The organism is Mesorhizobium sp. M8A.F.Ca.ET.161.01.1.1 (assembly GCF_004792105.1).
Classification (GTDB): domain Bacteria; phylum Pseudomonadota; class Alphaproteobacteria; order Rhizobiales; family Rhizobiaceae; genus Mesorhizobium.
In genome coordinates, this window is the sequence record NZ_SRTD01000008.1 from 171,384 (window position 1) to 228,756 (window position 57,373).

At 63.9% G+C, this 57,373-nt stretch carries 52 protein-coding genes and 1 tRNA gene (2 of these 53 only partly in view); 36 read left to right on the forward strand and 17 right to left on the reverse strand.

The genetic code is table 11. The features are described 5' to 3' along the window. The 5 genes from EN804_RS20660 to EN804_RS20685 form a co-directional block, all read left to right on the forward strand. Positions 1–381, forward strand: the end of a protein-coding gene (locus tag EN804_RS20660) for an extracellular solute-binding protein (RefSeq protein ID WP_135921093.1). The gene continues 1,488 nt to the left of window position 1, outside the view; only the last 381 of its 1,869 coding nucleotides appear in the window; the start codon falls outside the window, past its left edge; its stop codon occupies positions 379–381. 279 nt (positions 382–660) lie between these two features. After that, positions 661–1,755 carry a microcin C ABC transporter permease YejB gene (locus EN804_RS20670; RefSeq protein ID WP_135862143.1) on the forward strand — a complete coding sequence of 365 codons (1,095 nt, stop codon included), beginning with the start codon at positions 661–663 and terminating at the stop codon, positions 1,753–1,755. Then, a complete protein-coding gene (locus EN804_RS20675; protein WP_127870712.1) occupies positions 1,755–2,900 on the forward strand; it encodes an ABC transporter permease in 1,146 nt (381 codons plus the stop codon). The genes EN804_RS20670 and EN804_RS20675 overlap by 1 nt, the downstream gene beginning before the upstream one ends. Further along, a complete protein-coding gene (locus EN804_RS20680) occupies positions 2,897–4,528 on the forward strand; it encodes an ABC transporter ATP-binding protein (RefSeq protein ID WP_135921095.1) in 1,632 nt (543 codons plus the stop codon). Before EN804_RS20675 ends, EN804_RS20680 begins: the two co-directional genes overlap by 4 nt. 30 nt (positions 4,529–4,558) lie before the next feature. Beyond that, positions 4,559–5,500, forward strand: coding sequence for a glyoxylate/hydroxypyruvate reductase A (locus EN804_RS20685; protein WP_135921097.1), 942 nt, complete (start codon positions 4,559–4,561; stop codon positions 5,498–5,500). Positions 5,501–5,513: 13 nt separating this feature from the next. On the opposite strand, the gene EN804_RS20690 is transcribed toward EN804_RS20685, so the two are convergent. The 3 genes from EN804_RS20690 to EN804_RS20700 form a co-directional block, all read right to left on the reverse strand. Beyond that, complete coding sequence (locus EN804_RS20690; protein WP_135921099.1) at positions 5,514–6,041, reverse strand: AAA family ATPase; 528 nt, start codon at positions 6,039–6,041, stop codon at positions 5,514–5,516. A 33-nt stretch (positions 6,042–6,074) separates the two neighbouring features. Then, positions 6,075–6,434: a hypothetical protein gene (locus EN804_RS20695; RefSeq protein ID WP_127278432.1), complete on the reverse strand. Its 360-nt coding sequence runs from the start codon at positions 6,432–6,434 to the stop codon at positions 6,075–6,077. Positions 6,435–6,534: 100 nt separating this feature from the next. Further along, positions 6,535–7,452 carry a methyltransferase domain-containing protein gene (locus EN804_RS20700; protein WP_127870711.1) on the reverse strand — a complete coding sequence of 306 codons (918 nt, stop codon included), beginning with the start codon at positions 7,450–7,452 and terminating at the stop codon, positions 6,535–6,537. Positions 7,453–7,604: 152 nt separating this feature from the next. On the opposite strand from EN804_RS20700, the gene EN804_RS20705 reads away from it, so the two are divergent. After that, complete coding sequence (locus EN804_RS20705) at positions 7,605–8,615, forward strand: ligase-associated DNA damage response exonuclease (RefSeq protein WP_135921101.1); 1,011 nt, start codon at positions 7,605–7,607, stop codon at positions 8,613–8,615. A 241-nt stretch (positions 8,616–8,856) separates the two neighbouring features. After that, positions 8,857–10,455, forward strand: coding sequence for a cisplatin damage response ATP-dependent DNA ligase (locus EN804_RS20715; RefSeq protein ID WP_135921103.1), 1,599 nt, complete (start codon positions 8,857–8,859; stop codon positions 10,453–10,455). A gap of 36 nt (positions 10,456–10,491) precedes the next feature. Here EN804_RS20715 and EN804_RS20720 read toward each other — a convergent pair whose 3' ends face one another. Further along, positions 10,492–11,646 (reverse strand): hypothetical protein, encoded by a 1,155-nt coding sequence (locus EN804_RS20720; protein ID WP_127870709.1) that lies wholly within the window; start codon positions 11,644–11,646, stop codon positions 10,492–10,494. A 286-nt stretch (positions 11,647–11,932) separates the two neighbouring features. On the opposite strand from EN804_RS20720, the gene EN804_RS20725 reads away from it, so the two are divergent. From EN804_RS20725 to EN804_RS20760, 8 genes are all read left to right on the forward strand, one after another. Next, a tRNA-Thr gene (locus tag EN804_RS20725) sits at positions 11,933–12,008 on the forward strand. 700 nt (positions 12,009–12,708) lie between these two features. Further along, complete coding sequence (locus tag EN804_RS20730; RefSeq protein ID WP_135921106.1) at positions 12,709–12,918, forward strand: hypothetical protein; 210 nt, start codon at positions 12,709–12,711, stop codon at positions 12,916–12,918. 148 nt (positions 12,919–13,066) lie between these two features. Then, a complete protein-coding gene (locus tag EN804_RS20735; RefSeq protein WP_127275157.1) occupies positions 13,067–13,255 on the forward strand; it encodes a DUF2158 domain-containing protein in 189 nt (62 codons plus the stop codon). Between the two features lie 177 nt (positions 13,256–13,432). Continuing rightward, positions 13,433–13,885: an acid-shock protein gene (locus EN804_RS20740; RefSeq protein ID WP_127275156.1), complete on the forward strand. Its 453-nt coding sequence runs from the start codon at positions 13,433–13,435 to the stop codon at positions 13,883–13,885. Between the two features lie 45 nt (positions 13,886–13,930). After that, positions 13,931–14,467, forward strand: a complete 537-nt coding sequence (locus EN804_RS20745; RefSeq protein WP_135882911.1) for an RNA polymerase sigma factor — start codon at positions 13,931–13,933, stop codon at positions 14,465–14,467. A 113-nt stretch (positions 14,468–14,580) separates the two neighbouring features. Further along, on the forward strand, positions 14,581–15,033 hold the full coding sequence (locus tag EN804_RS20750; protein ID WP_127275154.1) for a hypothetical protein: 453 nt from the start codon (positions 14,581–14,583) through the stop codon (positions 15,031–15,033). Further along, entirely contained in the window at positions 15,030–15,485 is a 456-nt protein-coding gene (locus EN804_RS20755; protein WP_127275153.1) for a periplasmic heavy metal sensor, read from the forward strand. The genes EN804_RS20750 and EN804_RS20755 overlap by 4 nt, the downstream gene beginning before the upstream one ends. A gap of 109 nt (positions 15,486–15,594) precedes the next feature. Further along, positions 15,595–15,876, forward strand: a complete 282-nt coding sequence (locus EN804_RS20760) for a hypothetical protein (RefSeq protein ID WP_127275152.1) — start codon at positions 15,595–15,597, stop codon at positions 15,874–15,876. A gap of 252 nt (positions 15,877–16,128) precedes the next feature. On the opposite strand, the gene EN804_RS20765 is transcribed toward EN804_RS20760, so the two are convergent. The 6 genes from EN804_RS20765 to EN804_RS20795 form a co-directional block, all read right to left on the reverse strand. Then, positions 16,129–19,539 (reverse strand): acyl-[ACP]--phospholipid O-acyltransferase, encoded by a 3,411-nt coding sequence (locus tag EN804_RS20765; RefSeq protein WP_135921108.1) that lies wholly within the window; start codon positions 19,537–19,539, stop codon positions 16,129–16,131. A gap of 386 nt (positions 19,540–19,925) precedes the next feature. Next, the gene (locus EN804_RS20770; protein WP_135921110.1) at positions 19,926–21,506 is read right to left on the reverse strand and encodes an indolepyruvate oxidoreductase subunit beta family protein; all 1,581 of its coding nucleotides are present in this window, start codon (positions 21,504–21,506) and stop codon (positions 19,926–19,928) included. After that, positions 21,499–23,652, reverse strand: a complete 2,154-nt coding sequence (locus EN804_RS20775; RefSeq protein WP_135921112.1) for an indolepyruvate ferredoxin oxidoreductase subunit alpha — start codon at positions 23,650–23,652, stop codon at positions 21,499–21,501. The genes EN804_RS20770 and EN804_RS20775 overlap by 8 nt, the downstream gene beginning before the upstream one ends. Positions 23,653–23,696: 44 nt before the next feature. Next, positions 23,697–24,179, reverse strand: a complete 483-nt coding sequence (locus tag EN804_RS20780; protein WP_135921114.1) for a MarR family transcriptional regulator — start codon at positions 24,177–24,179, stop codon at positions 23,697–23,699. After that, complete coding sequence (locus EN804_RS20785) at positions 24,179–25,750, reverse strand: NAD(P)/FAD-dependent oxidoreductase (protein ID WP_135921116.1); 1,572 nt, start codon at positions 25,748–25,750, stop codon at positions 24,179–24,181. Before EN804_RS20785 ends, EN804_RS20780 begins: the two co-directional genes overlap by 1 nt. A 290-nt stretch (positions 25,751–26,040) precedes the next feature. Continuing rightward, on the reverse strand, positions 26,041–26,832 hold the full coding sequence (locus tag EN804_RS20795; protein ID WP_127275955.1) for a cyclase family protein: 792 nt from the start codon (positions 26,830–26,832) through the stop codon (positions 26,041–26,043). A 118-nt stretch (positions 26,833–26,950) separates the two neighbouring features. Here EN804_RS20795 and EN804_RS20800 point away from each other — a divergent pair, with 118 nt between their 5' ends. From EN804_RS20800 to EN804_RS20865, 13 genes are all read left to right on the forward strand, one after another. After that, entirely contained in the window at positions 26,951–28,525 is a 1,575-nt protein-coding gene (locus EN804_RS20800) for an NAD(P)/FAD-dependent oxidoreductase (protein WP_135921118.1), read from the forward strand. A 112-nt stretch (positions 28,526–28,637) separates the two neighbouring features. Beyond that, on the forward strand, positions 28,638–30,164 hold the full coding sequence (locus EN804_RS20805) for an ABC transporter substrate-binding protein (protein WP_127275957.1): 1,527 nt from the start codon (positions 28,638–28,640) through the stop codon (positions 30,162–30,164). 90 nt (positions 30,165–30,254) lie between these two features. Next, positions 30,255–31,262 (forward strand): ABC transporter permease, encoded by a 1,008-nt coding sequence (locus EN804_RS20810; protein WP_135862159.1) that lies wholly within the window; start codon positions 30,255–30,257, stop codon positions 31,260–31,262. Then, a complete protein-coding gene (locus tag EN804_RS20815; RefSeq protein WP_135921120.1) occupies positions 31,255–32,103 on the forward strand; it encodes an ABC transporter permease in 849 nt (282 codons plus the stop codon). Before EN804_RS20810 ends, EN804_RS20815 begins: the two co-directional genes overlap by 8 nt. Continuing rightward, positions 32,100–32,978: an ABC transporter ATP-binding protein gene (locus EN804_RS20820; protein WP_135921122.1), complete on the forward strand. Its 879-nt coding sequence runs from the start codon at positions 32,100–32,102 to the stop codon at positions 32,976–32,978. Before EN804_RS20815 ends, EN804_RS20820 begins: the two co-directional genes overlap by 4 nt. Next, positions 32,971–33,801, forward strand: coding sequence for an ATP-binding cassette domain-containing protein (locus EN804_RS20825; RefSeq protein WP_135882920.1), 831 nt, complete (start codon positions 32,971–32,973; stop codon positions 33,799–33,801). The genes EN804_RS20820 and EN804_RS20825 overlap by 8 nt, the downstream gene beginning before the upstream one ends. Before the next feature lie 77 nt (positions 33,802–33,878). Further along, positions 33,879–34,478 (forward strand): VOC family protein, encoded by a 600-nt coding sequence (locus tag EN804_RS20830; RefSeq protein WP_135882921.1) that lies wholly within the window; start codon positions 33,879–33,881, stop codon positions 34,476–34,478. Between the two features lie 143 nt (positions 34,479–34,621). Then, on the forward strand, positions 34,622–36,916 hold the full coding sequence (locus EN804_RS20835; protein ID WP_135921124.1) for a bifunctional salicylyl-CoA 5-hydroxylase/oxidoreductase: 2,295 nt from the start codon (positions 34,622–34,624) through the stop codon (positions 36,914–36,916). Further along, the gene (locus EN804_RS20840) at positions 36,913–37,686 is read left to right on the forward strand and encodes an SDR family NAD(P)-dependent oxidoreductase (protein WP_135921126.1); all 774 of its coding nucleotides are present in this window, start codon (positions 36,913–36,915) and stop codon (positions 37,684–37,686) included. Before EN804_RS20835 ends, EN804_RS20840 begins: the two co-directional genes overlap by 4 nt. Then, on the forward strand, positions 37,680–38,150 hold the full coding sequence (locus EN804_RS20845) for a MarR family transcriptional regulator (RefSeq protein WP_127275964.1): 471 nt from the start codon (positions 37,680–37,682) through the stop codon (positions 38,148–38,150). Before EN804_RS20840 ends, EN804_RS20845 begins: the two co-directional genes overlap by 7 nt. Continuing rightward, positions 38,147–38,959, forward strand: coding sequence for an enoyl-CoA hydratase family protein (locus EN804_RS20850; protein WP_135921128.1), 813 nt, complete (start codon positions 38,147–38,149; stop codon positions 38,957–38,959). Before EN804_RS20845 ends, EN804_RS20850 begins: the two co-directional genes overlap by 4 nt. A gap of 231 nt (positions 38,960–39,190) precedes the next feature. Next, positions 39,191–40,339, forward strand: coding sequence for an acyl-CoA dehydrogenase family protein (locus EN804_RS20860; RefSeq protein ID WP_135921197.1), 1,149 nt, complete (start codon positions 39,191–39,193; stop codon positions 40,337–40,339). Positions 40,340–40,415: 76 nt separating this feature from the next. Next, positions 40,416–40,811 (forward strand): RidA family protein, encoded by a 396-nt coding sequence (locus EN804_RS20865; RefSeq protein ID WP_135921130.1) that lies wholly within the window; start codon positions 40,416–40,418, stop codon positions 40,809–40,811. 23 nt (positions 40,812–40,834) lie between these two features. On the opposite strand, the gene EN804_RS20870 is transcribed toward EN804_RS20865, so the two are convergent. After that, positions 40,835–41,926: an LLM class flavin-dependent oxidoreductase gene (locus tag EN804_RS20870; protein WP_135862174.1), complete on the reverse strand. Its 1,092-nt coding sequence runs from the start codon at positions 41,924–41,926 to the stop codon at positions 40,835–40,837. A 123-nt stretch (positions 41,927–42,049) separates the two neighbouring features. Between EN804_RS20870 and EN804_RS20875 the strand changes: the two genes are divergently transcribed. The 5 genes from EN804_RS20875 (at position 42,050) to EN804_RS20890 (ending at position 46,185) form a co-directional block, all read left to right on the forward strand. Beyond that, on the forward strand, positions 42,050–42,862 hold the full coding sequence (locus EN804_RS20875; RefSeq protein WP_135921132.1) for an HpcH/HpaI aldolase/citrate lyase family protein: 813 nt from the start codon (positions 42,050–42,052) through the stop codon (positions 42,860–42,862). 127 nt (positions 42,863–42,989) lie between these two features. Next, positions 42,990–43,154, forward strand: a complete 165-nt coding sequence (locus tag EN804_RS37285; protein WP_189521943.1) for a hypothetical protein — start codon at positions 42,990–42,992, stop codon at positions 43,152–43,154. 93 nt (positions 43,155–43,247) lie between these two features. Further along, a complete protein-coding gene (locus tag EN804_RS20880; protein WP_135921134.1) occupies positions 43,248–44,045 on the forward strand; it encodes an ABC transporter substrate-binding protein in 798 nt (265 codons plus the stop codon). 165 nt (positions 44,046–44,210) lie between these two features. Next, on the forward strand, positions 44,211–44,885 hold the full coding sequence (locus tag EN804_RS20885; RefSeq protein WP_127870695.1) for an amino acid ABC transporter permease: 675 nt from the start codon (positions 44,211–44,213) through the stop codon (positions 44,883–44,885). A gap of 37 nt (positions 44,886–44,922) precedes the next feature. After that, on the forward strand, positions 44,923–46,185 hold the full coding sequence (locus EN804_RS20890) for a cysteine desulfurase-like protein (RefSeq protein WP_189521942.1): 1,263 nt from the start codon (positions 44,923–44,925) through the stop codon (positions 46,183–46,185). A 26-nt stretch (positions 46,186–46,211) separates the two neighbouring features. Here the strand turns inward: EN804_RS20890 and EN804_RS20895 are convergent, their stop codons facing one another. From EN804_RS20895 to EN804_RS20915, 5 genes are all read right to left on the reverse strand, one after another. After that, positions 46,212–47,042: a dipeptide ABC transporter ATP-binding protein gene (locus tag EN804_RS20895; protein ID WP_127278113.1), complete on the reverse strand. Its 831-nt coding sequence runs from the start codon at positions 47,040–47,042 to the stop codon at positions 46,212–46,214. Next, positions 47,039–47,896: an ABC transporter ATP-binding protein gene (locus EN804_RS20900; protein ID WP_127278114.1), complete on the reverse strand. Its 858-nt coding sequence runs from the start codon at positions 47,894–47,896 to the stop codon at positions 47,039–47,041. Before EN804_RS20900 ends, EN804_RS20895 begins: the two co-directional genes overlap by 4 nt. Positions 47,897–47,898: 2 nt before the next feature. Further along, on the reverse strand, positions 47,899–48,753 hold the full coding sequence (locus EN804_RS20905) for an ABC transporter permease subunit (protein ID WP_174361976.1): 855 nt from the start codon (positions 48,751–48,753) through the stop codon (positions 47,899–47,901). Positions 48,754–48,823: 70 nt separating this feature from the next. After that, positions 48,824–49,831, reverse strand: coding sequence for an ABC transporter permease subunit (locus tag EN804_RS20910; RefSeq protein ID WP_127278115.1), 1,008 nt, complete (start codon positions 49,829–49,831; stop codon positions 48,824–48,826). A 50-nt stretch (positions 49,832–49,881) separates the two neighbouring features. Next, positions 49,882–51,474 carry an ABC transporter substrate-binding protein gene (locus EN804_RS20915; protein WP_127870692.1) on the reverse strand — a complete coding sequence of 531 codons (1,593 nt, stop codon included), beginning with the start codon at positions 51,472–51,474 and terminating at the stop codon, positions 49,882–49,884. 467 nt (positions 51,475–51,941) lie between these two features. Between EN804_RS20915 and EN804_RS20920 the strand changes: the two genes are divergently transcribed. From EN804_RS20920 to EN804_RS20930, 3 genes are all read left to right on the forward strand, one after another. Beyond that, positions 51,942–53,972 (forward strand): long-chain fatty acid--CoA ligase, encoded by a 2,031-nt coding sequence (locus EN804_RS20920; RefSeq protein ID WP_135882929.1) that lies wholly within the window; start codon positions 51,942–51,944, stop codon positions 53,970–53,972. Further along, a complete protein-coding gene (locus EN804_RS20925) occupies positions 53,969–54,673 on the forward strand; it encodes a 50S ribosomal protein L11 methyltransferase (protein WP_135882930.1) in 705 nt (234 codons plus the stop codon). Before EN804_RS20920 ends, EN804_RS20925 begins: the two co-directional genes overlap by 4 nt. Positions 54,674–54,950: 277 nt before the next feature. Next, positions 54,951–56,717, forward strand: coding sequence for an adenylate/guanylate cyclase domain-containing protein (locus tag EN804_RS20930; protein WP_135882931.1), 1,767 nt, complete (start codon positions 54,951–54,953; stop codon positions 56,715–56,717). Between the two features lie 239 nt (positions 56,718–56,956). On the opposite strand, the gene EN804_RS20935 is transcribed toward EN804_RS20930, so the two are convergent. Beyond that, on the reverse strand, positions 56,957–57,373 hold the 3' end of the coding sequence (locus EN804_RS20935) for an adenylate/guanylate cyclase domain-containing protein (protein WP_135921136.1). Its footprint extends 1,335 nt past the window's final position; the window shows 417 of its 1,752 coding nt (coding positions 1,336–1,752); its start codon lies beyond the right edge, outside the window — the gene reads right to left on this strand; its stop codon occupies positions 56,957–56,959.

The window sequence follows — 57,373 nt, forward strand, 5'->3', positions numbered from 1 at the left end:
TTCGACTTCGATCTCAACATGCTCCATTGGTCGATCGGAGCGACACCGACTGATGACGGGCTGGAAATGCTCTATGATTCCCGGATGGCTGACACACCGGGGCAGCGCAATTATCCGGGCACGAAAAGCAAGGCCATCGACGCGCTGATCGTGGCGGCCGGCAAGGCGCAAAGCCGCGCAGAACTCGTCGCGGCGCTGAGAGCGCTCGACCGGGTCTTGCGCGCGCGGCTAGACTGGATTCCAACATACTATCTGGCGAATCACCGCGTCGCCTATTGGGACATGTTCGGCTTTGTCGAGCAGAAGCCCGATTTCGGCTTTCCGGTCGAGGCGCTGTGGTGGTTCGATAAGGGCAAGGCGGCAAAAATTGGCAAAGGCTGAATTTCTTGCGGGCGTTGGCGCTGCCCCTCACCTGCCTGCCGGCATCCTCTCCCCGTATAGTGACGGGGAGAGGGGTGCTCTGATCAGTGATTTCGCCAACTACAAGCGTCGCGATAAGAGCGCCGAGATCATGGCCAGCCCCTTTCTCCCCGTCCCTATACGGGGAGAAATGTCCGGCAGGACAATGAGGGGCGGCGCCGGCGTCGACAATTGGCCTGAAGCGACTGCCTTGGGGGTGCCGCCGGACACGGTGGCTCTCCCTGAGGAGGATACCATCTGATGGGCGCCTATATACTGCGCCGCATCCTTTTGATGATCCCGACGCTGTTCGGCATCATGGCGATATCCTTCGCCGTCATCCAGTTCGCGCCTGGCGGGCCGGTCGAGCAGGTCATCGCCAAGCTGACCAACCAGGGCGGCAGCGACCGCCTCGGCGGTGGCGGCGGCGATGCGGGCGGTTCCAATTTCGACGCGGCCGGCGACGTCAGCTCGAAATATCGCGGCGCCCAGGGTCTCGATCCGGAATTCATCAAGAAGCTGGAGAAGCAGTTCGGCTTCGACAAGCCGCCGCTCGAGCGCTTCGGCATGATGCTGTGGAATTATTCCAGGTTCGATTTCGGCAACAGCTATTTCCGCGATATTTCGGTGCTCGACCTGATCCTGGAGAAGATGCCCGTTTCGATTTCGATCGGGCTCTGGATCACGTTATTGTCCTATCTGATCTCGATCCCGCTCGGCATCCGCAAGGCGGTCAGGGACGGCACCCCCTTCGACGTCTGGACCAGCGGCGTCGTCATTGTCGGCTATGCCATTCCGGGCTTCCTGTTCGGCATTCTTCTGATGGTGCTGTTTGCCGGCGGCTCGTTCTGGGACTGGTTCCCGTTGCGCGGCATTGTCTCCGACAATTGGGATCAGTTGTCGTGGCCGGCCAAGATCGCCGACTATGCCTGGCACATGACCTTGCCGCTGACGGCGCTGGTGCTGTCGGCCTTCGCCACGACGACGCTTTTGACCAAGAACTCGTTCCTGGAGGAAATCCGCAAGCAGTATGTGGTGACGGCGCGCGCCAAGGGCCTGTCGGAACGGCAGGTGCTTTACGGCCACGTCTTCCGCAATGCCATGCTGATCGTCATCGCCGGCTTCCCCGGTGCCTTCATCTCGGCCTTCTTCACCGGCTCGCTGCTGATCGAGAATATCTTCTCCCTCGACGGGCTCGGCCTGCTCGGCTTCCGGTCGGTGGTCGAGCGCGACTATCCCGTGGTTTTCGCCAATCTCTACATCTTCTCGCTTCTTGGCCTGTTCATCGGGCTCCTGTCCGACCTGATGTACACCTGGGTCGATCCGCGCATCGATTTCGAGCGGAGAGACGTCTGATGTCGGAGGCAAGCGTTACCGCCGGTGTCTTGCCGGAGCGGCTCCCACGGCCGTTCCTGTCGCCGCTCAACAAGCGCCGCCTGCAGAATTTCAAGGCCAACCGGCGCGGCTACTGGTCGCTATGGATCTTCCTCATCCTGTTCGTGCTGTCGCTGTTTGCCGAATTCATCGCCAACGACAAGCCGATCATCGCTTCCTACAAGGGCGAAATCCTGTTTCCGGTGATGGTCGCTTACCCCGAAGAAAAATTCGGCGGCTTCTATGCGGTCACGGATTACCGCGACCCGGTGATCCAGGACGAAATCAATGCCCATGGCTGGATGATCTGGCCGCCGATCCGCTATTCCTACCAGACCGTCAACAACGCCATCCCGGAAGCGGCACCCGCCAAGCCGTCCTGGCAATACGACGCCAAGACGCGCTGCAACCAGTATCCGCAAGGAGCCGATGACCCAGCCTGCAATGTCGGCAACTGGAACTGGCTCGGCACCGACGACCAGGCACGCGACGTGCTGGCGCGCGTCATCTACGGCTTCCGCATTTCGGTGCTGTTCGGCCTGATCCTGACCGCCGGCTCGGCTCTCATCGGCGTTGGGGCTGGTGCCTTGCAAGGCTATTTCGGCGGCTGGACGGATCTGCTGTTCCAGCGCTTCATCGAGATCTGGTCGGCCATTCCGGTGCTCTATCTGCTGCTCATCGTCGCCGCCATCCTGCCGCCGGGCTTCTTCATCCTGCTCGGCCTGATGCTGTTGTTCTCCTGGGTGGCGCTGGTCGGGGTGGTGCGGGCGGAGTTCCTGCGCGCCCGCAACTTCGAATATGTCAACGCCGCCCGCGCGCTCGGCGTACCCAACCGCACCATCATGTTCCGGCACCTGCTGCCCAACGCCATGGTGGCGACATTGACCTTCCTGCCCTTTTTGCTGAGCGGATCGATCTCGACGCTGACCTCGCTCGATTATCTCGGCTTCGGCCTGCCGCCGGGTTCGGCCTCGCTCGGCGAATTGCTCAAGCAGGCGCAGCGCAACCTCAACGCGCCTTGGCTCGGCATATCGGGCTTCGTCGTCATCTCGCTGATGCTGTCGCTGCTGGTTTTTGTCGGCGAGGCGACGCGCGATGCCTTCGATCCGCGCAAGACGTTCAAATGAGCGGAGCGCCCTTGCTCAGCGTGCAGGACCTCAGCGTCGCCTTCAGCCAGGGCGGCGGCCAGTCCGTTGCCGTCGACCACATCTCGTTCGACATCGCCAGGGGCGAGACGGTGGCGCTGGTCGGCGAATCCGGCTCCGGCAAATCGGTCTCGGCGCTGTCGGTGCTGAAGCTGCTGCCCTACCCCAGCGCCAGCCATCCGTCGGGCAAGATCCTGTTCCAGGGCGCCGACCTCTTGGCCATGAGCGAGAAGCAATTGCGCCAGGTGCGCGGCAACAAGATCACCATGATCTTTCAGGAGCCGATGACCTCGCTCAATCCGTTGCACACGATCGAGCATCAGATCGTCGAAATCCTGAAGCTGCATCAGGGCATGGGCGACCGTCCGGCCAAGGCGCGCACGCTGGCCCTGCTCAACGAAGTCGGCATTCGCGATCCGCAAAAGCGGCTCGACGCCTATCCGCATCAGCTTTCGGGCGGCCAGCGCCAGCGCGTCATGATCGCCATGGCTCTCGCCAACGAGCCGGAACTGCTGATCGCCGACGAGCCGACGACGGCGCTCGACGTCACGGTGCAGGCACAGATCCTCGAACTGCTCGCGGGCCTCAAAAGCCGCAAGGGCATGTCGATGCTGTTCATCACCCATGACCTCGGCATCGTGCGCAAGATCGCCGACCGGGTCTGCGTGATGACCAAGGGCAAGATCGTCGAGACCGGGCCAACCAAGGACATCTTCGCCAACCCGCAGCACCCCTATACGCGCCACCTTCTGGCCGCCGAGCCGAAAGGCAAGCCGCCGGCCGCCAATGCCGACGCCAAGCCTGTCATGACCGGGAAGGACATCAAGGTGTGGTTCCCGATCAAGCAGGGCTTCTTCCGGCGCACGGTCGATCATGTGAAAGCGGTCGACGGCATCGATGTCACGGTGCGCGCCGGCCAGACACTCGGTGTGGTCGGAGAGTCGGGTTCCGGCAAGACGACGCTCGGCCTGGCGCTGGCGCGCATGATCTCGTCGACCGGAACCATTCAGTTCAACGGCCGCGACATCAACCAGCTCACCTTCAACGCCATGCGGCCGCTCAGACGCGAACTGCAGATCGTCTTTCAGGATCCGTTCGGTTCGCTCAGCCCGCGTATGTCGATCGCCGAGATCATCGAGGAAGGCCTGAAGATCCACGAGCCGAAACTGTCGCCCGACGAGCGCGACGACAAGGTCGCCGCCGTGCTGAACGAAGTCGGCCTCGACCCGGCGACCCGCAACCGCTATCCGCACGAATTTTCCGGCGGCCAGCGCCAGCGTGTTGCCATCGCCCGCGCCATGGTGCTCAACCCGCGCTTCGTCATGCTGGACGAGCCGACATCGGCGCTCGACATGAGCGTGCAGGCGCAGGTCGTCGATCTCCTGCGCAATTTGCAGGCCAAGCACGACCTCGCCTATCTCTTCATCAGCCATGACCTCAAGGTCATCCGGGCGCTGGCCAATGACGTCATCGTCATGCGCAACGGCCAGATCGTCGAAGCCGGCCCTTCCGAACAGATTTTTGGAAATCCGCAAACCGACTATACTCGGGCGCTGATCTCGGCAGCCTTCAAGATCGAGACGGCTCCGACAGGCGCGGTCAGCGAGTGATCCGCACAAGGAAGGATTGAACGAACCGCGATGGAAAAAGGCCGTATCCTGCTAGCCGTCACCGGCTTTCATCCGCAACGCTGGCGCGACCTCTTGTCGGCCGAGCGCGAGGTGGTGCTGGAGCCGGACGGCGCCAAGGATCCTTCGATCACCTATGCGGTGGTATGGAAGCACAAGCCCAATTTGATGTCGTCGCTGCCCAATCTGCGCGCCATCTTCTCGATCGGCGCCGGCGTCGACCATATCTTCGCCGATCCCGGCCTGCCCGACGTTCCGATCGTCAAGGTCGTTGCCGACAACCTCACGCAGTACATGACCGAGTACGTCGTCTGGCGGGTACTCGACCATCACCGGCAGGGCCTGCTCTACCGGTCGCAGCAGCTGAAGAAGACCTGGCACGAGCCGCTGCAGCGGCCGGCCGGCGACATTTCCGTTGGTATCATGGGTCTCGGCAGCCTCGGCCGGGCCGCGGCCTCGGTACTTCTGTCGCTCGGCTTCGCGGTCAATGGGTGGTCGCGCAGCGACCGGCCGATGAAGGGCGTGGCGACCTGTTCCGGCGAAGCAGGGCTGATCCCGTTCCTCAATGCCACTGACATTCTGGTGGTGCTTCTGCCGCTCACTCCAGACACGCAAGGCATCATCAATTACGGCGTGCTGAAGGAGTTGCGCAAGCGCAACGGCCTTGGCGGCTCGGTGCTGATCAATGCCGGGCGTGGGCGCCTGCAGAAGGACGCCGACATCATACGGGCGTTGGACGACGGCACGCTGAAGGAAGCGAGCCTCGACGTGTTCGAGGTCGAACCGCTGCCCAAGACCAACCCGCTGTGGACCCATCCGAAAGTGTTCGTCACGCCGCATGCCGCGGCGACCTCCGATCCCGCGCACCTGGCACCGACCATGCTGCGCCAGATGGATGCTTTCGAGCGCGGCGAAAAGCTCGACAATCTGGTGGACCGCAAGGCGGGATATTAGCAGGGCGTTACCCTCATCTGGGCAAGTCCCACTCCCGGAAGCATTCCTTGATTGCCCGGACCGACGACAGTTGCAGCTTCGGCAGATCGATCTTCTCGAACATTGTCCGGTATCTCCAGCGATTTTTCGGCGTGGTCAGGGCGATGTGGTGGATCATGTCCCATTTGATGCTGTCGCGCCCGCCTTCCAAGCCCCCGCGCCTCTCCCTCTCGAACAGGGTTCGCCTGAAATAGCGCAACAGGCTTGCGGAGGTGGAGATGTCCAGCAGGATCAATCCCGTCGCCCGCTGGAAGCGTTGCGGCATGCAAACCGAGTAGTTTCCGTCCATCACCCACCGCTCGCCAGCGATCGCGGCCTCATGCAAGGCAATGAACTCGTCCCTCGGACGCTGCACCCAATCCGTGTGGGGCAGGTGAAAGAGCAGATCGAGATGAATGGGTGTCAGGCCACGCTTGCGCGAGATCGCGTCGGCGAGAGTCGACTTGCCGCTGTTGGACGGCCCAAGGATACAGATGCGATCGCCGAGGTCCGAGAGGTTCACCGGACGGAGCCTTGCTAATGGACGGTTGGATCATCAGCCAGGCAGAGCGAACTTCTTCTGCTTGTCCGGCTTGCCGCAGTCGCGGCGGTCGATGGACCGGTTCATGGCATCGATCTCGCCTGACGCCTTGTCGCTGTCGCGCTGGGCCTTGGAGCGCATGTCGGGCGTGAACGGACCGAAGCCCATGGCGGGATTGGAGAAGGTCGGCTTGGCGGTCGTCGGGAGATTGTATTGCTGCGCCAATCCGTTGCGCTGCGCCAGCAACTGATCGCATGGCACGCTGTCATATTGCAGCGAGGATTCGATGTTGGCATCCTGCCGCTCGGACGCTGAATTGCCAACGCAGCCGGTGGTTGCCAGGCAAGACGCCAAGATCATCATGTTCCAGCGCATCGAAATGCTCCTCCTGGTATCCCGCCCTGATGCGACCAGATCGCAAATATCAGTCGCGCACGCAAATCGGACTTTTTCGCAGCAGTGCAACGAGCTGGCCTCACACGGCCTGAGCTTTCCGTGCCACGACGGCCAGGCCTTTGACAGGCTCTCGGCGATCCCAGCGGATGGTTGTCGGTTCCAGCGCGACGATCGAGAGGCCGTTGGCCTCGAGGGTCCGTCCGACATAGCCATCCGAATGGGCGTAGCGCCGCGACGGCTGCAGCGCGAAGTCGCCGCCATCCACGAGGCTCTCGACGGAAAAGGCAAACAGGCCGCCCTCGGCGAGCAGGCCGGCGACCGCTGCCACCAAACCTTCGAGCCCGCCGATGTAAATCAGCACGTCGGCTGACGTCACCAGATCGGCCTTGCCGCCCGAATAGGAAAAATCCTGCAAATCCGCTTTTGTCAGCGCGTCATAGATATTTTTTGCCCGCGCCTTCCTCAGCATCCTTGCCGAGATATCGACCCCCTCCAGCCGGTCGACGATCGGCCTCAGCCTCTCGCCCATCAGTCCGGTGCCGCAACCCAGGTCGAGCGCCAGGCGGAAGCGGCCCGGCCTTGCCTTGCGGATGGCAGCGTCGAGCACCTCGGGCAGCCGGTAGTCGAGCTTGCCGACCAGCGTCTCCTCGAATGTCTCGGCATAGTGGTCGAACAACGTCTCGACAAAGGCGCTGGGCGGCGCGGTGGAGGCCGGACCTTTGCCGATCAGCTGCAGTTTGAGCACCGCGCCCTGGCGATCGGCCGGATCGAGTTTCAGCGACGTCGTCCAGGCCTGCGCCGCAAGGTCGAGCCTGCCTGATGCCTCCTGCATCTCGCCGAGGCGAAACCAGCCCATTGCCCATTGCGGCGCCAGTTCCAGCGCGCCGAGCAGCAACTCGGCCGCCGCAGTGTGATCGCCGGAGACAAAGAGCATTTCGGCATAGTCTGCACGGCGATCGGCGTTCGGGTCGCCCGACGAGGTCTGAAGCGGTTTCATGATGATGGTTCCACCGGCAGGGTAGCCGGCCGCCCATCTGTGTAGAGCAAAGCACGCCGAAGCTGAACCGAATTGAGCAGGCTTTGCCCGGCGAGTCAGCAGTCTCGGGCAACAGGCTTCCCGCGGCGGAATTATATCCTATCTTGAGGGTCATGCGCGCCAGCGACCTGCTTCATCCCCGGCCCGAGGGCCTCTACTGCCCGCCGGGCGATTTCTTCATCGACCCGGTACGGCCGGTGAACCGGGCGCTGATCACGCACGGCCATTCCGACCATGCGCGTTCCGGCCACGGCTCGGTGCTCGCGACACAGCAGACGCTCGACATCATGGCACTGCGCTACGGCGAGGATTTTGCCGGGACGACGCAGGCAGCCATGCTCGGCGAAACGATTGCCCTCGACGGCGTCAGCGTCAGCTTCCATCCGGCCGGCCATGTGCTGGGGTCGGCGCAGATAGCGGTCGAGCACCAGGGCAGGCGCATCGTCGCCTCCGGCGACTACAAGCGGCAGAAGGATGCGACCTGCGCACCGTTCGAGCCGATTCGTTGCGACGTCTTCATCACCGAGGCGACCTTCGGCCTACCGGTGTTTCGCCATCCGCCCGATACGGAAGAGATCGCCCGACTGCTGAAATCGGCGTCGCAATTCCCGGAGCGCTCGCATCTGGTCGGGGCCTACGCGCTCGGCAAGGCACAACGGGTGATGCGGCTGTTGCGCGACGCCGGTTACGACAAACCGCTCTACATCCATGGCGCGCTGGCCAGGCTCAGCGAATATTACCAGAGCCAGGGCATCGACCTCGGCGAACTCGAGCCGGCGACGGTGGAGAGCGGCGGCAAGCAGGACTTCGCCGGCGCCATCGTGGTCGGCCCGCCATCGGCCTTCGCCGACCGCTGGGCGCGGCGCTTTCCCGACCCGATTTCGTGTTTCGCGTCGGGCTGGATGCGCATCCGCCAGCGCGCCAAGCAAGGCGGCGTCGAACTGCCGCTGATCATCTCGGACCATGCCGACTGGGACGAACTCACCGCCACCATCAAGGAGACCGGCGCCGAGGAAATCTGGGTCACGCACGGCCGCGAGGAAGCCCTGGTGCGCTGGTGCGAATTGGAAGGGATAGCGGCCAGGCCACTGCATCTGGTGGGCTATGAGGACGAGGGCGATTGATGCAATACAGTTCGCCAATTGTGCCTGACGAGCCCTACGGCGCCCCCCTCTGGCCTGCCGGCCATCTCCCCCACTTGTGGGGAGATCAGATGTTACGCCGACTTTCGCCAATCGCCGATGTTGGGGGAGATGAGCCGGCATCGAAGCTGCCAATCTCCCCCCTCGTGGTGGAGATGTCCGGCAGGACAGAGGGGGTCGCGACGGGACGCGACGCCTGCCGATTGGCGAGGTTTCCCTCCCCATGAACCGCTTTGCCGAACTTCTCGACCGCCTGGTGCTGACGCCGTCGCGCAACGGCAAGCTGACGCTTTTGACCGACTATTTCCGCAGCGTCGAGGATCCCGACCGTGGTCTGGCGCTGGCCGCGATCACCGGCGATCTCAAAATTGCCGCCGTCAAGCCGGCCATGCTGCGCACGCTGGTCACCGAACGCATGGACCCGGTGTTGTTCGGCTATTCCTACGACTATGTCGGCGACCTCGCCGAGACGGTGTCGCTGGTCTGGCCGCAACCGCCTGGCAGGATCGCCAACCGCGAGCCGACGCTTGGCGAGGTGGTGGCGAAGCTGCAGGCGGCAAGCCGCTCCGACGGGCCGAAGGTGCTGACGGGGCTGCTCGACAGCGCCGGCATCTCGGCGCGCTTCGCCATCATCAAGCTGGTCACCGGCGGCCTGCGCATCGGCGTCTCGGCGCGGTTGGCCAAACAGGCGCTGGCCGATTTCGGCAAGGTCGACGTCGCCGAGATCGAGGAGCTCTGGCATGGGCTGTCGCAGCCCTACACGGCACTGTTCGCCTGGCTGGAAGGCAAGGCCGAAAAACCACGCAACACGGCGCTGGCTTTGTTTCGCCCGGTCATGCTGTCGAACCCGGTCGGCGACGGCGATCTCGAAAAGCTCGATCCCGCCGACTATGCGGCGGAATGGAAATGGGACGGGATCCGTGTACAGGCGGTGGCCGAAGGCGGCATCCGCCGGCTCTATTCGCGCACCGGCGACGATGTCTCGGGCGCCTTTCAAGACCTCGCCGACGCCATGCACTTTTCCGCCGTACTCGACGGCGAATTGCTTGTCGGCGATCCGCGCGAGGCGACGGGAACCTTCTCGGACTTGCAGCAGCGGCTGAACCGCAAGACGGTGACACCGAAGATGCAGCAGCAATATCCGGCCTTCATGCGCTGCTACGACCTGCTGCAGATTGGTGAAGAGGATCTGCGCCCACTGTCCTTCCGCGAGCGGCGCGGCCGCCTGGAAGCCTTCATCGGGACGCTCGACCCCAGCCGCTTCGATCTCTCCCCCTTCGTCGACTTCGCGGACTGGCAGGCGCTCGAGGACCTGCGCCGCGCGCCGCCGCATCCGATCATCGAAGGGGTGATGCTGAAGCGCTGGGATTCGCCCTATGTCGCCGGTCGGCCGAAGGGGCCGTGGTTCAAATGGAAGCGCGACCCGCACACGGTGGACGCCGTGCTGATGTATGCCCAGCGTGGCCACGGCAAGCGTTCGAGTTTCTATTCGGACTACACGTTCGGCGTCTGGTCCGGGACCGAGGGCGCGGAGGAGCTGGTGCCGGTCGGCAAGGCCTATTTCGGCTTCACCGACGTAGAGCTGAAGCAGATCGACAAATATGTCCGCGACAACACGGTCGAGCGCTTCGGACCGGTGCGCTCGGTGCGCGCCGACCGTGACAATGGCCTGGTGCTGGAAGTCGCCTTCGAGGGGCTCAACCGCTCGACTCGGCACAAATCGGGTGTGGCCATGCGTTTCCCCAGGATTTCACGGCTGCGCTGGGACAAGCCGGCCAACGAGGCCGACCGCATAGAAACCCTGCAGGCGCTGCTCGACTGATAGGCACCGCCGGTATGTCGGTCGCAACGATTCAATTCAAGGCTCGATCGAGACGCGAATCTCGTAGACGTTGACCGCCTTGCCCTGCTTGTCGAAATCGGAATTGACGGCAATGGTTCCGGCCGAACCTGGATGCTTGTCGGGGAACTTCACGTCGAACAGATATTCGTTTTTCTGCTGGCCGACGGCGTAACGCTTGCGGCCGCAGTCGCCGAGTTCGCCGAAATTGCAGTCGACGGAGATCTGCGTGTCCTTGCCGTCCTCGGCCCGGGCGATGATGTCGAACACGGCGTGCTTGCCGGCGAGCTTTTCCAGCACGCCCTGCCCGACGTCGAAGGCGATCGCCGAGCCGGAGGCGCCGGACTGGATGCGCAGGAACGGCCCGCTGTCGTCCTTCATCACCTCGGCCTTGGCGTCCGACGGCGCGGCGACATGGCTCGGGTCGGTCGGCGAAAACACATTGATCCAGTCGTGCGACTGATCCGCGGCACCGGGCTTTGCCGGGGCGTTGGCGCCGTCGGCCGGGGTGAAATCGTCGTCCTCGACGGTCGGCGGTGCTTCCGGCGGCGCGGTATTGAGCTCGGCCGCCGACTTGAACACACCGGTCTGCATGGCGAAAAACAGGCCGATGCCAACCGCCGCGAGCAGCGTCACCGTGAAGAAAATGGCGGTCAGCGGCAGGCGACGTCCGCGAATGCGCCGCTCATCGCGGTCTGGCGCCACTTCCGTCGCGGCTCCTGGCGCGGCGGGAGCCGACATGTCGATGGTCGGCGCACCGGGCAGGGTCGCATCCGGCATGATGTCGGGAACGACCGGCAGCACGCGCGAGCGCGGTGCATCGGAAGCGGGCTGCACGGGGGCGTCGACGGAGGCAGCGGGCGATGGCACCCTCGGGCTGGCCTCGACCGCCGGCGCCGCATCGGCCTCGACCTCGCCCGCCGGCGCGTCGATCGCGTCGATCCGCGGGGCAACGCCAGGCACCGCCGGCAGGTACTCGGATTCGATTTCGGTGATTTTCGCCTGGATAGCCTTGCGGCGCTTGATGGCGACTTCCACGGTCACGCCGGGATTGGCCTGGAGCGCACGGTCGAGCGCGGCGAAGGCCGAGCGATAGACCCTCTCGCGGAACGCGCGGTCCTCGGCGTTGCCCTTTTCCAAGGCGTTCCGGATCGCTTTTTCGATCGCGTCCAAGCGAGATCCCTCTGCAAATTGCCACAAGCTTTCATGATGGTTAGCGGCAGGCGACCAATCAATCAACGGGCGGGCAGCCGCATTCTGCCTTGACGGGCCGTCCAAAGTCCATCTTCGCGATGTTCCGGCAAACAAAATCGGAATATGTCGGCGATTCCGGCATGCAAGGGCGCTGGAGCCCCGGTTTCGATCGCGGCGGGACGCTTGCATGATTTGCCAAGTCGCATCTTGAATTCGCGGCCGGTTGAGTCTATCCCTGCCCATCTTGGAGGCCTTGGCCTCCCGGGCCGCTTTAGCTCAGTTGGTAGAGCACATCATTCGTAATGATGGGGTCAGGTGTTCGAGTCACCTAAGCGGCACCAGTTTTTCAAACCAATGGTCGAAGCGGCTTGGGTGCGCGGAAGTTGGCCCGAATTCCGGCCTTTTGCCAGGCCGGGTAGTCGTGCGACTTGCGGATACCCGCCCGCAACCAAGCCCACCACCATTCGTTGGTTCAACGCTGGGTGGATCCCCAGCGACTTCCTGACTTGCCCGCCAGTCTCTGGCGGGCTTTTTGCGATCGCTTGACAACAACCGCCGGCCGCAGGCAATTTGCGGTCTTGAGGGATCAACGGGGGAATATCCATGAAGAAGACCTACGAGAAGCCTGAATTGAAGAAGCGCGATCGTCTGGCCAGCGTAGCTGCGCAAATCGCCCCAATATCCGGCCCGGTAGCCGGGTGACGAGGACGGGGCGTCTTCCCGGCGCCCGTGCCTGATCGCCATCACAAATGGTCGTATAATCGCCCGTCGGCCTCGGCCGGCGGGTTTTTGCGTTTAGGAAGGCGATGGGGACGCTGTCTTCATCCTGCCGATCAGTCTTCATCCTGCCGATCAGTCGCGAGGTCCTTCCGGGCCTGGAACAGAAACGCGCTGACAAGCGAGCGGTCCGGCATTTTCAAATCTCAACAACAAATGATGGATATCGCATTTCTATTTTTTTGGAACAGACGCCTGTTTTTTGGAACAGACGCTTGGGTCGCACATTTCCTGCCGATGGTTCCACGGACAGGAGGTTTTAAATTGCCAAGGCGTGTCGACAAGGAAAAGCTGGCAAGAGCGGACCGCGAGGCGAGGCTGGTGCTGGATGCCGAGCGCCACGCCAGGGATGCCAAGACAGCCCGCCTGAGGGAGCAGAGACTGCAGCAGGAGGCCTTGGAGGACAAGCCTCCGCCTGCGCGCCAACGGGAGCCGGTCAGGAAGCCGGCCCGGCGTGTGATCGAGGCGGACTGATCCGCGGAGGCCGCCCGCTTCCCCCCGAGGGCGCCGTCCGCGATGCCCCCCGCGTTGCCGCATGAGACAGTGGCCCAAAAGACCCGTATGCCATTGTCGGGACACCGGTTTTGGTATGAAATGTCAGCTGTCAGCATGGGAGGTCCAAATGCCCAACACTTTCAAGACCGGAGACGTCGTCAAGCTGAAGTCGGGAGGCCCGAAGATGACGGTCAGCGATGGCGCCGCTTCCGGCATGTATCTGTGCCACTGGTTCAATAAAGAGGGCGATGTGTGGACCCCTCAGCATGCCGGCTTCAAATCGGATCAGCTGGTAGCCGACGACCACTCGGCGTAATCCAGACGCGCCGGACGAAGTGCTTTGCCACTTCTCCTGCCGCCGCCAAGGCCCGGCATTGCGGCAAGCGGCGTGATCGGCATCGTCGACCGACGGATTTCTCCGATCGCTGCGTTTAACGGTTGAAGCGTGACCCTGGCATTGGGCCATGGCATGCGCCAACCGGAGACGTGAAGCATGATACGCCGTTCGATCCTTGCCGCTGCCTTGAGCCTGCTGACCACCGCGGCTCTGGCCCAGACAGCGACAGAACCACCGGCCGCCACGCCACCCGCGGCCACATCCCCCGCGGCCACATCCCCTACTGCCCCATCCCGCACCGCCAAGTCCGACATCACGCTGGCCAAGTTCCAGAAGCGGCGGGAGAAGGCGATCATGGCCGCCGACACGGACGGCGACGGCAAGATCAGCCTCTTGGAGTGGGAGGCCTTCCGGGCCAAACGCAACGTCAAGGGCGATCCCGCCAAATCCTTCGCGCGCATCGATTCCAATCATGACGGCTTCATCGACCGGGCCGAGCTCGATGCGTTGTTCGCCAAGCGCTTCGCCAGGCTGGACAAGAATGGCGACGGCATTCTAACGGCCGACGAGAGGCCGGGCCACAAATCCGCTCCCAAGCCGGAGCAATGACCAAGAGGCTATGACGCGTGATGGACATCGGGAGTGCGCCAGCCGATGAGCGCCGACCCGGACGAGGAGTTGGTTCGCCGCGTCGGTGCCGGCGAGCCGGAGGCGGTGCGGTTGCTGGTCGCGCGCAAGCTGCCGCGCATCCTTTCGCTGGCCGTGCGCATGCTGGGCGACGCGGCGGAGGCCGAGGATGTCGCGCAGGAAACCTTCATGCGCATCTGGCGTCATGCATCGGGCTGGCGGCGCGGCAATGCACGCTTCGACAGCTGGATCCACCGCGTCACGCTCAACCTCTGCTACGACCGGCTGCGCCGGCGCCGCGAATGGGTGACCGACGAGGTGCCGGACATTGTCGATCCCGCCCCGCTTCCCGATGCCCGCGAAGAGCCGCATCGGGTCGAGCAGGCCTTGCAGGCAATCGCACCACGCCAGCGCGAGGCGATCATCCTGGTCTACTACCAGGAGATGTCCAACATAGAGGCGGCCGCGACCCTGGAGATCAGTGTCGATGCCTTGGAGAGCCTGCTGTCGCGCGGCCGGCGGGCGCTGCATACGATCCTGGCCAGGGATGGTGCCCATGACTGAGAAAGGCGCGATCATGATGCGAAGCATTCACCGTACCTCGCGAGCGTCCGGTGGCCAGGTCCCGGGAATCCAACCGCCCGGACACGCGGCGCCAATCGGCAAAGGATAGACTGATGTCTGATGGGTCGAGGAACGAACCCGCAATGGATGCCGAGCGCTTTGCGGCTCTGGCGGCGGCCTATGGCGGCGATCTGCGGCGGTGGCCGCAGGCCGATCGCAGGGCCGGAGCGATGTTCGCCGCGAGCGAGATGGGCGCGGTCATATTGGGCCACGCCGGGAAACTCGACGCCTTGCTCGACAGCTATGCCGTCAAGGCGCCCGGCGCGGCGCTGCACGGCAGCATCCTGCGCACCGCCGAGCGGCACCTTGTCAAGCGCCGGCGCCAGTTGGTCTGGTGGCTGGGTTTGGGCCTTGCCGGCATTGGCCTGGCGGGCGCGGTGGCCGGGTTGGCCCTGGTGACCATCGTTACTCCAGAGGTTCCGTCCGACCATTATGTGCTCGATGCCAATGCGACGGCGTTCGGCGATGCCGGGCCCGACGGCGAAACAGTCGGGGAGGACCTATGAGCACGGGCCGTAAGCTCATCATCGCGTCGGTGGCGCTGAATGTCTTCCTGGCCGGGGCGCTTGCCGGCGGGGCCGTCTGGGTAAGAAGCGGCAAGCAGGGCCAGGGCTATTCGCTGGAGGCGGCCGGCGGCCGTCTTCCCGACCAGCAGCGCATGCTGTTCCGCAAGGCATTGCGCGAGGTTCGCCGCGAGTCGCGCGACATCATCCTCGACGGCCAGCAGGCCAGGCGCGAGGCGGCAGATCTGTTGCGGCAGCCCGTCCTCGACACGGCGGCGCTGTCGGCGGCCCTTGAACGGGCCCGCAATGCCGACATCACCCTGCGCACGCGGCTGGAGCAGCGCATCACCGAGTTCGCGGCTGCAGGCTCCGCCGAGGCGCGCGCCGTGCTGGCGGACGGGCTGGCCAGGCGCGCCGGGCCGCAGCCGAAGGCGGAGCCAAAAAAATCACCGTGACGGCCGACGGAAAGCGCCCGCAGGGCCGTTTAACCGGGAGAAGGGCAGACCTGCCGGCCCCATCGGTACGAACAGGTTTTCATTCTCGGACAACATTCGGAGTAACGTCATGAACCGTCTGACACAGTATGCGGCAGCAGCCGTCCTCGCCTTGACCGGAACCGCGGCAACCGTCGCGACCTCCGCCGCAATGCCGATGGTGGCGCAACCGGCCGCGCCAGCGCTGATCGAGCATGTGGCCTGGGGTTGCGGACCCGGCTGGCATCCCAATCCCTGGGGGCGCTGCGTTCCCAACCGTGTCGTGGTGTATCCGCGCTACCGCTATTGGCACGGCCCGGCCTATTACGGCTGGCATCCGCACCGCCACTGGCACCGCTGGCATCGCTGGTAAGCGTGCGGGAGGGCCGGGCGGCACCCGACCGCCCGGTCGCCTGTCCCCGGATTGAGCCGGGGAACAGCCCAATCGGGCGTCGCGCGCCTCGCGTGAGATCCAATCATGGAGCGCTGACATGGCCGTCGCGACCAAAAGGCCCATGGCGCCAGGTCCCGCCCTGCCGAATCCCGCCCTGATCGCCTTCATCCGCTTCGGGCTCGGGGCCCGGCCCGATGACCGCGACAGGCTGGCGGACGACCCACGCAGCTATCAGGCGGCCTCGACCTTGGCGGCCTCAGAGGCCTCGCCGCGCACCAGCCTGGTCACGCCGACGAAGTCGATCTTGCCCGAGCCAAGCACCGGCACGTGCGCCACGACGCGCACTTCGGCCGGCACCATCAGGTCCATGGCGCCGTTCGCCTTGGCGAAGGCCAGAAATTCGGCGCGCGTCGCGTTTTCGGCTTCGGTGATGAGCACCAGCTTTTCGCCCTTGCGCGGATCAGGCACCGTCGCGACCGCCGAGAGCGAACCTTTCCACAGCTCGCCCGCCAACGCTTCCACGGCAGCCAGTGAAATCATCTCGCCGCCAATCTTGGCGAAGCGCTTGGCGCGGCCGCGAATGCTGACGAAGCCGGCATCGTCGATGCTGACGATATCGCCGGTGTCATGCCAACCGTCCTGCAGCGGTTCGAGCACACCAGGCTTTTCCGCCCTGAGATAGCCCGCCATGACGTTGGGGCCGCGCACGAACAGCCGCCCGCCGCCCTGGACGCCGATCACCGGATCCAGGCGGTATTCCATGCCGGGCATGATTTTTCCCACCGTGCCCGATCTGTTGTACATCGGCGTGTTGATGGAAATCACCGGCGCCGTCTCGGTGACGCCGTAGCCTTCGAGAATGCGCAGGCCGAACTTCTCCATATAGGTTTCGCGGGTCGAGGCCTTGACCGGCTCGGCGCCGGAAAAGCAGTAGCGCACCGAGCGGAAATCATAGGGGTGTGCGGTGCGCGCATAGCCGCTGAGGAAGGTGTCGGTGCCGAAGATGATCGTCGCGTTCGAGGCATAGACCAGTTCGGGAACGATGCGGTAGTGCAGCGGCGAAGGGTAGAAATAGACCGGAACGCCCGACACCAGCGGCAGCACCGTGCCCGCCGTCAACCCGAAGGAATGGAAGATCGGCAGCACGTTGAACACCTTGTCGCCCGAGTGGAAATCGATGCGCGAGGCGGCCTGCGCGGCATTGGCCAGGATGTTGCGATGGGTAAGCACCACGCCCTTGGGCGTGCCTTCGGAGCCAGAGGTGAACAGGATCACGGCCGGATCGGTGGCATTGCGGGCAACCCGTGGCGTGGCCTTGCGCAGCATGCCAAGCAGCTTGTCCTTGAGGCTGATGGTTGCGCGCAGATCGTCGAGCCAGACGATGTTCACCGACCGGCCGACTTCCTCGACCGTCGCGCCGAGCTTGGCCTGCTCGACAAAGGCCCGAGAGGTCAAAATTGTGGTGACCCGCGCCGCCTTGCAGGCGGACAGGATGTTGGCGGCACCGGCGGTGAAGTTGATCATCGCCGGGACCTTGCCGGCGGACATGACGCCAAGCAGCGCGGCACAAGCGCCATTGGCATTGGGCAGCATGATGCCGAGCGTGTCCTGTCCGGCATAGAGCGCTTCGAACTTCTCGCCGAGCACGGCGACACCCGTGAGCAGCTTGCCATAGCCCAGCGAACCGGCGACCGGATCCTGCACGGCGAGTTGCTTCATGCCGCGCTCGGTCGCCGTTTCGATGACCCTTTCGAGCACGGTCTTGTCGATATGCTGGGTGCGGAAGACGAGGTCGGACATCACCTGGTAGAGTGCGGCACCGGCGGCGGCTCTGCGCTTGCGGCCCTTCAGTTCGTCGGCGACCTTGAGCCTGACCGGCGGCAGTATGGTCACCTTGACCTTCGGGAACAGGCGACGGCGCACGTGCTGCGCCGTCAGCCGCGAGAAGGGGCTTTTCTCCAGCCCCTCGATACGGATCGGCACGACCATCGAGCCGGTCTTGTCGGCCACCATGGCGGCGCCGTCATAGACCTTCATCAGCCCGCCGGCGACGGTGATGCGGCCCTCGGGAAAGATGACCAGCGGATCGCCATTCTGCACGATCTTGATCAGCGTGCGCGTCGACATCGGCTTGGCCGGATTGAGCGGCAAGGCGCGGGTCAGTTTGAGGAACGGCTTCATCCACCAGGCCTGCGCGATGGTGTAGTCGATGGCGAAGACCGGCTCTTCATCGGTCAGCGTCAGCGCCAGCGGACCGTCGAGAAAGCTGACATGGTTGAGCGCCAGAATAGGCGCCGGACCCGCGGCCTTGAGGTTTTCCAGGCCCTCCACTTCCAGCCGATGGAAGGCGCGAAAGAGGATGGAGACGAAGTCGCGGAAGGCGTTGGTCGGCAGATATTTCAGCATCAGCCAGGCGGCCACCGCATTGAAGGCGGCAAGCCCGAACAACACGCTGGCAATAGAGACGCCAGCGGCCTGGACGGCGGCGACGAGGATGCCGCCCAGCGTCATGAAGCCGGCGTTGACGATGCTGACAGCGGCGACGACGCGGGCGCGGCGCGCCTCGGGCGACCAGGCCTGCACGGCAGCGAAGGTCGGCACGACCAGGAAGGCACTGGAAATGGCCATGCCGGCAAGGTCGATGGCACCGCGGATGGTGTTCGGCCCGGCGAAGAAGAGGCCAAGGGTTTCAGCCTTGGGCGAAGGCTGCATGCTCCAGATCGTCCAGGCAAGGTGCAAGCCGAACAGCGCCAGAAGCGCGGTGCCGACCGGCGCGGGAAGCAGCACCATGCGGCCCTGCGACATCCAGGCGGCGATCGCCGAGCCGATGGCAATGGAGACGGCGAACACCGCGAGATAGGCGGTGACCGCGATCTCGTTGCCGCCGAGCTGGTCCTTGATCAGCGTGGGCAGGATCGAAAGCACGATGGCGCCGATCAGCCAGAACCACGAGGTCATCAATCCGGCGCGCCAGATGCGCGTGTCGGTGCGCAATTCGCTGACCTGGCGCCATGTCGAGCGGAAGATGTTCCAGTCGATGACAAGGTTCGGCGCGGCTGAGCCGGTCGAGGGGATGGAGCGGCTGACGAACCAGCAGCCGACCGCAAGGATCATCATCATCGGGCCGAAAACGGCGACACCGATGCCGTCAGCGGAGACGACACCGCCCACGATCGTGCCGCCAAGGATGGCGGCGAAGGTCGCCGACTCGATCCAGGCGTTGGCGCGGGGCAATTCCTTGCGCTCGAGATGATCGGGCAGGATGCCGTATTTGATCGGCCCAAACAGTGCCGAGATGACGCCGAACATCAACAGCGCGGTCATCAGCACAGGAATGGAGGACAGCGCGATGCCGACGACCGCGACGGCAGCGGCGCCGATCTCGGCGAATTTCAGCCGGCGGGCAATGAGCGCCTTGTCGAAGCGGTCGGCGATCTCGCCGCCCAGCGCCGACAGGAACAGGAACGGCGCCATGAACACGGCGCCGGCCAGCGTGACCAGCGAGGCGGCCTGATCGGCAGCCAGTGTGAAGAGGATCAGGAACACCAGCGTGTTCTTGAGGAAATTGTCGTTGAAAGCGGACAGGAACTGCGTCCAGAAGAGCGGCGCGAAGCGCCGCGAAAGCATAAGATGCGTGTTCATGGCGTTGTCCCATTTGGCGGAACCACGCGGCGATGCTCCGGTGATCCCCGCGGGTTCATGCGCTGTTCCGATCGTTGTGATAGCCGTGAGCTGGTTAAGGTTCTTTACTGGGTCGGGAATCGCCGGTGGTCGCTGGTTCGTTCCGGCGCTGGTGAAGCTGGCCTGTGCGCGCCCGTGTCAAGCGGTTCCGACATCTACGCCTCCTTATGAACAATGTTCATGGCGCCAATGTAGCATAACTTGAACGATGTTCAAGGGCAAAAATGAACGATGTTCACAAAAGTGAGGAGAGGTTGACGAGTCAATCGCCAGGGCCTGGCTATCGTTCGCGGCCAGCCCCTGTCCAATGGGAATCTACAAGCTGCACCGACGCGCTTGATCCCCGGCTAGCGAGGAGCGCCTTCGTTCAGTGTCGCCACGGTCTTCAGCGCGCCGTCCAGCATGTCGCCCTTCTCGTCCTTGAGCGCCGCCTCGCGCAGGCGGCGGATCCAGTCCGCGGCGTCGTCCCTCCCCTTGAGCAGATCGAGCGCCGACAGCACGCGGTCGAATTTCGACTGGGCGCGCATATGCGTGTCGCTGTAGCCCTTGATCAGCCGGCGACAGTTGAGGATTTCGACCGCAAGCGCGTAATCTGCCGGCACGTAGCCAAGCGCCAGAGCGTACCAGCGTTCGAGATGCGCGGCCTCGACCTTGTGGCGCAGCAGGCTGCGGCGCCAGCGGCGCAGGCCGCCGATGAACCACAGAGCGGCGAAGCCGGCGAAGCTGTCGGTGCGGATGCGGCGGCCATGGTTGATGCGGCGATCGAGAAAGGCGGCCAGTTTCGGCCGGCTTTCGATGTAGCTGCCCAGCCCCGCCGGCAGCGTGCCGCAGAACTCCTCGATGCGCGGGTGGAAATATTCGGTCACCTGCAGGACCGAACCGTCCTTGACGCCAACCTCCTTGCGCACCCGCCTGTCGCGGGTCGAGCGCGTTTTCAGATCGGCGACGCGGATCATGTCGTCGTAGCACATGGCATTGGCCAGATGCTTGGCGGCGGCGATGGACAGCGCATAAGCGTGGCCGGCGCTGTCCAGCGCAACGGCGTTGTCCAGCCGGTCGAGATAGTCGCGCCCATAGGCGATGTCCTGATAGTCGACGACCTTTCTCAGGCCGCGAAGCGCCATGTCGCGCACGGCTACGGGCATCAGGTCGATGCGGGCGGCCTGGGCATGCCATCCCCGCAGCAGATTTTGCGGGCCGCTCACACGCCCGGCACCCAAAGCGGATTCGACAATGGCTGGCTCCGCCGGTTTTGACGAAGGTGCTGCCGCCGTGCCGCGTGCGCGGTCGAAGGCAGCGCCGAAGGCGGCAAGGCTGGCCTTCACGCCCCGCCCGCCGGCACCAATCGCCTGTTCGTAGCTCTCGCGCGTGAACGGCAGTGCGTCGGAGCCGGCCAGCGCGCCAAGCAGGCTGGCCGAGATCATCGAGCCGTTGTCGGCGGCGATCTTTTCCATGTCGAAAGCGATGAAGCGCTTCGACGCGGCCTCAGCCGTCGCGTGGACCTTGGACGACGAGGCGCGGCCGTCGCCCGGTTCGATCTTTTCCGAGACGGCGGCGATGCGATGCGAGGAGGCGATCAGCGTCGTGCGGTTGGGGGTGACGAAGCCCCTGATGATGGCGCGGCCGGCCTCCATCAATTCGGCGGCGATCAGGATGTCGACATCGCCCTGCGAGGGTGACAGGGCGAAGACCGGGAGGCGGCCGGTGTCGCGGGCCATCTCGATATAATAGATGGTCGCGCCGGTGCGTTGGGCGACGCCGGCGACCGAAGTCGACTGTGCAACGTAACCATTGCGTTCGGCGACATCGGTGATCCAGTCGGCCAGCACGCCGCCGCCCTGGCCGCCGACGGCCAGCACGGCGAGCTTGATCACCGGCTCATCGGCGGCACCGGATCTGGGGTGCAAGGAGGGGACGGGCTCAAGCATCGGCGAATATCAGGCGCCGGTTTTCGCGACGCCTCTGCAGGAAGCCGATCGTCGCGCGACGAGCGGATTCCAGGAACCGGTCCCAGCGGCTCGGATTGTGCACGACATCGGCGCGGTAGAAGGACGGACAGAGGACGGCGGCGTCCGCCACCTCGCCGCAATTGCCGCAGCCGACGCAGTTCTGGTCGATCGACGCCACCGGATCGTCGCGCAGCGGGTCGTCAAGCGATTTCACCGACAGCGACGGACAGCCGGAAAGCCGCATGCAGGCATGGTCCCCGGTGCAGATGTCCTCGTCGACGCCGAACTTCGGTTTGACGACACGCTCGCCGCCCTTGATGGCCTTGTCGACCAGCGGCTTTTCGCGGCGCTGGCGATTGAGCATGCACTCCGACGAAGCGACGATGACTTTCGGGCCCTTCTCGTCCGTCGTCAGCGCCTCGCGCAACGTGTCCTGCATCTTGCCGACATCGTAGGTGCGGTCGACATGGCGCAGCCATTTCACGCCCATGCCTTTCACCGCCTCGGTGATCGGATGCTTGGTCGACTTGGTCTTGTTGCCCGCACGCGACGACAGGATGTCCTGCCCGCCAGTCGCGGCAGAGTAGAAATTATCGACGATGACGATGACGCCGTCATTCTTGTTGAACACCGCGTTGCCGATCGAGGAGGTCAGGCCGTTGTGCCAGAAGCCGCCGTCGCCGACGAAGGAGATCGAGCGGCGCTTGGCGTCGGGCGAATTGAACGCCGAGGCCGAGGCTGGCCCCAGCCCATAGCCCATCGTGGTGGCGCCGAGCTCGAAAGGCGGCATGATCGAAAACAGATGGCAGCCGATGTCGGAGGCGATGTGGTGCTTGCCGAGTTCCTGTTCGACCAGCTTGGTCGCGGCAAAGATCGGCCGTTCCGGGCAGCCGATGCAGAAGCCGGGCGGGCGGCCCGGCACGACGTTGATCAGGTCAGCCGTGTCGACGCCGTCGCCGACCTTGTTGGGCGCGCGCACCTCGCCCGGCAAAAGATGCGGCGCCTCGGCGCGCAGGAAGGCACCGATGCCGTCGAGCATGACCTGGCCGGTATATTCGCCGGCCATCGGCAGATGTTCCTTGCCGACCAGGCGCGTGCCGCGCCCGGCCTTGTGCAGCATGGCGGCAAAGGCCTGTTCGATATAGTTGGGCTGGCCTTCCTCGACCACCAGCACCGCCTGCTTGCCCTCGCAGAAGGCGAGGAACTCGTCGTCGATCAGCGGATAGACGGCGTTGAGCACGTAGAGCGGGACATCCGTGTCGCCATAGGTGTCGGCAAGGCCAAGCCGCTGCAGCGCACGGATGACCGAATTGTACATGCCGCCCTGCATGACGATGCCGACCGAGCCGTGGTCCGAACCGAAGAACTCGTTGATCCTGTTCTTGACGATGAAATCCACCGCGGCCGGCCAGCGCTTCGCCACCTTCTCCTTCTCGTGCAGGAAGGAAGCGGGCGGCAACACGATGCGGCCAGTGTCGCGGCGCGGCGCTTCGAGCGCATCGGCGACCGTCATCGGCGGACGCTTGTTGTCCTTGGCGATGAAATGGCCATGCACGTGGCAGCAGCGGATGCGCACCTGCAGCATGACAGGCGTGTTGGAAATCTCGGACAGCTCGAAACCATCCTCCACCGCCTTGACGATCGACGGCAGGTTCGGACGCGGGTCGAGCAGCCAGACCTGGCTCTTCATGGCGAAGGCATGGCTGCGCTCCTGCATGATCGAGGAGCCCTCGCCATAATCCTCGCCGACGATGATCAACGCGCCGCCGGTGACGCCGCCGGACGCGAGATTGGCCAACGCATCTGAAGCGACGTTGGTGCCGACGGTCGACTTGAAGGTCGCCGCGCCGCGGATCGGATAATGCACCGAAGCGGCGAGCATGGCGGTGGCGGTGGCTTCCGAGGCGCTGGCCTCGAAATGCACGCCGAGTTCGCCCAGAATGTCCTGCGCGTCGGCCAGCACATCCATCAGGTGGCTGATCGGCGCGCCCTGGTAGCCGCCGACATAGCCGACACCGCATTGCAGCAGTGCCTTGGTGATGGCGAGGATGCCCTCGCCGGCGAATTCCTCGCCGGCGCCGAGCCTGAGCTTCTCGACTTCCTTGGCAAAAGACCGTTCGGCCATTTTTGGCCTCCTTCCGTTGCCGCCGGCATCGGCGGCGCGTACATCTAGATGTCGTGCTTGCGAATGTTCTTCAGCATCTTCTGCAGCGTCGCGATGAGGGCGGCATATTCGGCATCGCCGACATCGTCGAACATCGCCTCGAACGCGTCATGCATGGCGGGCCAGGCGCGGGTGAACTCGGCGCGACCTTCGTCGGTCAGGAACACGTGGCGGATCCGGCTGTCGCTCACGCCCTGCTCACGCCGCACGAACCCTTGCCCCTCCAGCGTGTCCAACGTGCGGCTCAAGGTCGACTGCTCGATCACCGTATAGACCGAGAGGTCGTTGACAGTGACGCCGTCGGTGACCGACAGCACGGCCAACGTGCGCACCTGCGAAATGGTCAGGCCCTGCTTGCGAAAATCGTCACGCAAGGTGGCGTTGTAGCGGCCCATGATGCGGTTCATCAGATAGGGCGCGAATTGCTGCAGGCCGATCTGGCCGAGGGTCGAAATGCGCTGACGTTTTTCGGCGACTTTCTGTTCCATCACAGCTTCCCCGCCAGCAGGAAACCGGAGCCGCCGCCGAGGCCAGCACCGGGATGGGTCGAGGCGCCGATATGATAGAGGCCCTTGATGCCGGTCTGGTGGTTGCGGCTGGTCTTGAACGGCCGCCACAGGAAGGCCTGGTCTATGGTCGAGGAACCGCCATAGGGGTCGCCGCCGACCAGGTTGATGTTCATCTCTTCGAGATCGGCCGGCGAATAGGCGCGGCGCGCGATCACGCTGTCCTTGAAGCCGTCGATATGGCTGGCGAGGACCGCTTCGGCGCGATCGGCATAGGCCTCGCGCAGGGCATCGGTCCATTGCCCGTCAGCGGGTGCCTGCAGCTTGCCGGCGGCGTCGCCCTTGATGTGGCGGGGCGCCTCGGGCAGTTGCAGCCACAGGATCGCCTTGCCTTCCGGGCAGCGTGACGGGTCGAGCGCATGCGGCTGGCCGACACAGATGGTCGGCACCTCGGGGAGCATGCCGCGCGCCGCCTCGTTGCAGGCTTTCGAGACACCATCCAGTCCGGGCGTCAGATGCAGCAGCGCCACCTTGTCCAGGCCTTCGCCGCGCCAGGACGGCGGCTTGTCGAGGGCGTAGTGGATCTGGAAATTGCCTTTGCCGTAGCGGTATTTCTTCGTCGCCTCGGCATCGGCTTTGGGAGCATCCGTGCCGAGCAGGCGGCCATAGAGCTGTGTCGGCGTAACCGAGCAGATAACGCTCTTCTTCGCGTGGACGGTCTCGCCCGAAGCCAGGCGCACGCCGGTGGCGCGGCCGCCGGCCAGGAGGATGGAGGCAACGTCCGCTTCGGTGGAGATGACGCCGCCGCGCTCCTTGATGAGCGCCTCGAAAGCAGACAGCAGGTTCTGCGCCCCGCCCTTGACGATCGGCGCGCCGGCCGCCTCCAGCGCGAAGGCGATCACCTTGGCGATCTGCCCGGAGAAGGCGTCTTCCGGGCCAAGCCCGGCATGCAGCACCCACGGCGCCCAGAGCGCGCGGACGGTCTCGGACTGGTAGCCGCTTTCCAGCCAGCCGCGCGCCGGCACCAGCGCATCGCCAAGGAAGGCGGCAAGACCACGCGGGCTCCGCCGCCAGGCGTCGCCCGCCAGCAGCTTCGCGGTCGGATAAGACCACAGACTGCCGCCGAGCAGGCCGAACAGCAGGCCGGCATTGCCTTCGATGCCGCCGACATCTTCCGCGTGGCGGTCACCGTCGCCGGCCGCGATCGCGTTGAGCGCGGCGATGTTGGCGGCGCGGTCGGTGCTGAGCACCGCATGGCTGCCGTCCGGGCGAAGCACGCCGGTCGGCGTGCCGGTATGGCAGAATTCCAGCCCGTGCCGGGCGAGGTCGGCGCCAAGTGCGGCGAAGGCCGGCGAGGTGATGAACAGCACGAAGGTCGTTGCCATCACATCATGGATGAAGCCAGGCGCGGTGATCTCCTCGGTGCGCATGCAGCCGCCAATGCGGTCGTTGCGCTCCAGCACGAGCACCTTGGCGCCCTTGCCGCCAAGCATCGCCGCGCAAACCAGCGCGTTGATGCCGCTGCCGACAATGATGTGGTCGGGCGCTTTCATTGGGGGTTGCTCGTGGGCAGCGGGTAGGCTTGCCGGGTCAGCGCCCTACGGCGCCCCCCTCTGTCCTGCCGGACATCTCCCCCACAAGGGGGGAGATCGGATGTCATCCCGGCTTTCGCCAATTTTCTACGTCGCAAGAAGGGAGCCGTCGCGGAAGCTGCCGATCTCCCCCCAAGTGGGGGAGATGCCCGGCAGGGCAGAGGGGGGCGCCGTAGAGCGCTAACGCCGCCATCCTGCCTCCCTATCGCCTCACCAAGCTGCATGATCTTCTCCCGAAGACCCACCTCGCTCTATTTTCCAACCACCAGCGCCAGGGCGCGGATCGGACTGCCGGTGCCGTGCTCGATCTTGAGCGGTGCCGCGATCAGGATCGCGCCTTTCGGCGGCAACTGGTCGAGGTTGCAGAGGCTGGCCAGGCCGTAGCGGTTGGCCTTGTGCATCAGCGTGTGCGCCGGGAATGGCGGCTCCATGCCGCCCGCCTTGCCGGCATCGGTGCCTATCGTCTCCGAGCCCCAGCCCTTGATGTCCTTGCTGATCAGGAACTGGATGGCTTCGGCCGTCGGGCCGGGCGTGTGCGGGCCGGTCTCGTTGGCGTTAAGGAACTCGGCTTCCGAGCCGTTGCGCTTGTACCAGTCGGTGCGCATCACCACCCACTCGCCGGCGTTGATCGCGCCATGCTTGGCTTCCCATGCCTTGATGTGGTCGACGGTGAGCAGGAAATCATGGTCGGCGGCGGCCTCCTTCGAACAGTCGATGACATTGACCGGGCCGATGAAGTTCTGCGCCGGAATGGTGTCGGTGGCGCCGTCCGGATAATCCTTGCCGCTGATCCAATGCTGCGGGGCGTCGAAATGGGTGCCGGAATGCTCACCGAGCTTCAGCCAGTTCCACGCCCACCATGGGCCGTTCTTGTCGTAGCGGGAGATCGAATGGATCTCGACCTTCGGCGTATCGACGGCAAGTTCCGGCGGCAGCTTGATCAGTGGTGTATCCGGCCCGAGCGGCGCCGTCAGGTCGACCACCTTGATGGCGCCGGAAAGGAGTTGGCCGGCGACTTCGCCGAGAAGTTTTTGGGTGTCCATGGTCTCTGTTCCCTCTTGTCTGACATGATCAAGGCTCGTCTCGGCCCTTAATATCCTACTAGACGAAAACATATGCATCTGCAATTATCTTTAAGCATAAAGGAAATGGGAACGGGGCGTGAGCGAGTTCGACGCCATCTTTGTCGGGGCGGGCCACAACAGTCTGGCATGCGCCGCGCATCTGGCGCTCAAGGGCTGGAAAACCGGGGTTTTCGAGCGCAGCGCAACGATCGGCGGCGCGGTGCAAACCCGCGAATTCACGCTTCCGGGCTTCCGTCATGATTTCGGCGCGATGAATCTGAGCCTGTTCGCCGGCTCCGCCTTCCACCGGAAATATGCAAATGAATTGAAAGCGCAGGGGCTGGAATTCGCGCCGGCCGCCGATTGTTTCGCCAGCGCCTTTCCGGATGGGCGCTGGTTCGGGGTCAGCAACGATCTGGAAAAGACCGCCAGCCGCGTTGCCGCCTTTTCAGCCGCCGATGCCGCGACATGGCGCAGGCTGGTTGCCGCCTTCCCGGCCGAAGCCGGGCATTTGTTCAAGCTGCTGGGCTCGCCGATGAGCGCCCGTGCGCTTGCGGGCACCGCATGGAACCTGTGGCGCAAGAAAGGTGTTTCCGGCGCGCTCGATACCGGCCGGCTGCTGTTGTCCTCGCCGCGCGCCTGGCTGGAGGAGACTTTCGAGTCTCCTCATATCAGGGCGACGCTCGCCACCTGGGGCATGCATCTCGACTTCGCGCCCGACATCGCCGGCGGCGCCGTGTTTCCCTATCTGGAATCGATGGCCAACCAGAGCTTCGGCATGGTGCTGGGCAAGGGCGGAGCCGATACGATCATCCGGGCCTTGGCCGGCATGGTCACATCCGCCGGCGGCAGGATCATTACCAGCGCCGACGTTGCCGAGATCACTGTCTCCGGCGGCAAGGCGACGGGCGTGCGGCTCTCTTCCGGCGAAACGCATACGGCGACCAAGGCGGTCATTGCAGGCGTCGCGCCCAAGGCGCTGACCGGCAAGCTGCTGCCTGGCGGTTCCGGCAACGCCGGCTTCGACACGGCGATGCAGAAATTCCGGCGCGCGCCGGGCACGATGATGATCCACCTGGCGCTGGACGATCTGCCGGACTGGCGCGCCGGGGCAGAGTTGCGCCAGTTCGCCTATGTGCATCTGTCCCCCTCGCTCGACCAGATGTCGCGCACCTATCAGCAGGCGATGGCAGGCATGCTGCCGGACGAACCGGTGCTGGTCGTCGGCCAGCCGACCGCCATCGACCCATCGCGGGCGCCGCAGGGCAAGCATGTTCTGTGGATACAGGTGCGCATGCTGCCCGCCGAAATCGCGGGCGACGCCGCGGCCAAGATCGCGCCAGCACATTGGGACCAGGTCAAGGAAGCCTATGCCGAGCGCGTGCTCGACATTATCGAGACCTACGCGCCCGGCCTGCACGCAAAGATCCTTGGCCGCGCGGTGTTCTCGCCGATCGATCTCGAGCGTGAGAACCCGAACCTCGTCGGCGGTGACCAGGTCTGCGGCAGCCACCATCTGGCGCAGAATTTCCTGTTCCGCCCGGCGCGCGGCTATGCCGGCTGGAACACGCCGGTCGCCAACCTGCATCTCACCGGCGCCGCGACATGGCCGGGCGCCGGCACCGGTGCCGCCTCGGGCTTCATGCTCGCGCAACAGCTTGGCGGGAGGTAGGCCAGACGATTCCATGAGGGCGACGAGAGGCAAGGCGCTGCTGCCGACGAAGCCCGAACCAATGAACTGAAGACGCTGCGCGAAGACAAATAAACCAACAAGGGGAACGACCATGACAATCAACAGACGCGAATTACTGGGATACAGTGCCGCGGCACTTGGCGTGGCCGCCGTCGGCCTGCCAAAGATTGCCCAGGCCGCCGGCGAACTGACCATCGCCTACAATGTCAACCTGCCGTCCTGGGATCCGACCACCGGACCGTCGGCCGTCAACCCGACCATACAGGGCCTCTACCAATCGGTGTTCGACCAATTCATCCCGCAGAAGCCGGACCTGTCCTTCGCGCCCGGCCTGCTGACCGAATGGGGCTGGAACGACGACCGCACCAAGATCATGATGACGGTGCGCGAAGGCGTGAAATGGCATGACGGCTCGCCCTTCACACCGGAAGACGTCGTCTGGTCGCTGCAGCGTGCGGGCGACGAAAAGACCGGCAACCCGATCCAGTTCGTCTGGAAGAACGTCAACAATTTCAAGATCGACGGCAACAAGATCACTGGCGACGTCGTGCAGTTCGATCCAGTCTATTTCAAGTGGATGTCGTTCCTGACCGGCTACATCATGCCCAAGGCCTATTACGAGAAGGTCGGCGCCGAAGGCTTCGAGAAGGCGCCGATCGGCACCGGCCCCTACATGGTGGAAAAATTCGAGCGCAACGCTTTCCTGCGGCTGAAGGCCAATCCCGACTATTGGGGCGGCAAGCCGGCCTTCGAGAATGTGACGATCAAGTTCGTCACCGATGCGGCAAGCCGGGTGGCCGAGATCGAATCCGGTTCCTCGCAGGTGACGCTCGAAATCCCCTATGAGGAGTATGACCGGCTGATCGCCAAGGACGGGCTTGCCGGCTCGATCAAGAATGTTTCCGACATCGGCATGATCTTCTTCAACGACATCGAAGCGATGCTGGACAAGAACGTGCGCCAGGCAGCCGTCATGGCGGTGGACAAGGAGCTTCTGGTCAAGCGGCTGCTGCGCGGCTATGGCCAGCCGATCGCCACGCTCGAAACGCCGGAATACGCGGCCTTCGATGCCTCGATCAAGGTGGAGCACAATCCTGAGAAGGCCAAGGAACTGCTGGCCGCCTCAGGCTATTCGCCGGAAAAGCCGGTCAAGTTCACCATCCAGACGACCAAGGGCTTCAAGCCCAAGGACTATGAGATGATCCAGGCGATCGTCGGCATGTGGCGCAAGGTAGGCATCGAGGCGACGATCGAGGTCTATGAGATCGCCAAGCACTACGAGCTGCGCGCCGCCGACAAGCTCGCGCCCGCGGCCTTCTACAATTGGGGCAACGCCATTGGCGATCCGACCACCTCGACCGGCTTTGCCATGTATGGGCCGAGCCCGCATTCGGTCTGGGACAGCCAGGACCTGATCGACATGATCAACCCGCTGTGGGGAGAAAAAGACGAGGCCAAGCGCATCGCCGGCTGGAAGGCGGTCGACAAATACATCGCCGAGCAGGCCTATGTGCTGCCGCTAATGCAGTACGCGCAGCCGATCGTGCATGCCAAGGGCGTCAAAGTCGTCCAGCACATCTCAGGCGCGCTGCTGCCGGCCTTGATGACCCCGGCCTGATATCGGCCTGGAATTGCCGCGCGCCGTCGCCAATGACGGCGCGCATTTTCCATCGGGCATACGAGCCCACGGGCTCCTGCAAAGATTTACATGCTCCTGCAACGATTCCTGATTCGTCTGCTGACGATGTTGATCACGCTGTTCGGCGTGGCCGTCGTCGTCTTTGTCGTCATCCGCGTCGCGCCCGGCGATCCGATCGCCATGATGCTGCCGCCCGGCGCCACCAATGACGACATCGCCCGACTGCGCGCGCTGTACGGGCTCGACAAGACGATCGTACAGCAGTTCTTCATCTGGCTGTCCGGTGTCGCCAGGGGCGATTTCGGAACCTCGATCTCGCTGCGGCAAGACGTGCTCGGCCTCGTCTTCAACCGGCTGCCGGCCACGCTGGAACTTGCCATCGTCGCTCTCGTCATGGCGGTGGCGATCGGCGGCACGACGGCGATACTCGGCGCGCGCGAACGCGGCACGGCGGTCGAGGCCGGCATCGATATTGCGAGCGGCGCCGCCCTTTCCATCCCCGACTTCCTCTGGGGCCTGGTGCTGATCCTGCTGTTCGGCGTGCTGGTGCCGATCTTCGACATTTCGGGCCGCGTGTCGCCGCAACTCGACCTGCCCTTCGTGACGCAGTTCTATTTCTTCGAGAGCCTGCTGCGACTGCGCTTCGACCTGACCTGGGATCTCTTGAAGCACATGCTGATGCCGGCCGTGGCTTTGGCGCTGCCGCTGGCGGCGATCATCTCGCAGCTTCTCAAACAGTCGCTGAAGGAAGTGCTCGACCTCGACTATGTCGTGCTGGCACGGGTCAAGGGCTTTTCGGAAACGCAGGTCATCCTGCGCGAGGCGCTGAAGAACGCCGCGCTGCCGACGCTGACCCTGATCGGCGTGCAATTCACCTTCCTCATCGGCGGCACGGTCATCGTCGAGCGGCTGTTCTCCTATGAGGGGCTCGGCAACATGGCGATCGATGCCGTCATCAACCGCGACCTGCCGCTGATCCAGGGCATCGTGCTGGTGTTCGCGCTGCTGTTCGTGCTGATCAACCTCGTCGTCGACATGATGTATGCGCTGCTCAATCCGAGGTTGCGCCATGGATGAGGCACGCATCTCGCGACGCGGACTGAGCCCGAGGCTGTGGCTTGCCGGCGGTTGGCTGCTGCTGGCACTGCTGGCCGCGATTTTCGCGCCGCTGGTGGCGCCGCAGGATCCGCTGGCGCAGGATTTGATGCTGGAGCGCCTGCCGCCGTTCTGGCTCGACGGCGCCGAGCCCGGCTATTGGCTTGGCACCGACAGTCTCGGCCGCGACCTGCTCTCGCGCCTGATTTTTGGTGGCCGCATCGCCTTCATCGTTGCTTTCGCGGCGGCCATCGCCGCCTGCGTCGTTGGCTCGATGCTGGGACTGATCGCGGGCTATTTCGGCGGCTGGGCGGATCGCATCATCTCGCGCATCGTTGACATCTGGATGGCGTTCCCGCCGGTGCTTTTCGCCATTCTGCTGGTCGCCGTGCTCGGTACCGGCTTGAGCTCCGTCATTCTCGCCATCGCCATCATCGACTGGACGCGCTTCTGCCGGGTCATCCGCGCCGAGGCGATGGGGCAATCGCGCATGGACTATGTCGAGAATGCCCGCATCGCCGGCTATGGCCGCATCGGCATCATGCTGCGCGAGGTGCTGCCCAACGTGGTTCCGTCGATCGTGGCGTTGCTGTCGCTGGAAATGGGCATCGCCGTCATCGTCGAGGCGATCCTGTCCTTCGTCAATCTGTCGATCTCGACCGACGACCCGACCTGGGGCGGCATCATCGCCGAAGGCCGGCTGTCGATCCATCAAGCCTGGTGGGTGCTGGTGTTTCCGCTGATCACGCTGATCCTCACTGTGCTGTCGTTCAGCCAGTTCGGCGAAGCACTGAAGACGCGTTTCGATCCGGTGCTGCGATGAGTGCCTGTCTCGAGATCGCCAATCTGAGCGCGGTGCTGGCCAACGGCCAGCGCGTGCTGCGCTCTGTTTCGCTCACCGTGCAACCCGGCGAGGTGCGCGCGCTGGTCGGCGAAAGCGGCGCCGGCAAGACGATGATCGGCAAGGCGGTGCTGGGCGTCCTGCCGTCGAGCGTGCGCATCGTCGAAGGCGACATGAGGCTCGAGGGCGAAGACCTCGGCAAACTCCAGCCCAAGGCGCGGCGCACGCTGATCGGCGCACGCACGGCGCTGATCCCGCAGGACCCGCTGACCGCGCTCAACCCCTCGCGCCGCATCGGTCCGCAGATGACCGACCGGCTGGTGCGCATCCTGGGTTGGAGCGGCGACAAGGCGGACAAGCGTGTCAGGCAATTGCTGGACGAGGTACAGATCCGCGACCCGGACCGGGTGCTGAAGAGCTATCCGCACGAACTGTCCGGCGGCATGCGCCAACGCGTGCTGATTGCCGCCGCCTTTGCCGCCGAGCCACGGCTGATCGTCGCCGACGAGCCGACCACGGCACTCGATGTCACCGTGCAGAAGCAGATCCTTCGGCTGATCGCCGCGTTGCAGCGCGAGCACGGCACCGCGATCCTGTTCGTCACCCATGATCTTGGCGTCGTCGCCAAGATCAGCCAGAAAGTGTCGGTGCTCTATGCCGGCAAGGTGGTGGAAGAAGCCGAGACCGCTGATCTCTTCGCAGCACCCCGGCATCCGTACACCCGGGCGCTGATGGCTGCGACGCCACGCTACACCGACCCCTTCACCTCGCTGAAGCCGGTGGACGAGACGGTGCTGGCCGGACTTGCGGCCGAGATCGCGGTAGCCGACCAGGCATGGAGGCGCCCGCATGGCTGAGCCGCTGTTTTCCGTGCGCGGGCTGAAGGTCGCGCTGCCCGACATGACGCGCAAGCCGCTTGTCGGCCGCGCGCCGCTGGCCGAAATTCTGAAAGGCCTGGATTTCGACCTGCCAAAGGGCTCTGTCACCGGCATCGTCGGTGAATCCGGATCCGGCAAGTCGACGCTTGGTCGCGCTTTGGTCCGGCTGCTGGAGCCGAGTGCCGGCAGCATCCGTTTCGAGGGCCGCGACATCACCCAACTGCCGGAGGCGGCACTGCGGCCGCTGCGCCGCGACCTGCAGATGATCTTCCAGGATCCGATGTCATCGCTCAACCCGCGCCGCACCATTGCCAGCATCATCGCCGCACCGCTCAAGCAGAACGGGCTTGGCGACAATCTGAAATCCCGCGTCGCCGAGGCACTGCAACGCGTCGGCCTGCCGCAGAGCTTCGCCAGCCGCTACCGGCACCAGCTGTCGGGCGGCCAGCGCCAGCGCGTCGGCATTGCGCGCGCGCTGGCGCTGTCGCCGAAATTCGTGCTGGCCGACGAGATCGTCTCCGGGCTCGACGTCTCGACACAGGCGCAGATCCTCACCTTGCTGGAGAAGCTCGCGGCGGAGATGGGCCTGACGGTCGCCTTCATCAGCCACGACCTGTCGGTCATCCGGCGGCTCTGCCAACAGGTGATCGTCATGCGCGAGGGCAGCATCGTCGAGCAGAGCGCCACGGATGCGCTGTTCGACAATCCCAGGGAGACTTACACGCGAGACCTGCTTGCCGCCATTCCGCTTCCCGAGATCGACGCGGACTGGCTGCGGCCGCCCGCGAAGGCGCCGGCATAAGACTTTTCATCCCGCACGCCGAAGAGCGGGCCTCGGACGTGCATGGGGGCGAAATCAGCCCGCGAACGGAGGGTAACATGAACTACGCAACCCGCGGCACGATGCTCGCCGCGATCCTGCTCGGCTCAATGGGAGCTGCGGCGGCGGATACGATCCCTGGCATGCGCGGCCACGACCATACCGGCATCACGGTTCCCGACATGAAGCAGGCGGTCGACTTCTTCACCGAAGTCGTGGGCTGCAAGAAGGCGATGTCGTTCGGACCGTTCGCCGACGACAAGGGCACCTTCATGCAGGACCTCCTCGGCGTCGATCCGAAGGCTGTCATCGAGCAGGTCACCATGGTCCGCTGCGGCTATGGGTCGAACATCGAGCTGTTCAAATACACCGCGCCCGACCAGAAGGACCTGACACCGAAGAACAGCGACATTGGCGGCTTCCATATCGCCCTTTACGTCGACGACGTCGCCGCGGCCAAAGCCTATCTCGACGGCAAGGGCGTCAAGACGAGATTGGGGCCGCTGCCGGTGAAGGAAGGGCCCGCCGCCGGCCAGACCATCCTCTATTTCCAGGCGCCATGGGGCTTGCAACTGGAGGCGATCAGCTATCCCACTGGCATGGCCTATGAGAAGGGTGCCGAGACCGTGCTGTGGAGCCCGAAGAACCCTGAGAAATGATCTCCCGCGGCGCGCTTGCAGGGACGTCACGCAAGCGCGCCATGCAATCCCCGCCTAATCATTTCGACATAAAACTTTAAGCTTGAAATATCTTACCTCCGGCGCGATACTGAGGCATAGCAAGCGAAGAGGAGATCGCACAGATGAAGGTTGCGGTTCTCGGCGGCGGACCAGCCGGCCTCTACTTTGCCATTTCGATGAAACTGAGGGACGCCGCGCACGACGTGACGGTGTTCGAGCGCAACCGCGCCGACGACACGTTCGGCTGGGGCGTCGTGCTATCGGCCGAGACGCTCGACAACCTTGCTGAGAATGACCCGGTCAGCGCCGTCTGGATCAAGAAGCATTTCGCCTATTGGGACGACATCGCCGTCATCCATGACGGCGTGCGCACGGTCTCGTCGGGCCACGGCTTCTGCGGCATCGGCCGCAAGCGCCTGCTGGTGCTCTTGCAGCGGCGCGCGCGCGAACTCGGCGTCAAGCTGATGTTCGAAACCGACATCTCCGACCCCCGCCCCTATATGGAGACGCATGACCTGGTCGTCGCCGCCGACGGGCTGAACTCCAGGGCGCGCAATACCTTCGTCGACATTTTCAAGCCCGACATCGACACCCGCAAATGCAAGTTCGTCTGGCTTGGCACCAACCAGAAATTCGACGACGCCTTCACCTTCATCTTCGAAAAGACCGAGCATGGCTGGGTGTGGGCGCACGCCTACCAGTTCGACAGCGAGACCGCGACCTTCATCGTCGAATGCAGCGAGCAGACCTGGGCCGCCTTCGGCTTCGGCGCGATGTCGCAGCAGGAGTCCATCGCGGTCTGCGAGCGCATCTTCGCCAAACATCTTGGCGGCCATCCGCTGATGACCAACGCCAACCACATCAGGGGCTCCGCCTGGATCAATTTCCCGCGCGTGCTGTGCGAGCGCTGGTCCTACAAGAATCTGGCGCTGATGGGCGACGCAGCGGCCTCGGCGCATTTCTCGATCGGCTCCGGCACCAAACTCGCCCTGGAAAGCGCGGTGGCGCTGGCCGACTATGTCGAGACCGAACCGGACCTCGAGGCCGCGTTCCGCAAGTATGAGGACGCTCGCCGCACCGAGGTGCTGAAGCTGCAATCGGCGGCGCGCAATTCTCTGGAATGGTTCGAGGAGGTCGAGCGCTATCTCGGCCTCGATCCGGTGCAGTTCAACTATTCGCTCTTGACCCGTTCGCAACGCATCAGCCACGAGAATTTGCGGCTGCGCGATGCCGAATGGCTGGGCGGCGCGGAAGAGTGGTTTCAGCGCCAGGCCGGTGCCGGCGGCAACAGGCTGCGCCGGGCGCCGATGTTCGCGCCCTTCAAGCTGCGCGACATGGTCCTCAACAACCGCGTCGTCGTTTCGCCGATGGCGCAGTACAAGGCCGTCGACGGCTGCCCGACCGATTGGCATTTCACCCATTATGCCGAGCGCGCCAAGGGCGGCGCCGGGCTTGTCTATATCGAGATGACCTGCGTCAGCCCGGAAGGTCGGATCACGCCTGGCTGCCCCGGCTTCTACGCGCCCGACCATGAGGTGGCGTGGAGGCGGCTGGTCGATTTCGTCCATGCCGAAACTGAAGCAAAGATTTGCGCCCAGATCGGCCATTCCGGCGCCAAGGGCTCGACCCGTGTCGGCTGGGAAGGCACCGACGTACCGCTCGCCTCCGGCAATTGGCCTGTCATGGCGGCCTCGGCGATTGCCTGGTCGCCGCAGAACCAGGTTCCGAAGGCCATGGATCGCGCCGACATGGACAGAGTGCGCGACGAGTTCGTCGCCTCGGCCGAAATGGCCGATCGCTGCGGCTTCGACATGCTCGAAATCCACGCCGCGCACGGCTACCTCCTGTCGTCGTTCATCACGCCGGTTACCAACCGGCGCACGGATGCCTATGGCGGTTCGCTGGAAAACCGCATGCGCTATCCCCTCGAAATCTTCCGAGCGGTGCGCGCCGCCTGGCCGGCGGGAAAACCGATCTCGGTGCGTATTTCGGCCAATGATTGGGTCGGCATCGAAGGCGTGACGCCGGCAGATGCCGTCGAGATCGCGCGGCGGCTGCACGAGGCCGGCGTCGACATCTGCGACGTCTCGGCCGGCCAGACCTCGGCCCTGGCAAAGCCGGTCTACGGACGCATGTTCCAGACACCGTTTTCGGACCGCATCCGCAACGAGGTCGGCATGGCGACGATGGCGGTCGGCAACATCTACGAACCGGATCATGTCAATTCGATCCTGATGGCCGGCCGCGCCGACCTGGTGGCGCTGGCACGGCCGCATCTCGCCGATCCCTACTGGACGCTGCATGCGGCGGTGACGCTCGGCGACCGTGGTGTGAAATGGCCCGATCCTTATCTGCCGGGACGCGACCAGATCTACAGGCTGGCCGAGCGCGATGCCGCGGCGGGGCTGAAAGTATGACAGTGGCGGCCACGATTCCCGGCAAGCACGCGCTGGTCACCGGCGGTGGTTCCGGCGTCGGCCAGGCCATCGCGCTGGCGTTAGCCGAGGCTGGTGTCGACGTGACCATATGTGGGCGTCGCGAAGCTGAACTCGCGAAGGTTGCCAGCGAAAACGACCGCATCCATGGCATTGCCGCCGACGTCACCAATGAGGCGGCGATGGCCGCGCTCTACACACAGGCCGAGGCCGCGCGCGGACCGTTCGACATCGTCGTCGCCAATGCCGGCATGGCCGGCAGCACGCCGGCGCACAAGACGACGCTTGCCGACTGGCAGCGGACGCTCGACGTCAATTTGACCGGAGCCTTCCTGACGGTGAAGCCGGCGCTGGCCGGCATGGCCGCGCGCAAGGCAGGCCGCATCGTCTTCATCGCCTCGACCGCCGGTCTGAAAGGCTACGCCTATGTCGCGCCCTATGTAGCGGCCAAGCATGGCGTCGTCGGTCTGATGCGGGCGCTTGCCGCCGAGACGGCGAAATCCGGCGTCACCGTCAATGCGGTGTGTCCTGGCTTCGTCGAGACCGACATGCTGGAGGAGTCCATCCAGCGCATCGTCGAAAAGACCGGACGCTCGGCTGACGAGGCACGGGCGAGCCTGGCCTCGACCAATCCGCAGGGCCGTTTCATCCAGCCTCAGGAAGTAGCCGCCGCCGTGCTCTGGCTGTGCGGCAATGCTGCGGCGTCGATCACCGGACAGGCGATTTCGATCTCGGGAGGTGAAACATGGTAGCCGGCCCCCTGCCCGTGCCATCGGGACCCGGCAAGGACCGGCTGCGTCTTTGGATCAGGCTGCTGCGCGCCTCGCGCACGATCGAGGCCGAACTGCGCGAGCGGCTGAAGAAGGAATTCGATACGACGCTGCCGCGCTTCGACGTCATGGCAGCACTCTACCGGGCGCCGGAAGGCATGCTGATGAGCGACCTCTCGCGCTTCCTGCTGGTCTCCAACGGCAATGTCACCGGCATCGTCGACCGTCTGGTTTCCGAAGGACTGGTGGCCCGTGCGCGCCGCAATGGCGACCGCCGCACCTCGATGGTGCGGTTGACCGAGGAGGGCACCAAGTCCTTTGCCACCATCGCCGCCGCGCATGAGGGCTGGATCGGTGAATTGCTGGGCAAGGTCAGCGAGGAGGATGCCCGCCGGCTGACCGGCATGCTGACCTCGTTCCGCAGCAACTGGGAGGGACGCGAATGACTGCAATGGTCGGCCGCAAGCCGAAGCATTTCCTGTGGGAGGTCGAGGGCCGGATCGCCAAGGTCCGGCTCGACCGGCCTGAGCGCAAGAACCCGCTGACCTTCGACAGCTATGCCGAGTTGCGCGACACGTTCCGCGATCTTGTCTATGCCGACGATGTCGACGCCGTGGTGTTCCTGTCCAATGGCGGCAATTTCTGCTCCGGCGGCGATGTCCACGACATCATCGGTCCGCTGGTCAAGATGGATATGAAGCAGCTCCTCGCCTTCACCCGCATGACCGGCGATTTCGTCAAGGCGATGCTGAATTGCGGCAAGCCGATCATCGCGGCGGTTGACGGTGTCGCGGTCGGCGCCGGCGCCATCATCGCCATGGGTTCCGACATCCGCATCGCCACGCCGGAGGCCAAGACCGCCTTCCTGTTCACACGCGTGGGCTTGGCCGGCTGCGACATGGGCGCCTGCGCGATCCTGCCGCGCATCATCGGCCAGGGCCGCGCCGCCGAACTGCTCTACACCGGCCGCACCATGACGGCGGCCGAAGGCGAGCGCTGGGGCTTCTACAACAGGCTGGTCGACGCGGCGGCTCTCGAGGCTGATGCGCTGGAGATGGCGACCCGCATCGTATCGGGCCCGACCTTCGCCCACGGCATCACCAAGACGCAGCTCAACCAGGAATGGTCGATGGGCCTCGACCAGGCGATCGAGGCGGAAGCACAGGCGCAGGCGATCTGCATGCAGACCCGCGATTTCGAACGGGCGTATCGGGCTTTCGTGGCCAAGGAAAAGCCGGTGTTCGAGGGGAATTGAGGATGGGTGGATTATTAGAGACGTTAGCGGGACAGCGCCCCCCTCTGTCCTGCCGGACATCTCCCCCACGAGGGGGGAGATTGGATGTCATCTCTGCTTTCGCCAACAGCCACCGTTGCAAAGAGAGCGCTACGGGCCAAGCTGCCAATCTCCCCCCTCGTGGGGGAGATGGCCGGCAGGCCAGAGGGGGGCGCCGTAGAGCACCAAGCTTGCTGCACAGCGGAGGCAGACATGCCTGACCGCTCCTTCCTCGCCTGGCCGTTCTTCGAAGACCGCCATCGCGAGCTCGCAGAACAGCTCGACGCCTGGTGCGCCAAGAACCTCCCCGTCGATCATCGTGACATCGACGCTGCCTGCCGCGAGCTGGTGGCCATGCTTGGCCGCGATGGCTGGCTGAAGCCGACGGCTGTCGACACTGACAATCCGGGCCCGCTCGACGTGCGTTCCTTGTGCATCACGCGCGAGACGCTGGCGCGCCATGACGGGCTGGCCGATTTCGCTTTCGCCATGCAGGGGCTCGGCACTGGTGCGCTCAGCCTGTTCGGCACGCCGGAACAGCGGCAATGGCTGGCTAAGACGCGCGCCGGCAAGGCGATCTCCGCCTTCGCCCTGTCGGAACCGCGCTCCGGATCCGATGTCGCCAACACGGAAATGACGGCGACCCGCCATGGCGACAGCTATGTTCTCACCGGCGAAAAAACCTGGATTTCGAATGGTGGCATCGCCGATCTCTATGTCGTCTTTGCCCGCACTGGCGAAGCGCCGGGCGCCAAGGGCCTCTCGGCCTTCATCGTGCCGGGCGATGCCAAGGGCCTCGACATTGCCGAGCGGCTGGAAGTGATTGCGCCGCATCCGCTGGCGCGTTTGTCGTTCGACGAGGTTCGTGTTCCCACGTCGGCGCTGATCGGCAGGCCGGGCGACGGCTTCCGCATCGCCATGTCAGTGCTCGACGTGTTCCGCTCGACGGTCGGGGCGGCGGCGCTCGGCTTTGCCCGCCGGGCGCTCGATGAAAGCATCAACAGAGTGGCCGAGCGCAAACTGTTCGGCGCGCCGATGGCCGAATTGCAGATGGTGCAGGGCCATATTGCCGACATGGCGCTCGACGTCGATGCGGCTGCGCTGCTTGTCTACCGCGCCGCCTGGACCAAGGACATGGGCGCCGCGCGAGTAACGCGCGAGGCGGCGATGGCCAAATTGTTCGCCACCGACAAGGCACAGGAGGTCATCGACAAAGCGGTGCAGCTGCATGGCGGCGATGGTGTGCGCAAGGGCCATATCGTCGAGAGCCTGTATCGCGAAATCCGCGCACTGCGCATCTACGAGGGCGCTTCGGACGTGCAGAAGGTGGTGATCGCGCGGCAAGTGATGGGCGCGGCCTGAACAGGTCGTGACCACCGACTGGATTGTTTTCGACACGGATATTGCGGACCCGATATTGGATAGGCGGAGAGACGACATGCACGAGATCCTGCAGCCGGAAGGCTGGGCAAAACCCGTCGGCTACGCCAACGGCGTGGCGGCGCGCGGCAAGCTCGTCTTCGTCGGCGGCCAGGTCGGCTGGAACGGGCAATGCCAGTTCGAGACCGACGATTTCGCCGGCCAGGTGCGGCAGACCCTCCAGAACATCGTCACGGTGCTGGCCGAGGCCGGCGCGGAGCCACGGCACATCACCTCGATGACCTGGTATTTCACCGACAAGGCCGAGTATCTCGGCAATCTCAAGGGGATTGGCGAGGCCTATCGCGAAGTGATCGGCCGGCATTTTCCGGCAATGGCCGCCATGCAGGTGGTGGCGCTGGTGGAGGACCGCGCCAAGGTGGAGATCCAGGCCACCGCCGTTATTCCGGAATAAAGAATTCGCTTTCCCGGAATATCTTATTCGCGAAGGCCGGCTTGCCGCAGCAGCGGCAGCACGTGATCGCAGAAATAGGGAAGCTCCTGAGTGTAGTTGACGAAGGACAGGGCGATGCCCTGATAGCCGTGCGCGGCAATGGCCGCCATGTCGGCGGCGATCGTTTGCGGCGTTCCAACCAGCGGATAGGTGCCGGCGCCGCCGGCAAAACGCTGCCGGTAGGCGTCATAGGCATGCGGATCATGGGATTGCGAGAATTCCTTCTTGCCGGCCATATGCGCATCGACCGCCTCGTGATCGGCCAGATCGACGGCATAGCGCCTGTAATAGGCCTGCGCCTCTTCCATGGTCGGGCGGCAGACGACATGTGCCACGGTGTAGACGCCGACCTCCCGGCCAACCTTGTCGGCCCGCTCGCTGATGTCGGCGACATGCTTGCCGGCGTCGGCCATTTCGGAGAAGGTCGTAAACAGATAATCGCATCTGGCGGCGGCGAAATCGCGGCCCGGGCCGCCGAAAGCGGCGTTCATGGTCACCGGGCGCGGAAGCTGCAGGCTGGCCGGCCGGCTGACCGCCTCCTTGAGGTGATAATAGGTGCCTTGATACTCGAGCGGCTCCGCCGACGCGTAGAGCTTCTCCAGAATTTCGATCCATTCGGCCGCCTGGTCGTAACCCTTCTCGACCAGCGGTGTGCCGAACATGCCGAATTCCTTCGGGTTCCAGCCGCAGACGATGTTCAAACCGGCACGGCCCTGGCTGATGTGGTCGACGGTCGCCAGCGCCTTGGCGGCATAGAGCGGGTGCACAAGCGGCACGTGCACGGTCATGAACAGGCCGATACGGTCGGTGGCCACGCTGAGCGCCGCCGCCCAGGTGAAGGTCTCGAACGACGATTCACGCACCTTGTTGCGGCCGCCAAAGCCACGCCAGCGTGCGATCGGCAACATGAACTCCAGCCCGGCGCGGTCGGCGATCTGGGCGGCCGTCAGATTGTCCTGCCAGCTCGCCGTCCAGCGCTCCGGCACATCCGATATGGCAAGACCGCCATCGGCGTTGGTCGAGAAGACGCCAAGCTTGAGTTTGTTGGAGCCGTGCAACGGATGTGCTTTGATCATCTCGGGAACTCGCGGGCGGGAGGCCGTAGGCTAGGCCTGCGCGAAAATATTTCAAGCCTGAAATAGCTTCGCGTCGCACTGGTTTGCCGATATGAACTTGGTGGGATGAGAGAAGGGATCGGCATGAACGAGTTCCGCCAGAAATGCATCGGCAAGACCAGCCTCGTCGGGTCCTTCTGCGCCATTCCGCATCCCGTCGCGGTCGAGGTGATGGCGCTGTCCGGCCTCGACTTCCTCTGCATCGACTGGGAGCACGCGCAGATCTCGCGCGACATCGTCGAAACGATGATACGCGCCGCCGATGTCCACCGTGTGCCGGCGATGGTGCGCGTTCCCGGCCATGCGCCCGAAGCCATCCAGGCGGCATTGGACAGCGGCGCGCAAGGCGTGCTGGTGCCACGCGTCTCGACACCGGCCCAAGCTGCGATGGCGGTGACGGCATCGCGTTATCCGCCGCTGGGCGAGCGCGGCGTCGGACCCGGCCGCGCAGCCGGTTATGGCTATCGCATTCCAGAATACCTGGCCGGCGCCAATGACAGGATCGTCGTGGCGGTCCAGGTCGAAACCGCCGAGGGGTTGGCCAACATCGAGGCGATCGCCGATGTCGACGGCGTCGACGTGATCTTCGTCGGCCCCGGCGATCTCTCCGTGTCGATCGATGCGATCGGACCGAAGGGCGCCGACAAGCTCGCGGCTGCGATCTGCAGGATCATCGGCGTGACGATCGCGCACGGCAAGGCCTCCGGCATATTTTGCGCCAGCCCGCAGACCGTCGGTCAATGGGCAACCGTCGGCGCCAGCTTTTTCGTCCTGGCCAGCGACACGATGTTTCTCGGCGCGGGCGCCGCAGCCAATTATGCCGCCGCCCGGGTGGAACTGGCGCGGGAAGACCCGCGCTATCGCCCGGTCGAGCAGCAAGCCGCGAAACTTTTTTAAGCTTAAAACTTTTGCCTTGAAAAGCGCCGCACTTTGGATAAGCATTCAAGATCGATGGCGACTGTCGGGCTGGAGGGTTTCCGGGCAGCTCATCGCGGGTGCTCCGGGTTGGAGGGGTTTCAGTCCTTTGTCGTTTGTGCTGCCCCAGTCATCGTCCAGCGCGCGCTGTGCCTTCGATCGCGTTCGCGCCCGGATCCGCGACCTGCATACCGAGACCAACCTTGCCGTGCCTGCGCGTGAAGGCGACCGCGACCAGATCGCGGCCACGGCCGAGCGCATGCTCGCCACATGAATTGACGCCCCGCTGGGAGGCGGGACGGCAACAAACCGTGCGGGGCAGCCCGCCCGATCAACAACCAGAGGGAATACCCCAGAGGGACCACCAATGAAGCTCAACCGTCGCAATCTCATCCTTTTCGCCGCGGCAATCGGCATCGCCGCTGGGCCGGCAACCGCCTTCGCCGCCGATGTGCTCAATGTCGGCGCCTACCCGACCAACCCGCCCTTCGAATACAAGAACGAGAGCGGCACCTTCGAAGGTTTTGAGGTCGACATCGTCAACGAGGCGGCCAAGCGCGTCGGCATGACAACCGACATCGCCGACCTCGGCTTCCAGGCACTGTTCGCCGCGACCACCTCGAAGCGTATCGACGTCGCCATCTCGTCGATCACGATCACGCCGGAGCGGCTGAAGTCGCAGTCCTTCACCCAGCCCTATTATGATTCCGACATGGGCATCGCCACCAAGACCGACAGCGCGGTCAACGCCGAGGCAGACCTCAAGGGCAAGATCGTTGGCGTGCTCTCCGGCTCGACCGGCGAGACCTGGGTCAAGGCGCACCAGGAAGCCGACGGCTTCAGCGACGTGAAGGGCTATGACACGCAGCAGAACCTGCTGCTCGACCTCAGCGCCGGCCGCATCGACGCCGCCGTCAGCGACATTCCCGGCATGGAATATTCCTTCACCAAGATGAAGGACCTGAAGGTCAAGCAGCGCATCAAGACCGGCGAGCAGTACGGCCTGATGATGACAAAGGATCATCCGCTGCTCGGCAAGCTCAACGACGCGCTGACGGCGATGAAGAAGGACGGCACGCTGGCCGCGATCCACAAGAAGTGGTTCGGCAGCGACGCCCCGACCGATTCCTCGACCGTCAAGGAAATGCCGCTGCCCAAGGCCTGAGCTGCGGCCGACAGGACGGAAGGCGTGCCGGCTCCAAAAAGGGTCGGCACGTCCCGTTTTCACGCATAACCTTCCCGGGACCAGCATCCGTTCGGCAGAGCCGATCTTGATGTTCCGGGTCGGGCTCTGGCGTCAGATGACGCAACACCGTTCGGGAATGCTCTGATGTCGCTGATCGACACTTTCTTCAACGCCGACGTCATCGCGTCGAGCCTGCCGGCACTGCTGCGCGGCTTCCTGAACACGCTGCTGCTTGGCCTGCTCAGCATCGGTATCGGCATTCCCATCGGCCTGGTGATCAGCCTGTTGCGGCTCTATGCGCCGAAGCCGCTGCGCTGGCTGGCGGTCGGCTACACCGACATCTTCCGCGCCTTGCCGGTGCTGGTCGTGCTGATCCTGATCTACTACGCGCTGCCGTTCCTCGGCATACGCCTGTCGTCCTGGGCGTCGGCAGTGACCGCGTTCGCCATCATCATGTCGGCCTATTCGGCCGAAGTGTTTCGCTCCGGCATAGAGAGCATTCCGCGCGGCCAGTTCGAGGCCTCGCAGGCGCTTGGCCTGCCGTTCCTTTTGACCTTGCGCAAGGTGGTGCTGCCGCAGGCGGTGCGCGTCGTCATCCCGCCGATGACCAGCAACTGCGTCTCGATGTTCAAGGACACTTCGCTGGCCTCCACCGTGGCCCTGCCGGAACTGCTCAAGGAAGCGACCAACGCACAGTCGCTCTACGCCAACCCCTCGCCGCTGATCGGCGCCGCACTGGTCTATCTCATCTTCCTTTGGCCGATGGTTCGTCTCGTCAGCCTGCTTGAAGCCCGCTTCAAGGACGAGAAGGCCCGCTAGCCACCTACCACCCGCAAGCACTTCGCAGGAGATACAATTGAGCAATCCCCAGGCCACTGGCGGCTTCCCCGTCGACACCATCCGCGCCATGTTCCCCGCCCTGCAGCGAGCCGGCGATTTCATCTTCATGGACAATGCCGCCGGGGCACAGATTCCGCAGAGCGTGCTCGACGCGGTGACCAACCACTTGGTCTCGCACAATGTGCAGCGCGGCGGCCGCTATGGCCGCAGCGTCACCGTCGATCAGTCGGTCGCCGATGCTCGGACAAGCGTCGCCCTGCTGATCAATGCCTACAGCCCGGCGGAAATCTGCTTCGGGATGAACGCCACCTCCTTCATCCGCCTGGTCAGCCTCGGCATCGGCCAGATGCTTTCCGAGCGTGATGAGATCGTCGTCACCGACATGGACCATGATGCCAACATCGCCACCTGGCTGGCGCTGGAATCCGCCGGCGCCAAGTTCAAATGGTGGCGCATGCGCGAGGATGGCAATCTGCATGTCGACGATCTCAAGCCATTGGTTTCGGACCGCACTCGGCTGGTCGCCTGCACGGTGACGGCGCACTCGATCGGCTCGATCGTCGATGTCGCCTCGGTCGCTGACATCGCGCATAGGGTTGGCGCCGAAGTGTTCCTCGATTGCGTGCATTACGGACCGCACGGGCTGATCGACGTGCAGGCCTGGGATTGCGATTATCTCGTTTGTTCCGGCTACAAGAATTTCTCGCCGCATATGGGTTTCCTCTGGGGCCGCTTCGAGACGCTGAAACGCCTGCCGACCTTCCGCGAGGATTTCATCCCGGACGAGCCGCCCTACAAGGTCGAGGCCGGCACATTCATCTACGAGAACGTGTCGGGCATGGATGCCGCCGTGCAGTATCTTGAACTGATCGGCCGCAATCTCGCCCCCTCCAACAACCGCTCGCGGCGCGACAACATCGTCGCCGGCATGGGCGCCATCCGCGACTATGAGTTGCTGCTGGCGCGCGAGATGATGGGCGTGCTGAAGGCCTGCGGCGCGACCATCTACGGTGTCGCCGACGAGGCCCGCCTCAACGAGCGCGTGCCGACCTTCTGCTTCAACATCGGCAAGCTGTCGCCGCAGCGCATCGTCGAGGAAATGGCCGATATGCAGATCGGCATCCGCGACGGCCATATGTATGCGCCCCGCCTGATGAAACGCCTCAACCTGCCGATGGACAGCGGCGCCATCCGCGCCTCGCTGGTGCACTACAACACGGTCGAGGAGATCCACAAATTCGGCGAGGCGCTGCGCGCTATCATCGCCAAGCTGTCGTAGCCGGATGGGCCGTGCCTGACCTCCGGTCAGGCCGCCTTCTTCTTCGCCAGCCTCGCCTTGATGCTTGCCACGTCGGCGCGCGGCGTCGCGGCAAACAGCGTCCTGGTGTAGCTGTGCTTGGGGTCCGAAAAGACCTCGTCGCGCGAGCCGTATTCGACGGCCTCGCCGAAATACATCACCATCACATCGTCGGCGATGTAGCGCACCACCGACAGGTCGTGGCTGATGAAGACATAGGTCAGCTGGAACTCGTCCTGCAGGTCGGCGAGCAGGTTGAGCACCTGCGCCTGAACCGAGAGGTCAAGCGCCGAAACCGGCTCGTCCAGCACCAGCAGGCTGGGGTTCAGCATCAGCGCGCGGGCGATGGCGATGCGTTGGCGCTGACCGCCCGAGAACATGTGCGGATAGCGGTTGTAGTGTTCGTGGCCGAGGCCGACCTTCTTCAGCATCTTCATGGCGAGGTCGCGCCGTTCGGCCGCTGGCTTGTCGGTGTTGATGAGCAGCGGCTCGCCCAGCACGTCGCCGATCTTCTGGCGCGGATTGAGCGATCCGTAGGGATTCTGGAAGACGATCTGCACCTTGCGGCGCATTTCCTTGGTCAATCCGCCTTTGGCGATATCGACCTTGTTGCCGTCGATGAACAGCTCGCCCGACGTCGCGGGATCGATCAAGGTGATGATGCGGGCGAGCGTGGACTTGCCACAGCCGCTTTCGCCGACGATGGCGAGCGTCTTGCCCTTGTCCACGGTGAAGGAGACGCCCTTGACCGCATGCACGGTGCGAGGCCCGGTGAACAGGCCACCGCCGATATGATAGTCGCGAACGATGTTCTTGCCTTCGAGGACCGTGGTGCTCATGCGGAGGCTCCCGCTACCGAGGGGGCAGGCTCGAACAGCATGTCGGAAACGGTCGGCAGCCGGTCGCCGACGGCATTTTCCGGCAACGCCGAGAGCAGCGCGCGCGTGTAATTGCTCTTGGGCGATTCAAACAGCGACAACACGTCGGCCTCTTCCATCTTGCGGCCCTTGTACTGGACGATGACGCGGTCGGCGGTCTCGGCCACCACGCCCATATTGTGGGTGATCATGATCAGGCCCATGCCGTATTTGGCCTGCAGCGAGACGAGCAGATCGAGGATCTGCTTCTGGATGGTGACGTCCAGCGCGGTCGTCGGCTCGTCGGCGATCAAAAGCTTCGGATTGCAGGCAATCGCGATCGCGATCATGACGCGCTGGCACTGGCCGCCCGACATCTGGTGCGGAAACGAACTCAGCCGTTCTTCCGGATCGGCAATGCCGACCAGCTTCATCAGCTCGATGGCGCGTGCCCGGCGCTGGGCACGATCCATGCCCATGTGGAAACGCAGCACCTCCTCGATCTGGAAACCGACCGTGAAGCACGGGTTGAGGCTGGCGATCGGCTCCTGGAAGATCATAGAAATGTCCTTGCCGACGATCTTGCGGCGTTCGGACGGGCTGAGCTTCAACAGGTCGACGCCGTCGAAGGCCATGCGGTCGGCCTTGACCGTCGCGGTGTTGGGCAACAGCCCCATGACCGCCAGCATCGACACCGACTTGCCGGAACCGGACTCGCCGACGATCGCCAGCACCTCACGCGGCTCGATCGAAAGGTCGATGCCTTGCACGGCCATGAACGGCCCGGCGGCGGTGTCGAAGGAAACGGTGAGGTTCTTGATCTCGAGCAGCGACATGCTCACGACCTCTTCAGCTTGGGGTCGAGGGCGTCGCGCAGGCCGTCGCCGATCAGGTTGATGGCAAAGACGGTGATCAGAATGGCAAGGCCGGGGAAGGTCACCACCCACCAGGCTCGCAGGATGAATTCGCGCGCTTCGGCGAGCATCGTGCCCCATTCGGGTGTCGGCGGCTGCGCGCCCATGCCGAGGAAGCCAAGGGCGGCGGCCTCGAGGATGGCGTTGGAGAAGGACAGCGTCGCCTGCACGATCAGCGGGGCGATGCAGTTGGGCAGGATGGTGACCAGCATCAGCCTGAGATGGCTGGCGCCGGCGACCTTGGCCGAGACCACATATTCGCGGGTCTTTTCCGCCATCACCGCGGCGCGGGTGAGCCGGGCGAAATGCGGCTGCAGCACGAAGGCGATGGCGATCATGGCGTTGACGAGGCCGGGGCCGAGCACCGCGACCAGCACCAGCGCCAACAGCAGCGATGGGAAGGCCAGGATGATGTCCATGATGCGCATGATCAGCGTGTCGACCCAGCCACGGCAGTAGCCGGCGAGCAGGCCGAGGATGACGCCGGAGATCAGCGCCGTGGTGACGACGACGAAACCGATGGCGAGCGAAAAGCGCGAGCCATAGATCAGGCGCGACAGCATATCGCGGCCGACGGCGTCGGTGCCGAGCAGGAACTGCGCGTTGCCGCCCGCCTGCCAGGCCGGCGGCGTCAGGAAGAAGTCGCGGAACTGATCGTCAGGCGAATGCGGTGCGAGCAGCGGCGCGAAGATGGCGATCAGGATCAGCAGGGCGAAGACGAAGAGACCGATCACAGCGCCCTTGTTGATCGAGAAATAGTGCCAGAACTCGGCGAACATCTGCAGCCGGGCATCCTGCGGCTTGACGACGGTCGCGGCTTCGATGGTGGCTGGGCCTTCATTGGTCATGTCAATTCGCCCGGATACGCGGGTTGATGACGGCATAGAGCACGTCGACGATAAGGTTCACCGACATCACGATCAGCGCGATCAAAAGCAACCCGCCCTGCACGGTGAAATAGTCGCGCTTGGAGATGGCGTCGATCATCCACTTGCCGATGCCCGGCCACGAAAAGATGCTCTCGGTCAGGATGGCGCCGGTGAGCAGCGTGCCGACCTGCAGGCCGATGGTGGTGACGACCGGGATCAGCGCATTGCGGAAGGCATGCAGGCCGATGACACGGCGCGGCGCCAGGCCCTTGGCGCGCGCGGTGCGAACATAGTCCTCACCCAGCACTTCGAGCATAGCCGATCGCGTCTGCCTGGCGATGACCGCCAGCGGAATGGTGCCAAGCACGATGGTGGGCAGTATGAGGTGCGACACCGCCGAGCGGAAGGCGCCCTTCTGCCCCGAGATCAGGGAATCGATGGTCATGAAGCCGGTCACCGGCTTGAAGAAATAGAGAAGGTCGATGCGGCCGGAGACCGGCGTCCAGTGCAGCGTACCGGAAAACACGATGATCAGCAGCAGCCCCCACCAGAAGATCGGCATGGAATAGCCGGCGAGCGCGGTGCCCATGGTCAGCTGGTCGAACCAGGAGCCACGGCGGATGGCAGCGAAAATGCCGAAGGCGACACCGAAGATGACGGCGAAGATCATGGCGAAGATGGCGAGTTCGACCGTGGCCGGGAACCGCACCAGGAAATCCTTCAGCACCGGTGTCTTGGTCGAAAACGAGGTGCCGAAATCGCCGCTGAGGATGTTGGTCAGGTAGGTCAGATACTGTTGCCAGATCGGCAGGTCGAAACCGAACTGATGCATCAGCGCCGTGTGGCGTTCGGGCGACAGGCCACGTTCGCCCGCAAGCACCAGCACCGGATCACCGGGCAGGATGCGCACGAAGCCGAAAGCGAGGATGGTTATCCCGATAAAGGTCGGGATGATGAGGGCGAGCTTGCCGAGGATGTAACGCAGCATGGCGGGCGAGGTGGGGCGGCGCCCTGTGGCGCCGCCCCGTTTCGCGAACCTTATTCGGCGATATCGACGCCGTCAAAGCGATGGATGCCGAGCGGATCCATCGCAAAGCCGGAGACGGTCTTCTGCATCGGCATGAACACCTTGGAGTGGGCGAGCGTCGCCCACGGTGCCTGCTCCTTGAAGATGACCTGCGCCTGTTCGTAGAGCTTGGTGCGCTCGGCCTGATCGGACACCGTCTTGGCCTTGTTGATGAGCGCATCGAAGTCCTTGTTGCACCATTCCGCGCGGTTGTTCGAACCGACGGACGCGCAGCTCAGGAGCACGCCGAGGAAGTTGTCCGGATCGCCATTGTCGCCGGTCCAGCCGACGATGACGGCGCCGTCGTGATCGACCGCCGAAGCGCGCTTGAGGTATTCACCCCAATCGTAGCTGACGATGTTGACGGTGACGCCAACCTTGGCGAAGTCGGCCTGGATCAGTTCGGCGGTGCGGCGCGCGTTCGGCATGTACGGGCGCGACACGGGCATGGCCCAGACGTTCATCTTAAGGTCCTTGACACCGGCCTCTTCAAGCATCTTCTTGGCCGCGTCCGGATCGTACGGATCGTCCTTCACGTCCTTGTTGTAGGACCACATGGTCGGCGGGATCGGGTTGATCGCCACCTGGCCGGCGCCCTGGAACACGGCGTCGATAATGGCCTTCTTGTTGATGGCCATGTTGAGCGCCTTGCGGACGCGCACGTCGTCGAACGGCTTCTGCTGGGTGTTGTACATCAGCGCGCCGACGTTCAGGCCTTCCTGCTCCGCGACCGTCAGGTTCGCATCAGCCTGCAGGCCGGCGATGTCGGCCGGTGCCGGATACGACATGATGTTGCATTCGCCGGCCTTCAGCTTCTGCGCGCGAACCGCCGGATCGGTGGTGATGGCGAACACCAGATCGTCGATCTTCTGCTTGCCGCCCCAATAGTCCGGGTTGGCCTTGTAGCGGATGGCGGCGTCGGTCTGGTAGTCGACGAAGATGAACGGGCCGGTGCCGACCGGCTTCTGGTTGAACAGTTCAGGCGTCTTGTCGGCCTGCAGCTTGTCGGCATATTCCTTCGAGACGATCGAGGCGAAATCCATGCCCAGCGTCGGAATGAAGGTGATCGCCGGTTCCTTGAGGGTGAACTTCACCGTCAGGTCGTCAACCTTCTCGACCTTGGTGATGTTGTCGCCGAACTGATCATTGTAATACTGATAGGCGATGCCCGGTATGTACTGGAACCAGGGGCCGTTCTTGTCGACCTGGCGCTGGAACGAGAACACCACGTCGTCGGCGTTCAGGTCGCGGGTCGGGGTGAAGTAGTCGGTGGGCGCGAACTTGACGCCCTTGCGCAGCTTGAAAGTATATTCCTTGCCGTCGTCGGAAATGGTCCAGCTATCCGCCAGGCCGGGCGAGACCGAGGTCTTGCCGTGATCGAATTCGACGAGGCGGTTGAAGACGGTACGCGAGGACGCATCGAACGTCTGTCCCGCGGTGTACGGCGCCGGATCGAAACCTTCTGGCGACGCCTCCGCGCAGTAGACCAGAGTTTTCGCGTTGGCCACGCCGCCCAGGACGCTTGCAGCCAGCAACGCGGCTGCAAAAGTCAATTTCTTCTTCATTGAGCACTCCCTGATGTTCTTCCAAGCCCCTCTATCAGGCTCGCGAAGCGCGCATATAAGCACCGTTTTTCCGGGTTTGGAACACCCCGTTTGCTTACCCCGCGGGAAGCAGGAAAAAAATCCGCATTTTGCTAAATGGCAGAAAAAATTAGCAGTTCTTTCTATTCACGAGATTATTAACGACCGCATTTTTTTATTGATCCGACGTCCGGCGACAGGGGTGCCGCGCCCCTGTCTTCATCGGCCGCGGATGCGCGAAGATGCCGGTTCCAGCTGTGGCCGGCGGGAAAGATTTACGGCGGCAAATCTTTCGGCGTCCTGCCGCTGGGGCAAGACTTGCACCGCCGCCGATAGAGGCAATACATAGATGGACAACTGGCGGCAGCGGAGGGCGTCTCCATCAATCCGGGGGCGGTGCGGCACAGGCCAACGAGAAACAGGCGACCAGGGTTGTCGAGGAGGAACGGGTGGCAAAAGCGTCGAAGAGCCCAGTGAAAGCGCCGGCCAAGGCGGCCTCGAAACCAGCCGCCGGTGGAGACGGGCAAGGCAAGGCCGCGGGCAAGGCAGCGACCGCGAAGGCGGCGCCCAAACCCGCCAGGAATGCCCCCCCGGCGAAAGCCGCGGCCACAGCCAGCACCGCCACGAAGCCGGCTGCGAAAGCCGCGCCGGCAAAGGCGCCCGCGGCGAGGACGGGATCGGGCAAGGCCGGACCGGGCAAGGCCACGACGACGAAGAACTCGCCACCAGCGAAGACCGCACCGGCCTCGAAGCCGGCGACGGCGACCAGCCAGCGGCTGCCGAAGGCGCTTACCGAACTCGCCGCCGGCCTGCCGCAAAAGCCATGGCTCAACAGCTATCCCAAGAACATGCCTGCCGAGATCGGCGCCCTGCCCTACGGTTCCATCGGCGACTTCCTGGTGGGCGCCTGCAAGCAGTTCGCCGGTCAGCCGGCCTTCACCTGCATGGGCAAGTCCATCACCTACGCCGAACTCGAGCAGCTTTCGGCGGCCTTCGGTGCCTATCTGCAGTCCACTGGATTGCAGAAGGGCGCGCGCGTCGCCCTGATGATGCCGAACGTGCTGCAGTATCCCGTGGCGATGATGGCGGTCGCCCGCGCCGGCTTCACGGTGGTGAACGTCAATCCGCTCTACACGCCGCGCGAACTGGAGCATCAGCTCAAGGATTCCGGGGCACAGGCCATCGTCATTCTCGAAAACTTCGCCAACACCTTGCAGGCGGTCGTCGCCAGGACCTCGGTCAAGCACATCGTCGTCGCGGCCATGGGCGACCTGCTCGGCGGCCTGAAGGGTTCGATCGTCAATCTGGTGGTGCGCCGCGTCAAGAAAATGGTGCCGGCCTGGTCATTGCCCGGCCATGTCAAGTTCAATGCGGCGCTGAAGGCCGGACGCGGCATGGCTTTCAAGCCGGCCACGGTAGCCGCCAACGACGTCGCCTTCCTGCAATATACCGGCGGCACCACCGGAATCTCGAAAGGCGCGACCCTCTCGCACAGCAATGTGCTGGCCAATGTCGCGCAGAATGCGCTGTGGCTGCAGGACGCCTACACCGTCAAGCCAAAGCCGGCGCATCTCAACCTCGTCTGCGCACTGCCGCTCTACCATATCTTCGCACTGACGGTGAATGCGCTGATGGGCATGCAGATGGGCGGCCAGAACATACTGATCCCCAATCCGCGCGACATTCCAGGCTTCGTCAAGGAAATGGGCAAATATCCGATCCATATCTTTCCGGGCCTCAACACGCTGTTCAACGCGCTGCTCAACAATGAGGACTTCCGCAAGCTGGACTTCAAGCCGCTGCTTCTGACCTTGGGCGGCGGCATGGCGGTACAGAAGGGCGTCGCCGAGCGCTGGAAAGCGCTGACCGGTTGCCCCATCAGCGAAGGCTATGGCCTTTCGGAGACCTCGCCGGTGGCGACGGCCAACAAGTTCAGTTCCGGCGAGTTCACCGGCACCATCGGCCTGCCGCTGCCCTCGACAGAAATCGCCATCCGCGACGACGACGGCAACAACGTGCCGCTGGGCGAGGTCGGCGAGATCTGCATCAGGGGACCGCAGGTGATGGCCGGCTACTGGAACCGGCCGGACGAGACCGCCAAGGTGATGACCACGGACGGCTTCTTCAAATCGGGCGACATGGGTTTCATGGACGAACGCGGCTACACCAAGATCGTCGACCGCAAGAAGGACATGATCCTCGTTTCCGGCTTCAACGTCTATCCGACCGAACTCGAGGAGGTCGTGGCGGCGCATCCAGGCGTGCTCGAAGTGGCCGCGATCGGCGTGCCGGACGAGCACTCGGGCGAAGTGCCGAAGCTGTTCATCGTCAAGAAGGACCCGGCCCTGACCGCAGAGGCCATCACTGCTTTTTGCCGTGAGAACCTGACCGGCTACAAGCGGCCCAGATACATCGAGTTCAGGACCGAATTGCCAAAGACGCCGGTCGGCAAGATCCTGCGGCGGGCGTTGCGCGAATAGTGGCCGACGATCCCGCCGACTTCGATGCGCCCGGCCGACGCCTTGATCCGGCAGAATTCATCAGGACGAATTTGCGCCTTGCCCCAGTGCGGGCGCTTCCTGAAATCCAGCTTTACACCGCTCACCCGGGCAGCGGGCTGAGGCGGCTCGTCGGGTCCGGCGACGACCTGGACGAGTCCGAGCCGCAGCCACCCTATTGGGCCTATGCCTGGGCCGGCGGCGCGGTGCTGGCGCGCCATATTCTCGACCATCCGGAGATCGTGACGGGCCGCCGCGTGCTCGACCTCGGCGCCGGCTCGGGCCTTGTCGCCATCGCCGCCGCGAAGGCCGGCGCAGCGGAAGTGATCGCCGCCGAGATCGACCGCAACGGCGTCGCCGCGATCCGCCTCAATGCCGCGGCCAACGCCGTCGAGATCACCATCTTCGACAAGGATCTCACCACAGGCCCGCCACCGGCCGCCGACCTCGTGCTGGCGGGCGACGTGTTCTACTGCCGTGAGGTTGCCTTGCGGGTTATGCCGTTCCTCGACCGCTGCCTGGCATCAGGCATCGAGGTACTGGTCGGCGACCCCCGCCGCAACGATTTGCCGCTCACCCGGCTGCGATTGATCGCTGAATATGAGGTGCCGGATTTTGGGGATGCAAAGGGGATTGCGAGCAGACCGAGCGGGGTGTTTTGGTTTAAGGCGGAAGAGCGGTAGGGCGCTGGGCGCAGGCCGATAGCTGGAACGGCCGGGGTTCGAGCCAGTGCTTGCTTAGGTCGAATGAACGTCTGGTTAGCGCCTAATGACAGTCATTCCCACGGCCCAGTCCATTCACCAACAGCGGACATCGCCAATGGCCAGGTCTCAGGCTGATATCTGCCCAACATTGTCTCGAACGAATGGAATCGATCCGATGCGGATCGTCCGACCAATGGCTCGGAGCTATCTTCCTTTGGCTTCGCAGTAGTGCCAGACTGGATGGAGGGGGCACGACATGAGTGAGACCCGAAAAATAGCAGCGATCCTGGTCTCGGATGTGGTCGGCTACAGCCGGCTAGCCGGCGCAGATGAAGACCGCATCTTGGCAAGGCTGCGGGCGCTGCGCAGCGATCTCATCGATCCCACCATCGCAGTTCATCGTGGTCGTGTCGTCAAGCGCACCGGCGACGGGAGCCTCGTCGAGTTCAGCAGCGTGGTGGAAGCAGTGCGCTGCGCGATCGAAGTGCAGAACGCAATGATTGAGCGCAATGCCGGGGTGCCGGACGATCGCCGCATCGAGTTCCGGATCGGCATTCACCTAGGCGACGTCGTGCAAGAGCGCGATGGCGACCTGATGGGGGATGGCGTCAATATCGCCGCGCGCCTGGAAGGCATCTGCGAGCCTGGCAATATCTGTCTTTCCGAGCAAGCCTATTGGCAGGTAAAGTCAAGGCTCGACATCGCAATCAACGATCGCGGTGCGGTTCAGCTCAAGAACATCGCCGATCCGGTCCGGATCTTTTCGCTACAGGTCGGCGTTCCCTCCAAGGCAAAGCCCGCGGCACCAACTGAGCCCCTTGTGCTGGGGAAACTTTCGCAGCCGCTCGCACTGCCCGACAAGCCTTCGATTGCCGTGCTGCCCTTTGTCAACATGAGTGGCGACCAGGAGCAGGAGTTCTTCACTGATGGGCTGACGGAGGACATCATCACCGATCTGTCGAATGTGTCCGGCTTCTTCGTCATCGCCCGTAACTCCACCTTCGCTTACAAAGGCAGACCCATCGACGTCCGTCAGATCGGTCGCGATCTGGGCGTCAGATACGTTCTCGAGGGCAGCGCCCGGCGATCCAACAAGAGATTGCGTGTCAATGTCCAGTTGATCAATGCGGCGGAAGGAGGCAATCACGTGTGGGCGGAGCGCTTCGACCGCGAAATCGCCGACATCTTCGACGTTCAGGACGAGGTCACGCGACGCGTTGTTGAAGCGATTTCTGGCAAGCTTGGTGAAAAGAAACTTGTTGCCCGTTCCCGACCGTCAAATCTCGAAGCCTATGATCTTTGTGTTAGGTCGCGAGGCAAGTGCAACAATTCCAGATCGGACAACAGTGAGGCGTGCGTTGACTTGGAACTTTCCGTTAAGATCGATCCAAACTACTGTGAGGGACACAGCAATCTTGCCATCTCACTGCTATTTGGCTGGATTGTCTGGGGAGAGCCACAGGAACCCGGCCGCGCAAAGGCTCTGATACACGCGCAACGGGCTGTGGAAATCGATCCCGACGATTCCCATGCTCGCAGGATCCTGGGCTGCGTTCAGCTTTATGAACGAAATTGGGATGAAGCGAAATCCCAATTCGATGCTGCCGTTCGGCTCAATCCTAATAATGCAGATGCCGTTGCATGGATGGGTGAGCTTCAAATCTACTTAGGCGATCCGCAAGCAGCGCTGATAGCTTGTGGCACGGCGCTCCGTATAAATCCTCGTCCACCCGGTTGGTATTTCTGGATCATGGGAATGGCGCAGATTTCCTCTGGTCACTACGAAGAAGCTGTTGTGTCTTTGAGTCGGGAAGAAACGTACGGGACGGGTTCAAGGGAACACCTGGTTCCCGCGCTTGCCCTTGCCGGTCGCGTTCCTGAAGCACAGGAGGAGGCCCGCTTATTTCTTGCGGGCAATCCAAATTGGAGGGTCGGTCATTTGGTGGCGAACTCACCCTTCAAGAGCCCGAGTGATGCGCAGCCGTTTGTTGATGGCTGGCGCCTGGCGGGCTTGCTAGAATAGCCCGTATGGATGGGCGCCCTTTTCCAACGACAATGGCGTCGGGCTGCTCCTTAATCTCTCGCTATTCTTCCGAACCTATGTGGACGCCGTGATCCCGCCGCAAAGGCGATAACCGTCGGGCCTGACGGGCGAGTGACGATGGTCGGACACCATCCGCGCCATTGGGAAGCGACCTCATCGATCCGACCATGGCAGTTTATCGGGGCTAGGGAGTAAAGGGCCCCGGCGATGGCCGACGCTCAAGGTTCATCCGCTAGAACTTCCATCGCTAGATGGGCCAGTTCGCGCTCGTGCTGCCTATATTCTTCTTTTGTGTACTGATAGCCCCAATCCACGCTAGGCCAATCTGGTTTGATTTTGTTTGCCAAACGGCCTTGCGCCCGCGCGTCATCACGACGCCCGAGCTTCGCCAGACATCCAGCCGCATAAACGTGGATATAGTAGTAGGGGCTGTTGATAGCGGCGAAAGACTTTATCGCTTCCTCGTACTGTCGCGTCATCATGAACGCCATGCCCATAGTCTCACGGAGAGAGGCAGGAAGGAACAGTGGACTGGCGCGGATAGTTTTGAGCGATCTCTCGATAGCCTCGCTCGCCTGTCCCGTGCAAAGCAGGTAGTACGCCATCATGTCATTGAGATCGGCGTCATCAGGTGT

What these genes read in the sequence shown, in the direction of transcription:
- EN804_RS20740 (WP_127275156.1), top strand. Translation starts at nt 13,433, where the DNA reads ATGATACGCCGTTCGATCCTTGCCGCTGCCTTGAGCCTGCTGACCACC.
- EN804_RS20870 (WP_135862174.1), bottom strand. Translation starts at nt 41,926, where the DNA reads ATGATCAAAGCACATCCGTTGCACGGCTCCAACAAACTCAAGCTTGGC.
- EN804_RS20685 (WP_135921097.1), top strand. Translation starts at nt 4,559, where the DNA reads ATGGAAAAAGGCCGTATCCTGCTAGCCGTCACCGGCTTTCATCCGCAA.
- EN804_RS20860 (WP_135921197.1), top strand. Translation starts at nt 39,191, where the DNA reads ATGCCTGACCGCTCCTTCCTCGCCTGGCCGTTCTTCGAAGACCGCCAT.
- EN804_RS20880 (WP_135921134.1), top strand. Translation starts at nt 43,248, where the DNA reads ATGAAGCTCAACCGTCGCAATCTCATCCTTTTCGCCGCGGCAATCGGC.
- EN804_RS20885 (WP_127870695.1), top strand. Translation starts at nt 44,211, where the DNA reads ATGTCGCTGATCGACACTTTCTTCAACGCCGACGTCATCGCGTCGAGC.
- EN804_RS20865 (WP_135921130.1), top strand. Translation starts at nt 40,416, where the DNA reads ATGCACGAGATCCTGCAGCCGGAAGGCTGGGCAAAACCCGTCGGCTAC.
- EN804_RS20895 (WP_127278113.1), bottom strand. Translation starts at nt 47,042, where the DNA reads ATGAGCACCACGGTCCTCGAAGGCAAGAACATCGTTCGCGACTATCAT.
- EN804_RS20815 (WP_135921120.1), top strand. Translation starts at nt 31,255, where the DNA reads ATGGATGAGGCACGCATCTCGCGACGCGGACTGAGCCCGAGGCTGTGG.
- EN804_RS20830 (WP_135882921.1), top strand. Translation starts at nt 33,879, where the DNA reads ATGAACTACGCAACCCGCGGCACGATGCTCGCCGCGATCCTGCTCGGC.
- EN804_RS20930 (WP_135882931.1), top strand. Translation starts at nt 54,951, where the DNA reads ATGAGTGAGACCCGAAAAATAGCAGCGATCCTGGTCTCGGATGTGGTC.
- EN804_RS20835 (WP_135921124.1), top strand. Translation starts at nt 34,622, where the DNA reads ATGAAGGTTGCGGTTCTCGGCGGCGGACCAGCCGGCCTCTACTTTGCC.
- EN804_RS20805 (WP_127275957.1), top strand. Translation starts at nt 28,638, where the DNA reads ATGACAATCAACAGACGCGAATTACTGGGATACAGTGCCGCGGCACTT.
- EN804_RS20775 (WP_135921112.1), bottom strand. Translation starts at nt 23,652, where the DNA reads ATGGCCGAACGGTCTTTTGCCAAGGAAGTCGAGAAGCTCAGGCTCGGC.
- EN804_RS20785 (WP_135921116.1), bottom strand. Translation starts at nt 25,750, where the DNA reads ATGAAAGCGCCCGACCACATCATTGTCGGCAGCGGCATCAACGCGCTG.
- EN804_RS20695 (WP_127278432.1), bottom strand. Translation starts at nt 6,434, where the DNA reads ATGCGCTGGAACATGATGATCTTGGCGTCTTGCCTGGCAACCACCGGC.
- EN804_RS20795 (WP_127275955.1), bottom strand. Translation starts at nt 26,832, where the DNA reads ATGGACACCCAAAAACTTCTCGGCGAAGTCGCCGGCCAACTCCTTTCC.
- EN804_RS20680 (WP_135921095.1), top strand. Translation starts at nt 2,897, where the DNA reads ATGAGCGGAGCGCCCTTGCTCAGCGTGCAGGACCTCAGCGTCGCCTTC.
- EN804_RS20780 (WP_135921114.1), bottom strand. Translation starts at nt 24,179, where the DNA reads ATGGAACAGAAAGTCGCCGAAAAACGTCAGCGCATTTCGACCCTCGGC.
- EN804_RS20760 (WP_127275152.1), top strand. Translation starts at nt 15,595, where the DNA reads ATGAACCGTCTGACACAGTATGCGGCAGCAGCCGTCCTCGCCTTGACC.
- EN804_RS20750 (WP_127275154.1), top strand. Translation starts at nt 14,581, where the DNA reads ATGTCTGATGGGTCGAGGAACGAACCCGCAATGGATGCCGAGCGCTTT.
- EN804_RS20745 (WP_135882911.1), top strand. Translation starts at nt 13,931, where the DNA reads ATGAGCGCCGACCCGGACGAGGAGTTGGTTCGCCGCGTCGGTGCCGGC.
- EN804_RS20910 (WP_127278115.1), bottom strand. Translation starts at nt 49,831, where the DNA reads ATGCTGCGTTACATCCTCGGCAAGCTCGCCCTCATCATCCCGACCTTT.
- EN804_RS20700 (WP_127870711.1), bottom strand. Translation starts at nt 7,452, where the DNA reads ATGAAACCGCTTCAGACCTCGTCGGGCGACCCGAACGCCGATCGCCGT.
- EN804_RS20755 (WP_127275153.1), top strand. Translation starts at nt 15,030, where the DNA reads ATGAGCACGGGCCGTAAGCTCATCATCGCGTCGGTGGCGCTGAATGTC.
- EN804_RS20675 (WP_127870712.1), top strand. Translation starts at nt 1,755, where the DNA reads ATGTCGGAGGCAAGCGTTACCGCCGGTGTCTTGCCGGAGCGGCTCCCA.
- EN804_RS20770 (WP_135921110.1), bottom strand. Translation starts at nt 21,506, where the DNA reads ATGCTTGAGCCCGTCCCCTCCTTGCACCCCAGATCCGGTGCCGCCGAT.
- EN804_RS20875 (WP_135921132.1), top strand. Translation starts at nt 42,050, where the DNA reads ATGAACGAGTTCCGCCAGAAATGCATCGGCAAGACCAGCCTCGTCGGG.
- EN804_RS20900 (WP_127278114.1), bottom strand. Translation starts at nt 47,896, where the DNA reads ATGTCGCTGCTCGAGATCAAGAACCTCACCGTTTCCTTCGACACCGCC.
- EN804_RS20820 (WP_135921122.1), top strand. Translation starts at nt 32,100, where the DNA reads ATGAGTGCCTGTCTCGAGATCGCCAATCTGAGCGCGGTGCTGGCCAAC.
- EN804_RS20735 (WP_127275157.1), top strand. Translation starts at nt 13,067, where the DNA reads ATGCCCAACACTTTCAAGACCGGAGACGTCGTCAAGCTGAAGTCGGGA.
- EN804_RS20765 (WP_135921108.1), bottom strand. Translation starts at nt 19,539, where the DNA reads ATGAACACGCATCTTATGCTTTCGCGGCGCTTCGCGCCGCTCTTCTGG.
- EN804_RS20705 (WP_135921101.1), top strand. Translation starts at nt 7,605, where the DNA reads ATGCGCGCCAGCGACCTGCTTCATCCCCGGCCCGAGGGCCTCTACTGC.
- EN804_RS20810 (WP_135862159.1), top strand. Translation starts at nt 30,255, where the DNA reads ATGCTCCTGCAACGATTCCTGATTCGTCTGCTGACGATGTTGATCACG.
- EN804_RS20915 (WP_127870692.1), bottom strand. Translation starts at nt 51,474, where the DNA reads ATGAAGAAGAAATTGACTTTTGCAGCCGCGTTGCTGGCTGCAAGCGTC.
- EN804_RS20840 (WP_135921126.1), top strand. Translation starts at nt 36,913, where the DNA reads ATGACAGTGGCGGCCACGATTCCCGGCAAGCACGCGCTGGTCACCGGC.
- EN804_RS20905 (WP_174361976.1), bottom strand. Translation starts at nt 48,753, where the DNA reads ATGTTCGCCGAGTTCTGGCACTATTTCTCGATCAACAAGGGCGCTGTG.
- EN804_RS20850 (WP_135921128.1), top strand. Translation starts at nt 38,147, where the DNA reads ATGACTGCAATGGTCGGCCGCAAGCCGAAGCATTTCCTGTGGGAGGTC.
- EN804_RS20845 (WP_127275964.1), top strand. Translation starts at nt 37,680, where the DNA reads ATGGTAGCCGGCCCCCTGCCCGTGCCATCGGGACCCGGCAAGGACCGG.
- EN804_RS20715 (WP_135921103.1), top strand. Translation starts at nt 8,857, where the DNA reads ATGAACCGCTTTGCCGAACTTCTCGACCGCCTGGTGCTGACGCCGTCG.
- EN804_RS20670 (WP_135862143.1), top strand. Translation starts at nt 661, where the DNA reads ATGGGCGCCTATATACTGCGCCGCATCCTTTTGATGATCCCGACGCTG.
- EN804_RS20825 (WP_135882920.1), top strand. Translation starts at nt 32,971, where the DNA reads ATGGCTGAGCCGCTGTTTTCCGTGCGCGGGCTGAAGGTCGCGCTGCCC.